This is a genomic window from Acetobacter orleanensis (assembly GCF_001581005.1).
GTDB lineage: Bacteria > Pseudomonadota > Alphaproteobacteria > Acetobacterales > Acetobacteraceae > Acetobacter > Acetobacter orleanensis.
This window is the reverse complement of the sequence record NZ_LHZV01000067.1, coordinates 1-56,356: the sequence shown is the minus strand read 5'-3', so window position 1 is coordinate 56,356 and position 56,356 is coordinate 1. Positions and strand designations below refer to the sequence as shown.

At 58.0% G+C, this 56,356-nt stretch carries 58 protein-coding genes, 1 tRNA gene and 1 riboswitch (1 of these 60 cut by a window edge); of the genes, 41 read left to right on the top strand and 18 right to left on the bottom strand.

The features are described from left to right. Window positions 1-822: the 3' portion of a GTP 3',8-cyclase MoaA gene (gene moaA, locus AD949_RS12165; RefSeq protein WP_048836024.1), read on the top strand. It extends 195 nt beyond the left edge of the window; 822 of the gene's 1,017 nt are visible here — the last part of the coding sequence; the start codon falls outside the window, past its left edge; its stop codon occupies window positions 820-822. Window positions 823-831: 9 nt separating this feature from the next. On the opposite strand, the gene AD949_RS12160 is transcribed toward moaA, so the two are convergent. Continuing rightward, the gene (locus tag AD949_RS12160) at window positions 832-1,728 is read right to left on the bottom strand and encodes a methyltransferase domain-containing protein (RefSeq protein ID WP_048836025.1); all 897 of its coding nucleotides are present in this window, start codon (window positions 1,726-1,728) and stop codon (window positions 832-834) included. 78 nt (window positions 1,729-1,806) lie between these two features. Between AD949_RS12160 and AD949_RS12155 the strand changes: the two genes are divergently transcribed. The 5 genes from AD949_RS12155 to AD949_RS12135 all read left to right on the top strand — a co-directional run bounded on the left by AD949_RS12155 (window position 1,807) and on the right by AD949_RS12135 (window position 5,266). Further along, a complete protein-coding gene (locus AD949_RS12155; protein WP_048836026.1) occupies window positions 1,807-2,592 on the top strand; it encodes a ComF family protein in 786 nt (261 codons plus the stop codon). A gap of 82 nt (window positions 2,593-2,674) precedes the next feature. Next, window positions 2,675-2,938, top strand: coding sequence for a glutaredoxin 3 (grxC, locus tag AD949_RS12150; protein WP_048836027.1), 264 nt, complete (start codon window positions 2,675-2,677; stop codon window positions 2,936-2,938). 17 nt (window positions 2,939-2,955) lie between these two features. Then, window positions 2,956-3,396 carry a DUF1178 family protein gene (locus AD949_RS12145; protein WP_048836028.1) on the top strand — a complete coding sequence of 147 codons (441 nt, stop codon included), beginning with the start codon at window positions 2,956-2,958 and terminating at the stop codon, window positions 3,394-3,396. A 95-nt stretch (window positions 3,397-3,491) separates the two neighbouring features. Beyond that, window positions 3,492-3,962 carry a DUF2147 domain-containing protein gene (locus AD949_RS12140; protein ID WP_244463379.1) on the top strand — a complete coding sequence of 157 codons (471 nt, stop codon included), beginning with the start codon at window positions 3,492-3,494 and terminating at the stop codon, window positions 3,960-3,962. Window positions 3,963-3,988: 26 nt separating this feature from the next. After that, on the top strand, window positions 3,989-5,266 hold the full coding sequence (locus AD949_RS12135; protein ID WP_048836029.1) for a lactonase family protein: 1,278 nt from the start codon (window positions 3,989-3,991) through the stop codon (window positions 5,264-5,266). Here AD949_RS12135 and ubiG read toward each other — a convergent pair. Then, window positions 5,253-5,993, bottom strand: coding sequence for a bifunctional 2-polyprenyl-6-hydroxyphenol methylase/3-demethylubiquinol 3-O-methyltransferase UbiG (gene ubiG, locus AD949_RS12130; protein WP_048836030.1), 741 nt, complete (start codon window positions 5,991-5,993; stop codon window positions 5,253-5,255). The two genes, AD949_RS12135 and ubiG, sit on opposite strands and share 14 nt — an antisense overlap. Window positions 5,994-6,112: 119 nt before the next feature. On the opposite strand from ubiG, the gene AD949_RS12125 reads away from it, so the two are divergent. The 6 genes from AD949_RS12125 to prfA all read left to right on the top strand — a co-directional run bounded on the left by AD949_RS12125 (window position 6,113) and on the right by prfA (window position 13,591). Then, the gene (locus AD949_RS12125; protein ID WP_048836031.1) at window positions 6,113-7,366 is read left to right on the top strand and encodes an aspartate kinase; all 1,254 of its coding nucleotides are present in this window, start codon (window positions 6,113-6,115) and stop codon (window positions 7,364-7,366) included. Then, complete coding sequence (locus AD949_RS12120) at window positions 7,359-8,444, top strand: NAD(P)H-dependent flavin oxidoreductase (protein WP_048836032.1); 1,086 nt, start codon at window positions 7,359-7,361, stop codon at window positions 8,442-8,444. The genes AD949_RS12125 and AD949_RS12120 overlap by 8 nt, the downstream gene beginning before the upstream one ends. Further along, window positions 8,407-9,846, top strand: coding sequence for a helix-turn-helix domain-containing protein (locus tag AD949_RS12115; protein ID WP_048836033.1), 1,440 nt, complete (start codon window positions 8,407-8,409; stop codon window positions 9,844-9,846). The genes AD949_RS12120 and AD949_RS12115 overlap by 38 nt, the downstream gene beginning before the upstream one ends. Window positions 9,847-9,977: 131 nt before the next feature. After that, window positions 9,978-11,138 (top strand): flavodoxin-dependent (E)-4-hydroxy-3-methylbut-2-enyl-diphosphate synthase, encoded by a 1,161-nt coding sequence (gene ispG / locus AD949_RS12110; protein ID WP_048836034.1) that lies wholly within the window; start codon window positions 9,978-9,980, stop codon window positions 11,136-11,138. A 126-nt stretch (window positions 11,139-11,264) separates the two neighbouring features. Beyond that, window positions 11,265-12,536 (top strand): histidine--tRNA ligase, encoded by a 1,272-nt coding sequence (hisS, locus tag AD949_RS12105; RefSeq protein WP_048836172.1) that lies wholly within the window; start codon window positions 11,265-11,267, stop codon window positions 12,534-12,536. After that, window positions 12,533-13,591, top strand: a complete 1,059-nt coding sequence (gene prfA, locus AD949_RS12100; protein WP_048836035.1) for a peptide chain release factor 1 — start codon at window positions 12,533-12,535, stop codon at window positions 13,589-13,591. Before hisS ends, prfA begins: the two co-directional genes overlap by 4 nt. Before the next feature lie 33 nt (window positions 13,592-13,624). Here prfA and AD949_RS12095 read toward each other — a convergent pair whose 3' ends face one another. Next, window positions 13,625-14,101, bottom strand: a complete 477-nt coding sequence (locus AD949_RS12095; protein ID WP_048836036.1) for a hypothetical protein — start codon at window positions 14,099-14,101, stop codon at window positions 13,625-13,627. Window positions 14,102-14,133: 32 nt separating this feature from the next. Here AD949_RS12095 and prmC point away from each other — a divergent pair, with 32 nt between their 5' ends. Both prmC and AD949_RS13875 read left to right on the top strand, forming a co-directional pair. After that, a complete protein-coding gene (gene prmC / locus AD949_RS12090) occupies window positions 14,134-15,021 on the top strand; it encodes a peptide chain release factor N(5)-glutamine methyltransferase (RefSeq protein WP_048836037.1) in 888 nt (295 codons plus the stop codon). A 254-nt stretch (window positions 15,022-15,275) separates the two neighbouring features. Further along, window positions 15,276-15,713, top strand: coding sequence for a DUF4167 domain-containing protein (locus AD949_RS13875; protein ID WP_082064738.1), 438 nt, complete (start codon window positions 15,276-15,278; stop codon window positions 15,711-15,713). Window positions 15,714-15,951: 238 nt separating this feature from the next. Here AD949_RS13875 and AD949_RS12080 read toward each other — a convergent pair. Then, a tRNA-Met gene (locus tag AD949_RS12080) sits at window positions 15,952-16,026 on the bottom strand. Window positions 16,027-16,114: 88 nt separating this feature from the next. Beyond that, complete coding sequence (locus AD949_RS12075; protein ID WP_048836039.1) at window positions 16,115-16,573, bottom strand: MlaD family protein; 459 nt, start codon at window positions 16,571-16,573, stop codon at window positions 16,115-16,117. 122 nt (window positions 16,574-16,695) lie between these two features. Between AD949_RS12075 and AD949_RS12070 the strand changes: the two genes are divergently transcribed. Beyond that, the gene (locus tag AD949_RS12070; protein ID WP_048836040.1) at window positions 16,696-17,559 is read left to right on the top strand and encodes an undecaprenyl-diphosphate phosphatase; all 864 of its coding nucleotides are present in this window, start codon (window positions 16,696-16,698) and stop codon (window positions 17,557-17,559) included. A gap of 100 nt (window positions 17,560-17,659) precedes the next feature. Next, window positions 17,660-19,204, top strand: coding sequence for an amino acid permease (locus AD949_RS12065; RefSeq protein WP_048836041.1), 1,545 nt, complete (start codon window positions 17,660-17,662; stop codon window positions 19,202-19,204). Between the two features lie 135 nt (window positions 19,205-19,339). Here AD949_RS12065 and AD949_RS12060 read toward each other — a convergent pair whose 3' ends face one another. The 3 genes from AD949_RS12060 to AD949_RS12050 all read right to left on the bottom strand — a co-directional run bounded on the left by AD949_RS12060 (window position 19,340) and on the right by AD949_RS12050 (window position 21,882). Then, window positions 19,340-19,885 (bottom strand): DUF2867 domain-containing protein, encoded by a 546-nt coding sequence (locus AD949_RS12060; protein WP_048836042.1) that lies wholly within the window; start codon window positions 19,883-19,885, stop codon window positions 19,340-19,342. Between the two features lie 294 nt (window positions 19,886-20,179). After that, the gene (locus AD949_RS12055) at window positions 20,180-21,259 is read right to left on the bottom strand and encodes an ATP-grasp domain-containing protein (protein WP_048836173.1); all 1,080 of its coding nucleotides are present in this window, start codon (window positions 21,257-21,259) and stop codon (window positions 20,180-20,182) included. A gap of 47 nt (window positions 21,260-21,306) precedes the next feature. Further along, complete coding sequence (locus AD949_RS12050) at window positions 21,307-21,882, bottom strand: DedA family protein (RefSeq protein WP_048836043.1); 576 nt, start codon at window positions 21,880-21,882, stop codon at window positions 21,307-21,309. Window positions 21,883-22,107: 225 nt separating this feature from the next. Between AD949_RS12050 and AD949_RS12045 the strand changes: the two genes are divergently transcribed. From AD949_RS12045 to AD949_RS12010, 8 genes are all read left to right on the top strand, one after another. Continuing rightward, entirely contained in the window at window positions 22,108-23,109 is a 1,002-nt protein-coding gene (locus AD949_RS12045; protein WP_048836044.1) for a lytic murein transglycosylase, read from the top strand. Next, window positions 23,106-23,984: a septal ring lytic transglycosylase RlpA family protein gene (locus AD949_RS12040; RefSeq protein ID WP_048836045.1), complete on the top strand. Its 879-nt coding sequence runs from the start codon at window positions 23,106-23,108 to the stop codon at window positions 23,982-23,984. Before AD949_RS12045 ends, AD949_RS12040 begins: the two co-directional genes overlap by 4 nt. An 8-nt stretch (window positions 23,985-23,992) precedes the next feature. After that, window positions 23,993-25,204: a D-alanyl-D-alanine carboxypeptidase family protein gene (locus AD949_RS12035; RefSeq protein ID WP_048836046.1), complete on the top strand. Its 1,212-nt coding sequence runs from the start codon at window positions 23,993-23,995 to the stop codon at window positions 25,202-25,204. A 3-nt stretch (window positions 25,205-25,207) separates the two neighbouring features. Continuing rightward, complete coding sequence (gene tmk, locus AD949_RS12030; protein WP_048836047.1) at window positions 25,208-25,846, top strand: dTMP kinase; 639 nt, start codon at window positions 25,208-25,210, stop codon at window positions 25,844-25,846. Window positions 25,847-25,849: 3 nt separating this feature from the next. After that, window positions 25,850-26,797 (top strand): DNA polymerase III subunit delta', encoded by a 948-nt coding sequence (locus AD949_RS12025; RefSeq protein WP_371277349.1) that lies wholly within the window; start codon window positions 25,850-25,852, stop codon window positions 26,795-26,797. Further along, entirely contained in the window at window positions 26,794-28,335 is a 1,542-nt protein-coding gene (gene metG, locus AD949_RS12020) for a methionine--tRNA ligase (protein WP_048836048.1), read from the top strand. The genes AD949_RS12025 and metG overlap by 4 nt, the downstream gene beginning before the upstream one ends. 69 nt (window positions 28,336-28,404) lie before the next feature. Continuing rightward, a complete protein-coding gene (locus AD949_RS12015) occupies window positions 28,405-29,193 on the top strand; it encodes a TatD family hydrolase (RefSeq protein ID WP_048836175.1) in 789 nt (262 codons plus the stop codon). A gap of 17 nt (window positions 29,194-29,210) precedes the next feature. Next, on the top strand, window positions 29,211-30,014 hold the full coding sequence (locus AD949_RS12010) for an MBL fold metallo-hydrolase (protein ID WP_048836049.1): 804 nt from the start codon (window positions 29,211-29,213) through the stop codon (window positions 30,012-30,014). Between the two features lie 154 nt (window positions 30,015-30,168). On the opposite strand, the gene AD949_RS12005 is transcribed toward AD949_RS12010, so the two are convergent. After that, window positions 30,169-31,047: a universal stress protein gene (locus AD949_RS12005; RefSeq protein ID WP_048836050.1), complete on the bottom strand. Its 879-nt coding sequence runs from the start codon at window positions 31,045-31,047 to the stop codon at window positions 30,169-30,171. 64 nt (window positions 31,048-31,111) lie between these two features. After that, on the bottom strand, window positions 31,112-31,747 hold the full coding sequence (gene pdxH / locus AD949_RS12000; RefSeq protein WP_048836051.1) for a pyridoxamine 5'-phosphate oxidase: 636 nt from the start codon (window positions 31,745-31,747) through the stop codon (window positions 31,112-31,114). 170 nt (window positions 31,748-31,917) lie between these two features. On the opposite strand from pdxH, the gene fabI reads away from it, so the two are divergent. Then, on the top strand, window positions 31,918-32,757 hold the full coding sequence (gene fabI, locus AD949_RS11995; RefSeq protein WP_048836052.1) for an enoyl-ACP reductase FabI: 840 nt from the start codon (window positions 31,918-31,920) through the stop codon (window positions 32,755-32,757). Window positions 32,758-32,765: 8 nt separating this feature from the next. After that, on the top strand, window positions 32,766-33,836 hold the full coding sequence (gene aroC / locus AD949_RS11990) for a chorismate synthase (protein ID WP_048836053.1): 1,071 nt from the start codon (window positions 32,766-32,768) through the stop codon (window positions 33,834-33,836). A gap of 3 nt (window positions 33,837-33,839) precedes the next feature. On the opposite strand, the gene AD949_RS11985 is transcribed toward aroC, so the two are convergent. Continuing rightward, window positions 33,840-34,271, bottom strand: coding sequence for an OsmC family protein (locus AD949_RS11985; protein WP_048836054.1), 432 nt, complete (start codon window positions 34,269-34,271; stop codon window positions 33,840-33,842). Between the two features lie 64 nt (window positions 34,272-34,335). After that, window positions 34,336-34,476: a hypothetical protein gene (locus tag AD949_RS14250; RefSeq protein ID WP_169795431.1), complete on the bottom strand. Its 141-nt coding sequence runs from the start codon at window positions 34,474-34,476 to the stop codon at window positions 34,336-34,338. Window positions 34,477-34,532: 56 nt separating this feature from the next. Between AD949_RS14250 and AD949_RS11980 the strand changes: the two genes are divergently transcribed. Further along, complete coding sequence (locus AD949_RS11980; RefSeq protein ID WP_048836176.1) at window positions 34,533-36,032, top strand: malate:quinone oxidoreductase; 1,500 nt, start codon at window positions 34,533-34,535, stop codon at window positions 36,030-36,032. 95 nt (window positions 36,033-36,127) lie between these two features. Here the strand turns inward: AD949_RS11980 and AD949_RS11975 are convergent, their stop codons facing one another. From AD949_RS11975 to AD949_RS11950, 6 genes are all read right to left on the bottom strand, one after another. Further along, entirely contained in the window at window positions 36,128-36,652 is a 525-nt protein-coding gene (locus AD949_RS11975; RefSeq protein ID WP_048836055.1) for a 6-pyruvoyl trahydropterin synthase family protein, read from the bottom strand. Beyond that, window positions 36,645-37,373 carry a 7-cyano-7-deazaguanine synthase QueC gene (gene queC, locus AD949_RS11970; protein ID WP_048836056.1) on the bottom strand — a complete coding sequence of 243 codons (729 nt, stop codon included), beginning with the start codon at window positions 37,371-37,373 and terminating at the stop codon, window positions 36,645-36,647. The genes AD949_RS11975 and queC overlap by 8 nt, the downstream gene beginning before the upstream one ends. Before the next feature lie 3 nt (window positions 37,374-37,376). Then, complete coding sequence (queE, locus tag AD949_RS11965) at window positions 37,377-38,021, bottom strand: 7-carboxy-7-deazaguanine synthase (RefSeq protein WP_048836057.1); 645 nt, start codon at window positions 38,019-38,021, stop codon at window positions 37,377-37,379. A 45-nt stretch (window positions 38,022-38,066) separates the two neighbouring features. Then, on the bottom strand, window positions 38,067-39,068 hold the full coding sequence (gene bioB, locus AD949_RS11960) for a biotin synthase BioB (RefSeq protein ID WP_048836177.1): 1,002 nt from the start codon (window positions 39,066-39,068) through the stop codon (window positions 38,067-38,069). Between the two features lie 134 nt (window positions 39,069-39,202). Then, window positions 39,203-40,243, bottom strand: a complete 1,041-nt coding sequence (locus tag AD949_RS11955; RefSeq protein ID WP_048836058.1) for a threonine aldolase family protein — start codon at window positions 40,241-40,243, stop codon at window positions 39,203-39,205. 55 nt (window positions 40,244-40,298) lie between these two features. Next, window positions 40,299-40,418: riboswitch (SAM-I-IV-variant riboswitch) on the bottom strand. A 98-nt stretch (window positions 40,419-40,516) separates the two neighbouring features. Next, complete coding sequence (locus AD949_RS11950; RefSeq protein WP_048836059.1) at window positions 40,517-41,290, bottom strand: SDR family oxidoreductase; 774 nt, start codon at window positions 41,288-41,290, stop codon at window positions 40,517-40,519. Window positions 41,291-41,437: 147 nt separating this feature from the next. On the opposite strand from AD949_RS11950, the gene AD949_RS11945 reads away from it, so the two are divergent. From AD949_RS11945 to AD949_RS11880, 14 genes are all read left to right on the top strand, one after another. Next, complete coding sequence (locus AD949_RS11945) at window positions 41,438-42,346, top strand: LysR family transcriptional regulator (protein WP_048836178.1); 909 nt, start codon at window positions 41,438-41,440, stop codon at window positions 42,344-42,346. A 113-nt stretch (window positions 42,347-42,459) separates the two neighbouring features. Beyond that, window positions 42,460-42,741 (top strand): putative hemolysin, encoded by a 282-nt coding sequence (locus AD949_RS11940; protein WP_052944566.1) that lies wholly within the window; start codon window positions 42,460-42,462, stop codon window positions 42,739-42,741. A 778-nt stretch (window positions 42,742-43,519) separates the two neighbouring features. Beyond that, on the top strand, window positions 43,520-44,206 hold the full coding sequence (locus AD949_RS11935; protein WP_048836061.1) for a phosphoadenylyl-sulfate reductase: 687 nt from the start codon (window positions 43,520-43,522) through the stop codon (window positions 44,204-44,206). 50 nt (window positions 44,207-44,256) lie between these two features. Further along, window positions 44,257-45,051 carry a sulfate adenylyltransferase subunit CysD gene (gene cysD, locus AD949_RS11930; protein ID WP_048836062.1) on the top strand — a complete coding sequence of 265 codons (795 nt, stop codon included), beginning with the start codon at window positions 44,257-44,259 and terminating at the stop codon, window positions 45,049-45,051. 24 nt (window positions 45,052-45,075) lie between these two features. Continuing rightward, a complete protein-coding gene (gene cysC, locus AD949_RS11925; RefSeq protein WP_048836063.1) occupies window positions 45,076-46,974 on the top strand; it encodes an adenylyl-sulfate kinase in 1,899 nt (632 codons plus the stop codon). 138 nt (window positions 46,975-47,112) lie between these two features. Further along, complete coding sequence (gene cysT, locus AD949_RS11920) at window positions 47,113-47,964, top strand: sulfate ABC transporter permease subunit CysT (protein ID WP_048836064.1); 852 nt, start codon at window positions 47,113-47,115, stop codon at window positions 47,962-47,964. Beyond that, window positions 47,961-48,764: a sulfate ABC transporter permease gene (locus tag AD949_RS11915; protein WP_048836065.1), complete on the top strand. Its 804-nt coding sequence runs from the start codon at window positions 47,961-47,963 to the stop codon at window positions 48,762-48,764. The genes cysT and AD949_RS11915 overlap by 4 nt, the downstream gene beginning before the upstream one ends. Further along, window positions 48,761-49,834 carry a sulfate/molybdate ABC transporter ATP-binding protein gene (locus tag AD949_RS11910; RefSeq protein ID WP_048836066.1) on the top strand — a complete coding sequence of 358 codons (1,074 nt, stop codon included), beginning with the start codon at window positions 48,761-48,763 and terminating at the stop codon, window positions 49,832-49,834. Before AD949_RS11915 ends, AD949_RS11910 begins: the two co-directional genes overlap by 4 nt. A gap of 147 nt (window positions 49,835-49,981) precedes the next feature. Next, window positions 49,982-50,326 carry a DUF2849 domain-containing protein gene (locus AD949_RS11905; protein ID WP_048836067.1) on the top strand — a complete coding sequence of 115 codons (345 nt, stop codon included), beginning with the start codon at window positions 49,982-49,984 and terminating at the stop codon, window positions 50,324-50,326. A gap of 27 nt (window positions 50,327-50,353) precedes the next feature. After that, entirely contained in the window at window positions 50,354-52,051 is a 1,698-nt protein-coding gene (locus AD949_RS11900) for a nitrite/sulfite reductase (protein ID WP_048836068.1), read from the top strand. Continuing rightward, complete coding sequence (locus AD949_RS11895; protein ID WP_048836069.1) at window positions 52,038-52,526, top strand: DUF934 domain-containing protein; 489 nt, start codon at window positions 52,038-52,040, stop codon at window positions 52,524-52,526. The genes AD949_RS11900 and AD949_RS11895 overlap by 14 nt, the downstream gene beginning before the upstream one ends. Before the next feature lie 18 nt (window positions 52,527-52,544). Continuing rightward, window positions 52,545-54,560, top strand: a complete 2,016-nt coding sequence (locus tag AD949_RS11890) for a glycosyltransferase N-terminal domain-containing protein (RefSeq protein WP_048836070.1) — start codon at window positions 52,545-52,547, stop codon at window positions 54,558-54,560. Then, the gene (gene lpxK / locus AD949_RS11885; RefSeq protein WP_371277354.1) at window positions 54,560-55,546 is read left to right on the top strand and encodes a tetraacyldisaccharide 4'-kinase; all 987 of its coding nucleotides are present in this window, start codon (window positions 54,560-54,562) and stop codon (window positions 55,544-55,546) included. Before AD949_RS11890 ends, lpxK begins: the two co-directional genes overlap by 1 nt. After that, window positions 55,543-56,356, top strand: an 814-nt coding sequence (locus AD949_RS11880) for a lysophospholipid acyltransferase family protein (protein WP_061504662.1), incomplete at its 3' end; no start/stop codon positions are given. The genes lpxK and AD949_RS11880, both read left to right, overlap by 4 nt.

The following is a 56,356-nucleotide window of genomic DNA, read 5'->3' as shown; positions in this document are numbered from 1 at the left end:
CGGATTACCGGTGGTGAGCCGCTGGTGCGGCGTGATATTGGCCCGTTTTTTGAAGAACTGGGCCAATGGCTGCACCATCCTGAACAGCAGGGTACGCTGGAAGAACTGACACTCACAACCAATGGTAGCAGGCTGGCTCTTTATGCGCAGACTCTGTTTCAGGCCGGAGTGCGGCGCGTCAATGTCAGTCTGGATACGCTGGATGATGCACGTTTTACCCGCATTACCCGACGCGGAAAGCTGTCGGCCACGCTGGAGGGTATTCGCGCGGCGCGTGAGGTTGGGCTTGCGGTGCGGGTCAATGCCGTCGCCATGGCGGGCGTGAATGAGGATGAGTTTGACGCCATGCTCGCATGGTGTGGTGAAATAAGCGCGGATCTGTGTCTGATTGAAACCATGCCGATGGGAGATACGGGTGAAGACCGGACGGCGCGATATCTGCCTTTGTCAAACGTGAAGGCTGATCTTGCGCGCCGCTGGACGCTGGAGCCGCTGGCGGACCGTACAGGGGGGCCAGCCCGCTATATGCGCGTTGCGGAAACGGGGCAGCGGATCGGGTTTATTACCCCCATGAGCCACAATTTCTGCGCAACCTGTAACCGTGTGCGTCTGTCCTGCACGGGGCAGCTTTATACCTGCCTCGGGCATGAAGACGGCGTGGATTTACGCGCCATTCTGCGGTCTGGCGGGGATGACGCTGCTATTCTGGCGGGCATACAGGCCGCCATTGACCGCAAGCCACTGGCGCATGACTTCATGCTCGGCTCAAAACCCGGAGAGGTAGCTGGTCCCGTCCGCCATATGAGTGTGACAGGCGGTTAAGCCGGGTTGCTATCGGAGGGTGTTGCCAGACGATGTTGCAGAGGATGCAGGCGGTGTGTCTGTCAGGGCAGCCTCCAGACTATGCGTGAATGCGCCGGGTTTTAAGGGTTGCTGCTGCGTGGGGGCTGGAGCCCATGCCGTCAGGATAGCCATATGCAAAGGCATGGCGAATGACTCTGCGCCGTCCGGATTTATTTCAGCCGCTGCGGCGGGAAAAAGAAGGCGCGGTGGTATTGTGCGGCTGCGGAGTGCGAGAGCATTCGTCTCTCCCGCGGCCCGTAAATCCTGCAACAGCGCCATAAGCGAGCGGTACCGCAAATCCAGCTTTTCTGTATCCACAACCGGCAGGGCAAAACCGGCGCGCTGGAGCAGATGCGCGCAGCTTTGTTGTGTTGGCAGGGGTGATACGCGGGGGGAAATTCCGTCGCTCAGCGCGAGTTCCGCATCGTCCAGAGCCTGCCGGAGTGGGCGCAGGGTAGGCAGGATAGGCATGCTGGCCAGAAACAGGCCATCCGGCTTTAGGCACTGGCGGACTTGGGTCAGCGCGCCGGGGAGGTCGTTGATCCAGTGTAGGGACAGGTTTGCGGTAATCAGGTCAAAGCTGTGGGGGGCAAACGGAAGTGCCTCTTCATCTGCGCAGAGCGCCACGCCTGACGCACAGGCGGCCATGGAGGGCGAGAGGTCTGACGAGATGACAGAAATATCCTGTGCCGTCAGACGTTCCGCCATGACCCCGCGCCCCCCTATATCCAGAGCGTGGGTAAATTGGCGGGTGACGTCGCTCAGCCGGTCCAGCAGAATATCCGCAGCAGCGTCGAGAATGGGCATGACCGAACTTTGCAGTCTGGCGGCGCGGTTTCTATGTGCTTTGACAGCCTTGCGGTCAAAAATGACGGGGGCATCCATAATGGTGAAATCTGCGCGTTTCCGTGTGTCTTGCCAAGGGTGCAGGTACTGGAAATCTGCACGATACGAGGCTTTGTGATGCGGTGGGGTCGTGCTCGCAGGATAGGACGCGCGGCGCTGGATGGTCTGTTTCCGCCCACCTGCCTGTTATGTCACGCGGACGTGGCGCAGGCCGGTCTGCTGTGTGCAGACTGCTTCGGGCGTTTGCACACTATGGTGCCGCCCTGTTGTGATGCCTGCGCAACGCCACAAGTGGCAGAGGCCTATATCGGGTCTGCGGGATTATGTCCGGCTTGCGAGCGCCATCATCCAGTGTGGGCGCATGCACGTGCGGCGTTTTTGTATGATCAGGCAGGGCGAGACCTCATCCTGCATCTGAAATATGCGGACAGGCTTGAGAACGCCCGTTTTCTGGCAAACCGCATGGTGCAGGCGGGGCGGGATATTCTAGCACCGGATGTGGTTCTGGTGCCTGTGCCGGTGCATCGTTGGCGTCTGCTTGGGCGGCGTTATAATCAGGCCGCCATTCTGGCTGGAGCCGTGGCCCGGAGAGTGGGTGTGGGCTGCGTGCCAGATGCCTTGGTGCGGAGAAAGGCCACATCCCGTCTTGCCAGTTTTTCGCCGCAGGAGCGGAAAGCTGAAATGGTCAATGCCATCACGCTGCATCCCCGCCGTGCGCGTTTGATTACAGGTCGGTCTGTTGTGCTGGTGGATGATGTTCTGACAACCGGGGCCACGGCATCGGTCTGCACGCAGGTTTTGCTAGAGGCCGGGGCGGCATCGGTCAGTTTGCTGGTTGCGGGGCGTGTGCCCGCGCAAAAAGAAGTTGATCTTGATTTTCCAGTCATGGAAACGAATGTCTAAGCAGAGGTGCTCGGTGTCCGGCCCAGCCTGCACGGCACAGGGTCAGTTTATGCGACCAGTATGAGAATGAGGAAACGGCAGAATGCCCGCAATAGAAATTTATACGCAGCCCGGTTGCCCGTACTGCATTCGCGCAGTGCGTCTTCTGGAGTGCAAAAACGTGGCGTTTAAGGAAATCAATGCGCCGCGCGGCACCCCGGAGCGCGAGCAGGCGACTGAACGCTCCGGCGGGAGCACAACCGTGCCGCAGACCTTTGTGGACGGGAGGCCTCTGGGTGGCTGTGATGATCTGATGCGTCTGGAGCGGCAGGGGCAGTTGGATGCCGCCTTGGGTCTGGCAGGCTGACGGAGAAAGATGGGAGGATGATCTGCTATCGTTTGCGATGCCGCACGGGTCATGAGTTTGAGGGCTGGTACCGTGACAGTGCGACATTTGCGCAGTTGCAGGCGGGAGGCCTTCTCTCCTGCCCGGAATGCGGTAACGCAGACGTGCAGCAGGCCCTCATGGCCCCGGCTATCGCCAGACAATCCCGCACTGCACAGGCAGAAACCGTGGCGGAGAAACCCGCAGGAGCGGTTTTGCCAGACCAGATGCTCGCGGCTCTCCAGAAAATCCGGCAGGCCGTTGAGGCCGGGTGTGACAATATGGGTAGTCGCTTTGCGGAAGAAGCCCTGCGTATCCATCATAAGGAAGCGCCAGAACGCGGGATTTATGGTCAGGCTTCGGAAGAAGATCGGGCCATGCTGGCGGAAGAAGGCGTGACGACTCTGACTATTCCGTGGGTGCGCCGAGCGGATGGGTGAGTGTTGAAGGGCTGGCGGTATCGTGGCATGACCTGCAGCGGGGTTCTGCCCACAACATCGTCATGATGGTGTGTCGGATAAGGGGGAAGAGCAGCGTGACTCTCAAAAACGCAGGGATGATGGCGTCCCTCAGCGCGTTTCTGCTCAGCGCCGCACTGCTGGCGCCGGTTCAGGCGCGTGCGGAAGCGCCGGAGAGCGTCTTTATGGGCTATTGGCTCAGCCAAGGGCATGACGGTGTTTTTAAAATTGGCATGTGTGGTGATACGGTGTGCGGCCAACTCGTTGGGTTGAGCTATCAGGGAAACGATGTTCCCAAAGACCACAAAGGGCGGTCTGAATGCGGCATTCAGATGCTCACCGGCTTTCGGCGCTCATCCGACGATGACAAACGCTGGAATGGCAAAATTCTCGATCCGGATAGCGGGAATGTCTATCAGGCGCAGATATGGTCTCCCGAAAAAAATGTGCTGAAGTTGAGAGGCTATATAGGATTGCCACTTTTTGGTGAAACACAGACATGGACGCGTTATGAAGGAACATTAGGGCCTGTCTGCAAAATGCCCTGAAATAAAAAGAACAAGGCGATTACAGGATGACACACTCCTTTTCCCGACGTATTTTTGGTCTGGGTAGTTTTGCAGGTGCCTTGACTGTCTCGCTGCCAGCAAAGGCAGCCGATGATACAGCAAAAGCCCCCTCTCAGGATGATAAGCCTGCGCACAGAACACTCTGTTACGTTGGCGGCTATACCAAGCACGGGCCGCCCGGTGGGAATGGAGAAGGGATTAGTGTCTTTGAGATGGATCAGAAAACCGGCCTTCTGACGCATCTGACAACCTTTACCGATATCGCCAGCCCGTCCTACATCACGCTCTCACCGGACCACCGTTTTCTCTATGCTGTCAGTGAGATCAATGATTTTGATACCGCGCATAGCGGTTCGGTCACGGCGTTTCTGGTTGATCAGGCAACGGGGGGCCTGAAAAAGCTGAACACCGTCGCGTCAGGCGGGGCTGACCCCGCGCACCTGAGTGTTCATCCTTCTGGCCGGTACGTCATGGTGGCCAATTATACCGGCGGCACCATTGGCATTATCCATGTGCATGCGGATGGCTCTCTTGGGCGCATAACGGACCTCATTCATAATTCTGGCCCCCGGATGCCGGACCGCGCCGCCGATAATCCGTCCGGTAACTTTGCCGTGAGTGACCATTCTTCCGCGCATCCGCATATGATCAAAACAGATCCGAGCGGTCGGTTTGTGCTGGTGATGGATGCTGGGCTGGACCGGGTCTATGTCTGGACCATCAATCTGACGACAGGCAAGCTCTCACCCGCGGCCGTTCCGTTTACAACCATGACGCCCGGTTCCGCCCCCCGGCACTTTGTTTTCGGGGCTGGTGGCAAAAAGCTTTATCTGTTGTGTGAGCAGGATTCCAAAGTCGTGGTGGCGGATTTTGACCCGCAGACAGGCAAGATATCCCCCCAGCAGACAGTCAGTACCGTGACAGCCCATTTCCGTGGCAGTACCCTTGCCGCCGGGATTGTGCTCTCTCCAGATGAGCATTTTCTGTATGTGTCCAACCGGCTGGGGGACTCGCTGGCGGTCTTTCAGGTTGAAACAGATGGAAGTCTGACGCTGGTGGATGAAATCTGGACACATGCCGATTATGGCCGGTCACTGATGTTCGACCCGTCTGGCAGCTACCTCTATGTTGCAAACCAGAGGAGTGACTCCATCACGTCATTCCGCGTGGATAAGACAACTGGCAAGATCAGTTTCACATGGGACTTCACGCCGACTGGAAGTCCCACATGCTTTGAATTCATAACGCTCGCCAGACGCCCGGAAGACGCTATCCCTTCCTGAAGGCGGCGATGTAATTCACGCTTAGATCCCGGCTCTTTTTCCATCCTGAGAGAGACGGGGTCATGCCTGCTATCGCTTCAATACGGAGATTGGCCTCCCGCCCAAACCGGCCCAGTTCCGCCGGGGTGAGAAACTTCCGCCATTCATGCGTGCCAATAGGAAGCAGACGGAGCACATATTCCGCCCCAATCTTGCCCACGGCCAGTGACCGCAGGGTGCGGTTCATGGTGGAGACAATGACCATGCCGCTCGGTTCGACCAGATCGGAAAGCATTTTCATAAATGCTTCAGGATCAGTAACATGCTCAATAATTTCTAAGGCAACAACGGCATCAAATTTTGCCTTCTCCGCAACCAGTTCTTCAGCGCTGCCAACCCGGTAATCCAGTGTTCCAGACCCTGCGAGCAGAGGGTGCGCGTCCAGATGGGCGCGGGCTGCGGAAATGCCATCGGCGGATGCATCAAGGCCCAGCACGTCATGTCCCGCTTTGGCTAAAGCCTCGCTGGCAAGACCAGCCCCACAGCCAATGTCCAGCACCCGCACATGGCGCGTGGTGCGGCCGCGCATGGGGAAGTGGCGGCAAGCCCATTCAATGCGCAGGGCGTTCATGGCATGCAGCGGGCGCATGGGGCCAGTTGGGTCCCACCACTGGCTGGCCAACGCGCTGAAGCGGGCAATTTCTTCAGGGGAAACGGAAGAAGCAGCGTCTCGGCTGGAGGGATGCATGGAACAAATTCCTTTCCTGCTAATCTCCCCCGCTGGACGAGAGGGGGCCGGGAAGGGTATGTGACGCGCCTTGTGAAGCTTCGCAACCATTTGCAGCGCGTCTGGTGGAGAAAAAAGTTATGCCCGGTTCCGTCCCTCGGATCGTCATGAAGTTCGGTGGAACATCCGTGGGGGATATTGAGCGTATTAAGGCCGTTGCCGAACGTGTCAAAAAACAGAAGGACGCTGGCTGTGATGTGCTGGTGGTTGTCTCGGCAATGGCCGGGGAAACCAACAAACTTGTCGGCTTTTGTGATAGTCTCTCTGACCTGCATGACGCGCGGGAATATGATTCCATTGTTGCCACGGGTGAGCAGGTGACAAGCGGCCTCCTTGCCATCGCGCTGCAAAAGCTGGGCGTATCCTCACGCTCCTTTGCGGGCTGGCAGGTGCCTATTCGGACCGACTCGGTCCATGGCAAGGCCAGTCTGGATACGATTGACGGGGAACGCCTGCTGGGCTGCATGGCCGAGGGCACGGTGCCGGTTGTTGCGGGCTTTCAGGGTGTGGGGCCGGATGGCCGTGTGACAACGCTGGGGCGTGGAGGCTCTGATACCTCTGCCGTAGCGCTTGCCGCTGCCATCAAGGCGGACCGCTGTGATATTTATACCGATGTGGACGGGATTTACACGACAGACCCGCGCATTGTGGCCAAAGCGCGCAAACTTGAAAAAATCACCTACGAGGAAATGCTGGAACTCGCCTCCGTAGGGGCCAAAGTGTTGCAGACGCGCAGCGTGGGCCTTGCCATGCGTGAGCAGGTGCGTGTTCAGGTACTATCAAGCTTTGTGGATGGTCCGGCGCTGGTTGAAGGTGAATTGCCCGGCTCTCTTGTGGTGGATGAGGACGAAATCGTGGAAAAGAAACTGGTAACCGGCATTGCGTATTCCCGTGATGAAGCGAAGCTTTCGGTCAGGCGTATTCCTGATCGTCCGGGCATTGCCGCGGCGATTTTCGGCCCGCTGAGCGAAGCCAATGTCAATGTGGACATGATTGTGCAGAGCACGGGCGCTGACGGCACAACGAACATGACATTCACTACCACCAAGACCGATCTGCCCCGTGCCATCAGCACACTGGAATCCGTGCGCGATGCGGTGCAGTATGAAGAACTGGCAACAGACGCCGATGTGGTAAAAATCAGTGTGGTGGGGACTGGTATGCGGTCCCACGCCGGAGTGGCCGCCACCATGTTCCGTACGTTGTCTGAGCGGTCTATCAATATTCAGGTGATTTCTACCAGCGAGATCAAAGTGTCCGTCCTGCTGTCTGCCGAGTATGCAGAACTGGCCGTGCGCGCCCTGCACACAGCATATGGACTGGATAATGTCTGAACTTGTCCCCTCTGACCTGAATGCACCCCCAACGGACGCCGAGAGAGCCCGCGCCAGAAAGCGCTTTGACCATCTGTGCAAGCGCGGCACGGACTTTCTGGGCACGGACTACGCCATTCTTGGCGGTGCGATGTCTTGGGTGAGTGAGCGGACTCTGGTCTCGGCCATATCCAACGCTGGCGGCTTTGGCGTGATTGCCTGCGGGGCCATGCAGCCGGAAAGGCTGGCGGAAGAAATTGCAGCCACCCGTGCGCTGACGGACCGCCCGTTTGGTGTCAACCTTATCACCATGCATCCGCAACTCAATGAGTTGGTGGATGTCTGTTTGCAGGCGGGTGTGGGGCATATCGTTCTGGCAGGGGGTATTCCACCGGGTGCGGCCATCAAGGCGGCTAAGGACGGAGGTGCCAAGGTGGTTGCCTTTGCTCCGGCTCTGGTGCTGGCCAAACGGCTGATCAAGATGGGTGTTGATGCGCTGGTGATCGAAGGTGCTGAGGCCGGTGGTCATGTTGGCCCGGTTTCCCTGACGGTGCTTGCGCAGGAAATCCTGCCGCATATTGATCAGGTTCCTGTGTTTGTCGCGGGTGGTCTGGGGCGTGGCGATGCGCTGCTGTCCTATCTGGAACTGGGGGCCTCCGGTGGTCAGCTTGGAACACGGTTTGCCGCGGCGACGGAAAGCATCGCCCATGAAAAATTCAAGAACGCGTTTGTGCGCTCCAACGCGCGAGATGCCATTACATCCATCCAGTTGGACGAGCGTTTCCCAGTTATCCCCGTGCGGGGGCTGGTGAATGAGGGCAGCCGCCGCTTTATTGCGCATCAGGCAGAAGTGATTAACCGCTTCCAGAGTGGTGAGCTGACGCGCGAGGAAGCCCAGCTTGATATCGAACATTTCTGGGCTGGTGCTTTGCGGCGCGCTGTGATTGATGGGGATATTGAAAACGGGTCTGTCATGGCCGGGCAATCTGTTGGTATGGTGAAGGCCGTTCAGCCGGTGGCTGAAATTATTTCTGACCTTGTTGAGCAGGCTGTTACGGCACTTGTCCGCCAGCAGCGGCGCATGGATTGCAATGGCTGAAACCGGTTCTGTTCCAGAGCAGGAAATTCCTGTTTTCACGCTTCCTTTACCTGATGTGGAAAGCCTCGGGGTGGGGGCGGCGTTGCGTGTGCGGCGGGAGCAGCTTGGTTGGTCTTTGGCGGATGTCGCGGCATGGCTGCGTATCCGGGAGTCTTATCTGGAAGCGCTGGAGAGCGGGCGGGCAGGTGTCTTCCCCGCAGAGGCCTATGCGTTGGGCTTCCTGCGTACGTATGGGGCGGCTCTTGGGTTTGATGCTTCAACACTGGTGCTACGGTATAAGCGGGAAGGTAAAGGTGGCGGGGGGAAGCCGGACCTGACATTCCCCGCACCAGTTCCGGACCGGCGCATTCCCCCCGGTGTGAGTGTGTCTCTCGGGCTCGCTGTCATTCTTGCCAGCTACGTCGGGTGGTATCATTTTATCGGGCACGCGCCACCAACACCTGAGCGTGTCCCGCCTGTGGCGGCCATTATTCCAGACGCACAGACAAAAAACGCTCCCTCTCCGCAGGTGGCCTCCATTCTTCCCGGCCCTGATGCTGTGCCGTCTCCCAAGGCAGCAGATCACGGAGCGGCATCTGCCGCATCGCATGATGCCGCGGTAAAGCCTGCGCAGATACCGGGCGATGCGCAGTCCCCTTCGGATCTGACAGCCCAAAATCCGGATTTCTCAAAGCCTTCTTCTGACTTGCAGAATAGCGGTGCGCCAGCGGCGGGCACTGTTGCTGATGGAGCCAGCGTCACCGAGGGCGGAAGCACTACGCAGGCAAGCACGACTCAGCCTGTGGCGGAGCCGCCCGCCGTTGCCGCGCAGGGAGTGCCGGGTCATCAGCCAGATAACCAGATAATCATGAAGGCCATCGCACCCAGTTGGGTGCAGGTGAAGGACGCCAGCGGTAAGGTCGCGTATGATCACATCATGCAGGTGGATGACCAGTGGTCCGTGCCGACAGAGGGCGGTCCGTATAGCCTGACAGTCGGGAATGCGGGAGGCATTGTGCTGAGCGCCGGTTCTGTCACCACTCAGCCGCTGGGGCGCAAGGGTGCCGTGCGAAGGAAGCTGGTGCTGACGCCTGAGGCCATCACGGATGGTTCTCTGGGGACGGGCACGCAGGCTGGGGCTCCATCGGCGGGCGTGAGCGGTTCAGAGGGTGCTGCGTCAGGTGCAAAAGGACTCACAGCCCCCTCTTCATCGGTAGAAAAATCGTCCGCCGGTGTTGGTGGAGCGGGGGAGGCTACGCCTCTTCCCGGTTTAGCGGGGCAGCCTCAGGGAGAGGCTCCGTCAGCAGATGCGCCTGCTGCTGTAAGGCCAAAGCCGCGCCCCCGGCCAAAACCCCAGAAAAAGGCCGAATCCAGTGCGGATGATCTGAATGCTCGTCAGCTTCAGGGGATAACCGGGCACTGAAAGGCTGTTTTTCGTGCTTTCATGTAGCCAATGCGCGTTGATTTTGGCAGGAAGGCATCAAACGTAATAGGGCAGGCGCGCGGCGGAACGCGGTTTGCCTGACAACTGTCGTCTCGACAAAAGGATCTAACATGAGTGGCTACCGGCCTTACCAGCACATCGAGCGTCGGAAATCACGGAAAATCCATGTCGGCAAGGTAGCCGTCGGTGGGGATGCGCCGATTTCCGTCCAGACCATGACCAACACTCTGACCACTGACGCGCAGGCCACGATCGAACAGATCCGCCGCGCGGAACTGGCCGGCGTGGATATCGTGCGCGTGTCCTGCCCGGATGAGGAAAGCACAAAGGCGCTGGAAGAAATCGTGCGGGAAGTGAATGTGCCCATCGTGGCCGATATTCACTTCCATTATAAACGCGCGATTGAAGCCGCCAAAGCTGGTGCGGCCTGCCTGCGTATCAACCCCGGTAATATTGGCAGCCCTGAGCGCGTGCGTGAGGTTGTTCAGGCCGCCAAGGACTATGGCTGTTCCATCCGTATTGGTGTGAATGCCGGGTCTCTGGAAAAGCACCTGCTGGAAAAATACGGTGAGCCCAACCCCGAAGCGCTGGTGGAAAGTGCTCTGGAACACGCTAAAATTCTGGAAGATCATGACTTCCGTGAATTCAAGATCAGCGTGAAAGCGTCTGACGTGTTCATGGCCGTTGCCGCCTATCAGCAACTGGCTGATGCGTGTGACTATCCGCTGCATATCGGCATTACGGAAGCTGGCAGCAAGCGTGCTGGCACCGTGAAATCCTCCATTGGTCTGGGCAATCTGCTGTGGGCCGGTGTGGGGGATACCATGCGTGTGTCTCTGTCCGCTGCTCCGGAAGAAGAAGTGCTGGTTGGCTGGGATATTCTGAAATCTCTCGGCCTGCGCCACCGTGGCGTGAAGATCATTTCCTGCCCTTCCTGTGCGCGTCAGGGCTTTAATGTGGTCGAGACGGTGCAGACGCTGGAAGATCGTCTGGCACATATCAAAACACCATTGACCCTCTCCATCATCGGCTGCGTGGTGAATGGACCGGGTGAAGCACTGATGACCGATCTGGGTGTGACCGGCGGTGGCTCTGGCCGTCATATGGTCTATTCCGCAGGCAAGCAGGACCATACCGTTCCGGGCGCGGACATGATCGAGCATGTTGTGGAACTGGTGGAAGCCCGCGTGGCCGCCATTCAGGCGGAAGAAGTCAAGGAAAAGGCTGAAGGTATTGTGCCGGAACTGCCGGAAATGTCTTCCGCAAAATAAGGTCTGACGGCGCGCGGGTTGCCTTCGGGCTGCTGCGCGCCATGCAGGGTTTTTCTTTTTATTACTGAGCAGGACAGGGCATCCGGCGGCTTGTGGGCTGTACGGGTGTCGCGTCGGGAGTCATTCGTGAGCAGCATTCAGCCCGTAAGAGGAACGCACGACCTTATTGGGGAGCAGCAGCGCCGCCATGCTCATGTGGTGTCTGTGGCCCGCCATATTGCTGGCCTGTATGGGTTTGATGAATGGGCGACCCCGATTTTTGAAGAAACCCGCGTCTTCTCTCGCTCTCTGGGCGATACGTCGGACGTGGTATCCAAGGAAATGTATTCCTTCAATGACCGGGACGGCGAAAGCCTGACCCTGCGGCCGGAAGGCACGGCGGCCATCTGCCGCGCGCTGGTCACCAACGGTCTGACCCAGTCTCTGCCCCAGAAGGTTTTTTATGCCGGGCCGATGTTCCGGTATGAGCGCCCGCAGAAGGGGCGGTATCGCCAGTTCCATCAGATTGGGGCCGAATTGATGGGTGCGGCGGAACCGCTGGCCGACGCTGAGGCCATTGCTCTGGCGCACCAGCTTCTGACAGCCCTTGGCGTGGCGGATGATGTCACACTGGAACTGAATACGTTGGGTGATACCGCCAGCCGTGACGCTTGGCGTGCGGCTCTGGTCGCGTATTTCTCCGGGCATAAGGACAAGCTTTCCGAAGATAGTCTGACCCGTCTGGAAAAAAATCCGCTGCGTATTCTGGACAGCAAGGACGCGGGGGATCGTGTTTTGGTGGCCGATGCGCCGATGATGGAAGAGTTTCTAACGCCGGACGCACGTGCCTTCTGGGATGGTCTGCGGCGGACGCTGGATGGGTTCGGAATTGCCTATAAGGTCAATCCGAGCATCGTCCGGGGGCTGGACTATTACAACCACACGACCTTCGAGTTCGTGACACGCCGCCTTGGCTCTCAGGGCACCGTGTTGGCGGGTGGCCGGTATGATGGGCTTGTGCAGCAGATGGGTGGTCCGGAAGTGCCGTCCATTGGCTGGGCTGCCGGGATCGAGCGTCTCGCCATGCTGCTTGAAGCAACGCCTGCCGCGCCGCAGTCGGTTGTTATCGTGCCGGTAGGGACGCCGGATGAAAATGCTGTGCTGGCTATTCTGCAAACGCTGCGTCAGCAGGGTGTGCGCGTGGAAATTGGTTATCGGGGCTCTCTGCGCAAGCGGATGGAGCGGGCAGGGAAGCAAAACGCGAGCCATGTTCTGTTCCTTGGGGATGATGAACTGGCGCGCGGCAGCTTCCGTGTGAAAAATATGGCAACGGGTGAAGAGGCAGAGGTCTCGCGTGAGACGCTATTTTCCAACGCCGCCAGCGTGTTTGCAAAAGCAGGTGAGTCTGCCGCGCAATGACTTTGGATGAACGGCTGGACATCATTGTTAGCCGGGCGCTGGAGTTGGAAGCCCTGCTGGCAAGTGGTGTGAGTGGGGAGGCCTTTACAAAGGCCTCTCGGGAATACGGGGAGATAGAACCCGTTGTGTCCCGTATTAACGCGTTGCGGACGGCGGAGCAGGACGCACGTCAGGCAGAAGCTCTGCTGGCTGATCCTGAAATGAAGGAACTGGCCGAGGCCGAACTGGCGGACTTGCGTGAGGCGCTCCCTCACCTGCGGCAGGACGTACGCCTCGCCATGCTTCCGCGTGATGCGGCGGATGAGCGCAGCGCCATTCTGGAAGTCCGGCCTGCGGCAGGCGGGGATGAGGCGGCTCTGTTCGCGTCAGAACTGTTTGATCTGTATCGCCGTTATGCGGACCTGCGCGGCTGGCGTTTTTCTGTCATGGATTATGATGAAAGCGAACTGGGCGGCCTGCGCTGCGGCATTGCGGAAATTGCTGGCAAAGGCGTATTTGCCCGCCTGAAATATGAATCCGGGGTGCATCGCGTCCAGCGTGTGCCTGCTACGGAAAGTCAGGGCCGGATCCATACGTCAACCGTCACGGTGGCCGTGCTGCCGGAAGCGGAAGAGGTGGATGTCACTATTGATGAAACCGATTTGCGCATTGACGTCTATCGCGCCTCCGGCGCGGGTGGACAGCATGTGAACAAAACGGAAAGTGCCGTGCGCATTACCCACATGCCCAGCGGCATTGTGGTGGCCATGCAGGAAGAAAAAAGCCAGCACAAGAACAAGGCCAAGGCCATGAAGATCCTGCGGGCGCGGCTGTATGAGCAGCAGCGGGCGCAGGCGCATGAATCCCGCGCGGCGGACAGGCGCTCTCAGGTTGGCACGGGGGACAGGTCCGAGCGCATCCGCACCTATAATTTTCCGCAGGGGCGCGTGACGGACCATCGTGTTAACCTGACGCTCTACAAAATTGATCGCATCATGCTGGGTGAGATTGACGAGTTTGTAGATGCGCTGACACAGGAAGAGCAGGCGGCCTTGCTTGCAGCAGAAGGTCTGTAACGCCTGTGCAGGCTATTTAGCTGAGCAGGGTTTTTAACTGACCGGCGTGGCGCAGACGTTGGATTGGCCGGGGTGGTGCTCGGCCGCATCCGGGTCATCCGGGTCTTGCAGAAAAAATTCTGTAAAGTTGTCTGACCCTAAAGCGTAAAAATGGTGGCGGTCAGGGTTGTGCAGGGTGCCGTCACTATTGACCTCATGCGTTTCCACGCGGCCTTCGGGCGTGCGGATCGTAATTTCACCGCACAACGTATAGGTGTGTTTAAGGCGTCCTGTTGGCGTGGTGACCCGGACTGTCTTTTCCTGTTTCTGGTCATCCAGCCGAATGGTGGCGGCAAGTGTGCCATCAATATAAAGGCGGGAGACTTCTGAGATTTCCGAGCTAGCCTTGCCGTCTGTTACGGTAAATTCGTCAGCCAGCGCGGGTACTGCTGCTAGGGGCGCTGTGACAAGCGCCAGACAAACCGCTAAGGCCGTGCGGGAGATGGGGGCAAGGCTGAAAAAATGCGTCATGGAACCCGAACCGCTGACAGGAAAATTCTCTTGTGACTAGAGCAGAAAACGACCAGACCTGCCAGCCGCTAGACTCTCTGCTGGCATTGGGCACACGGCATTTGGCGGAAGCGGGCATTGAAGGCCCACGGCGGGAAGCGCGCCTTTTGCTCACTTATGCGCTGGGGCTGACACCCGAGCAGATGCTCTCCCGCTCTCCGCGTGATCTTGTGCCCGAACAGCCTTTTCTGACGTATCTGGCCCGGCGGGCCGCGCGGGAACCGATGGCCTTTATTACGGGCAGTCAGGGCTTCTGGACGTTGGATCTGGCGGTTTCTCCCGCAACGCTGGTGCCCCGTGGAGATAGTGAGACGTTGCTATCCTGCCTGCTGGACTATTGCCCGGATACACAAAGCCGCAAAGCCATGCTCGATCTGGGCACAGGCACCGGTTGTTTGCTACTAGCGGCTCTCGCGGAATATCCGCAGGCATGGGGGATAGGCGTTGATATCAATCCTGCTGCGGCGGTGTTGGCGCAGGAGAACGCTGTGCGTTGTGGTCTGGCGGACCGGGCTATGTTCATGGCCGGAGTGTGGGATAACGCCCTCCATGGCCAGCGGTTTGATGTGGTGCTGAGTAATCCGCCTTATATTCCCACAGCGGATCTTGCGGCTTTGATGCCGGAAGTAAGGGTGCATGAGCCTGTGGCGGCACTGGATGGCGGGGCGGATGGTATGGAGGCGTATCGTGTGCTCTGTGCCCGTATGCCCCATCTGCTGGCTCCCGGTGGCGTGGCGATTTTTGAAATCGGTGTCGGGCAGGGGGATGATCTGCGCGCCGTGGCGGTTAAAGCCGGGCTCGATGTGGTGGAAATTCGCTCAGATTTTGGGGATGTGCCCAGAGCCGCGGTTTTGCGGGTCTGTCGTGAAACGGGCGCATAAAAAAACTGGTTGGCTTTAGGGCGTCTGGTTGATAACATAGTCATAGCTTATCCTTTTGGTAGCGATGGTCTTATTTTTAGCCGCTACCCGGACAAGCCATGGGGCTTTTCACTCAGCAGCGGTTTCCTCTGCGCTGGATTAAGCCCGTTCCGAAAGACAATTCGGCCTTCAGTCAGGAAACGCGTCTTAACACACTAGTCTTGGACTGTTTCTTCATGCGGAAAGCCATGAACAGGAAAGTGCTGCGATAGCTCATGAATGTAAAACGGATGCGAACCAGAAATCATCGCTCCAGCGGTGGGAGTGGTGGTCCTTCCCGGCATCTGAACGGTCAGATCCCGATGAACCGGAATCACGTTTTTGACAGCCACGGCCCCGATGTCCGTGTGCGCGGGACGGCTCAGCAGCTTTTTGAAAAATATCTCCAGCATGGTCGGGACGCGACGGGTGCGGGTGATCGTGTTGCGGCGGAAGCCTATTTTCAACATGCCGAACATTATTTCCGCATCATGAACGCCATGGCGCAGGCTGCTCAGCAGAGCCAGCAGGAGCGTGCGGAACGTCAGGCGGTCCGTCATTCCAGCCGTGGACACATGAACTCCGCTGATGACACGAACGAAGGCCATCACGATCAGGACGAGATGCCGCAGCCGCAGCATGATTCCGAGCCTCAGCCAGAATTTTCTGAATAACTGAGAAAAACAGTCCGTGTTTTGCCCCGATGCTTTTGCAAGCGGAAGGGCAGGGCGCGATGTCTTCCATGCTATTTGGGTTGCATGGAGTGGCAACACCTGTGTCTGCCTGTTTAGCAGAGGCGCTGCGTCGGCCGTTGGCTGCACTCTATAAAGGGGGAAAGACCGAACCCTTTAAAATCAGTTTACCTTAGCTGTGAAACAGTCAAAGGCTAATAACCTGATTTTTAAGGAAAGATGGTAGCGGCGGACGGATTTGAACCGCCGACCAAGGGATTATGATTCCCCTGCTCTACCGCTGAGCTACGCCGCCATCGTTCGGTGGAGGTGATCTACTATCGGGAGGTAGACCCCGTCAAGACATGTTGCCTGAATTTATTACAAAAATTGTGCCACCCGTCTTATTGGTCGAGATTCCCACCACCAAAAATGTAATTGCTTACCTGCTGTTCCAGACTGGAGGGTTCCACTGTATGCGTCATCATGGTGCCGGGTTTGACAGGCGTATGGGATGTGCCCGGCTCGATCTGCAAGGCGTTGTCGGATGAGAGGGTACTGCTGCCAATGGTCAGAACGCTGTCTTCCGGCAGCTTGAGTTCAGCATTCAGCCGGAAACGGACAATGGCCATCTGGGAGACTGGGTCCAGCGTGATGGAAGAAACGCGCCCGACCAACACGCCGCCAAGGTCTACATCCGCGCCATGCTTCAACCCGTTGGCGGAAACGAAGCGCGCGGAAAGGTCATACTGGTCCTGTCCCGGCACAATCTGGGTGGCGCGGGCATAAAGCGCGAAGGCCAGAGTGCCAGCCAATACTGCACCGCTAAAGATGCTGGCGCCTGCGCGGCCACGTCCCGTCATAATGTCCGTTTCTCCTGCTGTGGCGCGTTGCGCCTGACTCCATCAATGCTTGCAGCACGTACGCACATGGTGCAAGGACAACCTTCTTTTCTTTAAGACGGCCAGATCAGGGTTTGTAGCGGATGTCTTTCTTTCAGGCGATGATCATTGCGCTTCTTCAGGGCGCGACGGAGCTTTTTCCAGTCAGTAGTCTGGGGCATGCCGTCATTCTGCCAGCGCTGCTGCACTGGTCTTTTGACCAGCATGCGCCAGCTTTTCTGCCATTTCTGGTCATGCTGCATCTTGGCACGTCCGTCGCGTTGCTGATTTTTTTCTGGAAAGACTGGATGGCGCTGGCCAAAGGCGCACTAGGGGGAGAGGGCAGAAGCCTGCAAATGCAGAGTCTGCATATCCTCAGCCTTCTGGTTGTCGCGACCATTCCCGCCGTTATTATCGGTCTGCTGTTTGAGCATATGCTGCGTAGCCTGTTTGGCTCGGCCTCCACTGCGGCTATTTTCCTGTTTCTAAATGGTTTGATGCTGCTGCTGGCCGAAAAATTACGGGGCGTTTCCCGGCACACAGATTCACATCATGCAGATGTGCGTAATGTGGCGGACATGACGTACAAGGATGCGGTCGTTATCGGTCTCTTCCAATGTATTGCGTTCTTTCCGGGCTTTTCGCGTTCGGGCGCCACGATCTGCGCGGGTTTGCTGCGTGGCCTGCGGCACGATACGGCCGCACGCTTTTCCTTTCTGATGGCTGAACCTGTTATTCTCGCCGCCACTGTCCGTGAGGCCTTCAAGCTGCGGTCCGAACCGTTTGATCCGGCTCAGATGCATCTGGCCATGATTGCCGCCGTTGTGTCCGGCATTACGGCACTGGCCAGCACCGCGTTCCTCATGCGCTATTTCCGCGATCATGACAGATGGGCGCTTTCTCCCTTCGCCTATTATTGTATAGCTGCGGGTGCCATCTCGACTGTAATTTTTCATTTCTCTTCGTAAACAAAACGCTTACGCTGTGCAGGCGCGGGCTTAATACTATGCTGGCAGACCGGGCTGGATTATCAGGCCCGGTTTTTGGTTGGAGGTTACACAGGCTCTCATGGGGTTTTCATCCTGCCCGGATACAGGGCGGTCTCGTCGCAAATCACTTGAGAGAATTGAGCAGGAAAATGGTGCTCAAAGGCTGAAGAGAACGCTGGGGCCTGTGCAACTGACCATGCTGGGGGTTGGGTCCACCATCGGGGCGGGCATTTACGTCATGACCGGCACGGCGGCCGCCAATTATGCCGGACCGTCTATTCTGCTGTCCTTTATTGTGGCCGGGCTGGCCTGCCTGTTTACGGCGTTATCCTATGGTGAACTGGCTTCAGCCATGCCGGTTTCAGGCTCGGCCTATACCTACGCCTATGTGTCTATGGGTGAAGCCTATGCGTGGGCTGTTGGCTGGCTTCTGTTGCTGGAATACGGCATTTCCTGCGCGGGGGTTGCTGCGGGTTTTTCAGGCTATGCCGTCAGTCTCCTTCAGGATTTCGGGATTCAGATCCCACATGGGCTGACAACAACAACCCTGCGGGTGATTTTTGATAGCGCCGGGCGGCATATTTCCAGTGGTAGTCAACTGGATCTGGTCGGCGCGTTTTCCATCCTTGTTGTCACGGTTCTTCTGATTTTCGGGGTCAAGGAATCCCTGCGGATCAATACGGCGATTGTCTTCCTGAAAGTAGGCGTTCTGGCTGTGTTTGTGGCGCTGGGCCTGTGGCAGATTCATCCGGCTTACTGGACGCCTTTTATCCCTCCGCATGAGGGTGGGTTTCGATACGGTATTCCGGGTATTTTCCGGGCGGCGTCCATTATTTTCTTTGCCTATGTGGGATTTGAGGCGGTTTCAACAGCCTCTTCAGAAGCACGAAACCCCCGGCGTGATATTCCGGTCGGGATTGTACTGTCTCTTCTGATCTGCACGGCGGTTTATATGATTGTGGCCGCTGTGCTGATTGGTGTCGTGCCGTGGCGGCTGCTGGATGTGGGAGACCCTCTGGCCGTGGCTGTTAATGCCATGCATCAGCCATGGCTGGCCTTTTTTGTTAAGATTGGCGCTGTCATCGGTCTGTGTTCTGTGCTGTTCGGGCTGCTCTATGCCCAAAGCCGTATTTTTTTTGCGATGGCGGAAGATGGCCTATTGATGCCTCTGTTCTGCACATTGCACCCGCGTTTTTGCACACCATGGATTGGCACCATTCTGCTGGGTGTGGTGGTGGCCATTGCGACGGCCACGCTGCCGATTGATATCATCAGTGATCTGGTCAGCCTCGGCACGGCCACCGCGTTTGGGATTGTCTGCTTTACGGTCATCTGGATCCGCAACACCGCGCCGGAATCTCCACGCGCTTTCAGCGTGCCGGGAGGTGGTTTTACCGTAAAAGGGATGTGGATTGGCTATGTGCCGCTGATGGGCATCCTGTTCTGCCTGATCATGGCGGCCCCCCTGTTTATTGATATGATTTTTGCACTCTTTTCCGGTGATCCGGTGCCCGCGACCCTGCTGGCTGTTTACTGTTTTTGCGGCTGGGTCAGCTATCGGTTTTATGGCCGTAAACATTCCCGCCTTGGGCTGGAACAGGCAGAGCGCGAAGGGGTGGTCTGAGCGGCCTCTCTGGTTTGTCCTCTCTAGCCTGACAGTGAGAGTGATAGGGCTGTTCCGACGGTCCGGGATTGGCGCTTCAGGTGAAGCGTCGTGTAAAGCGCCATATCAAAGTGTCCCCGGGGCTTTTGTTCGGGGTTAGGGACCGCGCAGAGTTTCGGACTGGTCCCGAATGGCCGCAAGCATGCGACGGCGGATCAGCCCGCTGACCGGCCGGATTAGATACCAATAAGGCATGAAACGCTGTCTAGCTCGGTCTGTGACGCAGAACACACGTGTTTCTGTTACCAGCCGGTGGGAACGCCCCGGCCCCGGCTGGATGGTAAAGCCGAGGGCGAGCTTGCAGACATCGTCCTGCCGGGGGGCAAGAAATGCGTCAGTCGAAGGGACGGTGCACAATCCGTACCCTGCCTGCCAGAACGCGCCGATGAGGCCGTAAATCAGGACTGAATTGCCTTGTTGTTCCAGTAGCGTGAAATCGGAGAGGTCCAGAGTTCTTTGCCGCCTGTGGCCAAGTAACCGGGCGGGCAGTTCCCGCAACCGGATGGCTGCGCGGACAAGTGGATCGTTTTCACTCCGCCATGCAGTGACAGCCTGCATGATGCGGCCGTCCGGGGCGGAAATGTCAATGCTGTGCCGTTCTCTGAAGTCGAAGCGCGGCAGGATATCGTCCAGCGGGTTCATCGGTGCTTTCTCTCCCTCTCTCCGATGCGCGGGCCAGTCTATATAGGGCCAGTCTCTCGATCGTATAAAAGGATCGTTCCGTAGCGCATCGCGCAGTGTGCGGTTGCTTCCTTGCTGGTGAGGGAGATCGCCACGCGGTCCATATTGCCGCACCCTGCTTCAGTTTGCGGGTAAGCGTCGTAGTGACCTGATCGGTCACGCTCTATGAGTATTGAGGGGCGTGTCCCGCTGATGGATCGGCGGAGCAAGTTCTGTCATGGGTGCGGTGCTGTGCGCGTTTATGACCGTCAACCGTTAATCGTTCATCGGGTAAGAGGCCAGCAGGCGCTTCTGTCGCCGCCACAGGCGCACACCGTGCCAGAGACCGCTGGATTTCCAGCCTTCCTTTTTCTTCTTGGCGCCGATGCGGAAGGTTTCCCCGTAATGGTGGAATTGCGCCGCATAGGCCTCGCGGAGTGTGGTGCTGGAATCCCAGATATGCGTGGCTTCCGAGCCGACGCCGTTAATTTCGATAATTTCGAATTTCTCGCCCTGACGGAGGGCTTCAACAGACTCGAATTTCACATCCACCCGACCAAAATGGAAATCGGGAATGTCCTGCATGATCTCGTCCAGCCGGTTGACCAGAGTGGGGGTGATGTCCGCGGCACCATTGCGGAAAATGGCCCCTTTGCAATGATTGCCCGCAAAAACGAGGTCCAGCGTTTTCCCACGGGGCAGCACCTCATTCAGGCGGGATTGCAGGCGCGGGGTATAGATATGGAGCAGCAGGCTGGTACGCGGGTCCTGTTTGAGCAGGTCCAGAACCGATGAGCGCCCGTCACCCACTAGCATGGGAATATCCTTGTAGGTGAGGGATGAAATCTCACCACGAGGACTGTCCGGGTGCCGGATATAGAACAGGCCCGCTTCATGCCGGTAAGAAATAAGGCGCTGGAGCACCAGTTTGATCCCGCGAGGGAACGCGGCCAGAGCGGCGGTCAGGTCCGCTTTCGTGCGGGCGAGTTTGACGCCCGTGCCGTTGCAGCCGATATCGGGTTTGACCACGACGGGTACGCTCAGGCCTTTTTCTGCCAGCGCATCCAGCGCACGGTGTGTGTCGTCCGTTCCGGTGAGTATCGTCGTGTAAGGCGCGATCCAGCGGGAGGCCACGCTGCCAGCCATATCCAGAATGCTGCTTTTGCTCTCACAGCACAGGCCGCCTGTTTCAATCCGGGGGTTGGCGGCGGTCGGCGTGCTGAAATCCCCGTAGCGGATGCCCTGTAGAATCCAGTAAATGACGACTGGTGTGTAAAATGCCCAGCCCGGCCAGAATTCAAAACTGGAAAGCGGCGAGCCAGATTTGCGCCGGGTTGGTTCTGCTGCTGTCGGCATTGCTGATGTGGGCACCGCGTCGAGGGAGGAGGATGTGGACAGATGGGTCATTTTCCCTGCCTCTGAATGCGGGTGGCAATGCGACCCATAATGATGATGACCAGCACAAAGCCGAAAATGCCGACCCAGCGCCACGCTCCAAGATGAGCCAGCAGAAACCCACCAACGTGCAGCGATAGCGCAAACAGGGCGGATGTCCAGATCATGGTGGCGAGAATGGTGGCCAGTGTGAACGTATGCAAACCAGCATTGAAAAACCCGCAGGCTGTATAGAGCGGCAGGCGGGTGCCGGGCACAAAGCGGCTGATAAACACCACCCTGAAGAGCTTTTCTGTCAGCCAGCGGCGTTGCATGTCCCGCTCTGGCGTGTTGATCCATCTGCGGGCCGGTGGCCAGCGCGCAGCCAGATAGCCCAAGCCATAAAGCCCAACATCTCCGGCAACAATTCCGACATAAAGCGCAATTAAAGCTGTGCCCGGAGCGAGTGTGTGCAGCTTGACCTGAATGGCCGTAAGAACTGTTGCCGCGTCTTCAAGAATAAACGTGGCAAGGATAACGATAAGAACCTGAATAAGCGGGTGTGCTGTTGTCAGTTCAAGAAAGTGATCCAGAGATCCGGGCATAAAGCAGAAAGGTCCACAGGTCGGAGTGCAGGGTGGCGTAGCAGGAAGTGGGGGAGAAAGGGAGGCTCCACACACATGAATGTCAAGCACGACGCCAGATATAGACGCGGCATAGGGCAGGAAACCCCCGGAGCAACCGTATCCGGGAGACAGGCAGGATGTGGGAGGATAAAGTGTTAGTCTGTCCCACAGGGTTCATGTGACGAATAGCAAGGCTGATACAAAATGCTGAGAAGACAGTTTCTGGTATGCGGGGCTGTGTCTGCCGCTGTGGCGACGCCCGCTTTTGCGAAAAGCAAGGCAGCAAGGTCCTCCTCTGCGGCTGAGCAGGGCAGTTACGCCGCGTTTCTCGCCGGTGTGCGGCGCGAAGCGATCAGCCATGGCCTTTCCGCTGCTCTAGTGGACGAGGCACTGGCGCTGACAGCGGAGCCCAACCAGAAAGTGCTGAAAGCAGACCGTCATCAGCCGGAATTTACCCTGACATGGGCGCAATACAAAGCGCGGGTCATTACCGATAAAAAGATTTCAGACGGGCAGGCGGCTGTCAGCAAACGCGAGGCGCTGCTGGGGAAGATCAGCCAGCTTTACGGTGTGGACCGGGGCGTTATTGCCGGGATCTGGGGACTCGAATCCGCCTATGGCACCAAGATGGGCACGTTCCATGTGGTCGATGCGCTGGCGACTCTGGCCTATGACGGGCGGCGCGCCGCTTTTTTCCGTGCGGAACTGTTCAAGGCGCTGACGATTCTGGGGCAGGGCGACATTACGCCCGCCGGAATGCTGGGCAGCTATGCCGGGGCCATGGGGCAGCCGCAGTTTATGCCCAGTGCGTATGAGCAGTATGCGGCCAGTTTCCCCGCCGGAGGCCGCCGCGATATCTGGAATAATGAAGGGGATGTCTTCGCCTCCATTGCCAACTATCTGGCCAAGTGCCACTGGATTGCTGGCCAGCCGTGGGGGGAGGCCGTTGATGTGCCTGAGACCATTGAGCAGGGGCAGATCGGGCGGTCCATCATGCGTCCGGTGTCCTACTGGGCAACGCAGGGCGTGCGCCCGCAGGGCGGGGGTGATTTTACCAATATGGGGCTGAGTGGCGCTGTTATCCGGCCAGATGGCGTTGGGGGGGAGGCCTATATGGTGTACCACAACTTCAATGTTATCCGGCGGTATAACCCGTCTGATTTCTATGCTCTGGGTGTTGGTCTTCTGGGTAGTGCCGTGGTGTGAAAAAAGCCGTTCTTCTCTGTTGTGTGGGCGTTGCGGCCTGTTCCCGGCCGCAACCCGTCGTCAAGCCTGATGTGCATTATGTGGTGGGGCCAGCGTGGCGGGCCGGAACCGCGTGGATGTATCCGCGAGAAAACTTTGCATATCAGGCTATGGGGCTGGCGGTGCGGCAGGCAGACTCCGGCCCGTCTCTTACGACGGATGGAGAAGTGCGTAATCCGCTTTCCATGACGGGAAGTCACCCGACCTTGCAGCTTCCTGCGGTCTTGAGCGTCATCAATCTGGATAACGGGCGTGAAGTAACCATTCGCGTGAATGATCGCGGCCCGGCAGAAGCCGGACGGGTTCTGGGGCTTTCCCGTAAAGCGGCTGATCTGCTGGGGATGGGGGTAGGGCCAGCGCGCGTGCGGATTGTGGAGGATGAAGCCGCAAGCCGCCATCTGGGCGAAGTGCTGCCCGGTGGTCCAATGCTGGAAATTAGTGCGGCACCGCGGGGTGTCGTGACCCAAACGGACCTCGGCAGCGGGCCAGCATCTCCACAAACAAGGGCCATAACGACAGCGGCGGAGGCTCGCGCTGCGTCTGCGGGGCAGGTCGCAAGTGCAGAGCCCCTCCAGTTGCCGGACTTGCCCGTGCAATGGCGGCAGGGGCAGCCTGTTGCCACCCAACTCTGGGTTGAATTTGCAGATTTCACGGGACGTGGCGCGGCTGCAAGGCTGGCTGCGCAGAATGGAGGTGTGGTCTGGCCTTCTTTTACGCCACAGGGCAAGATGTGGGCTGTCCGACAAGGACCTTTTACGACTATAAGCGACGCGGATGCGGCCCTGAAGCGCGCACTCGCTGATGGCTTGACCGGATCTCATATCGTCGTCGAATAGGAAAGAACGTGCAAACTCGACGGTTACTTCTCGCAGGGGGCGCTGCCCTCCTCTCAGGCAGCTACTCTCTGACTGCTTTTGCCCGCAAGCCAAAAGGAGCGCACCCACATGCGGCCGCTGCCGCGCCGCCTCAAGCGGATGCGGTCGCTCAAACGCCTGCGACAACGCCTGTCGGCCCGGTGGATACACTGGCGCGCTGGGCTTGTATTATTGACTATAAGAGTGGCGCGACCCTGCTGGAAAAAGCAGCGGATGAACGCATGCCCCCGTCTTCCCTGACGAAGATGATGACGGCTTATGTCACGTTCAGCATGCTCAAGGCTGGTCGCCTGCGGCTGGATCAGGCTCTGCCGGTCAGTGAGCGCGCATGGCGGATGCAGGGCTCGCGCATGTTTGTGCCGCTTGGCCAGAGCATTCCTGTGCAGGACCTGATTCAGGGCATGGTCATCCAGTCCGGCAATGATGCCTGTATTGTGCTGGCGGAAGGCATTGCCGGGTCTGAAGAGCAGTTTGTCGCTCTGATGAACGAGATGGCGGGCAAGCTTGGTCTCACCAACTCGCACTTCATGAACGCGACCGGCTGGCCTGCGGAAGACCATTACATGACCGCCCGCGATGTGGCCTATCTGGCGCTGCGGCTGATTCATGATTTCCCGGAATATTATCATTATTTCTCGGAAAAAGAGTTTTTCTTCAACAAAATCCGTCAGGCGAACCGCAATGCGCTGGTGGTCAAAGGGCTGGCTGACGGCCTGAAAACCGGCCACACTGAGGCTGGTGGGTTTGGCCTCTGCGCATCGTCCGAGCGGGAAGGGCGTCGCGTCATTATGGCGATTAACGGCCTGCCGACGGATGGGTCCCGCGCGCGTGAGGGTGAACGCCTGATGGGCTGGGCCTTTGCCAACTTCGAGTCCGCTACCATCGTCTCCAAAGGGGACGTGCTGGAACAGGCTCCTGTCTGGATGGGTGTCAGCCAGACCGTGCCGCTGGTCGCCGCGCAGGACTTCACGATGATGCTGCCGCATGGCTGGCGGAATGGCACCCATCTGTCTCTGGATTATCAGGGACCGCTGGCTGCTCCCATTCAGCAAGGGCAGCCGGTCGGGCAACTGACGGTTATGTTGCCCGGTGGGCGGCAGGCTCTGGTGCCGGTTGTGGCGGGGCAGAGTGTGCCTGCTCTTGGTGTGCTGGGGCGTGCAGCGCGCCGTCTGCATCTCTGAGTTATGGCAAAAGGTCTGTTTGTCACACTGGAAGGCAGCGAAGGGGTGGGGAAATCCACCCAACTGCGGCTTCTTCAGTCCGCTCTTGCCTCTTTGGGGTATGATGTTCTGACAACGCGGGAGCCGGGAGGCTCTCCCGGAGCGGAAGATTTGCGACAGCTTTTGCTGTTTGGCAAAAATCCGCTTTCCCTACGGGCGGAAATCCTGACGCATTTTGCCGCCCGTGCGGACCATCTGGATCAGATGATTATACCCGCACTGGACAAAGGGCAGATTGTGATCTGTGACAGATTCACGGATTCAACCATGGCCTATCAGGGGTATGGGCGGGCGGAAGGAGATCCGGATGTTCTGGATATGATTTCTCGCCTGCAGAGCCAACTGGGGCGTGGTCCGGATATGACTTTTCTGCTGGAAGTGCCGCGTGATATTGCACGGTTGCGTCTGGCTGCGCGCGGTGCCCCGGTTGACCGGTATGAGCAGTCTGACGAAGCGTTCCACGCCCGTGTGAGCGCCGGGTTCCGCGAAATTGCCCGCTACAACACCGGGCGTATCCGTAGGTTAAACACGGATACACAGGCAGAAGAATCTCTTAATAGCCTGATTGTGAAAGATATTCTTTCTCATTTTGCGCGAGTTTAAGCTGTGGTGGGTGACCCGCGTTTGGCTTCCCTGCACCTGCATGGGCACGAGGCTCCCCTTAAGGCATTTCGAAAAATCTTTGAAGGTGGTCGTCTCCCGCATGCTTGGCTGATTACTGGGCCACCGGGTATTGGCAAGGCGACTTTTGCGTTTCGGCTCGCCCGAATTATTCTGGGCGGAGAAGAGCCAGAAAGCCCGGCAGGCCGCCGCATTTCAGCCGCGACACACGCTGACCTTCTGGTTGTCAGCCGCAGCTTTGACGAAAAAAAACAGCGCTTTCGTGGCGAGATTGTCGCGGATGAAGTGCGGCCTATCAACGCTTTCTTGCGTCGTACGGCGGCGGAAGGCGGGTGGCGCGTTGTTCTTGTTGATGGTGCGGAATGGCTCAACCGGAGTGCAGCCAACGCGCTGCTGAAAATCCTTGAAGAACCACCGCCACAGGCTGTCCTGTTACTGACATGCTCAGCGCCGGGGCGTCTGCTGCCTACCATACGGAGCCGGTGTCGTCGGTTGGAACTGGAACCGCTGGCCCCTATGGATATGATGGCCGTTCTGCGGGAGAGCCAGCCCGAAGCCTCCACGGAAGAACTCAGCCGCGTGCAGGCGGCAGCGCACGGCGCACCGGGCCGGGCTGTTGCGTTTCTGGCTGATCAGAATGGTCAGATTGCGGGTCTGGTGGAAGAAACACTGAACGGGGTTTCCGCAAGCCGAGGGTATGAGATTGCGGAGGTTGTTCTCCGCAAAGAGGACGGTTTTAATTTATTTTTCAGCCTGTTATCGGATTGTCTTCAGGAACGCGCGCGCTTGGCCGCGCGGCAGGGAAACCCTATATGCACGGCTCTGGCTGATGCGTGGGAAGCGATCATGCGTCTTCAAAGCGAGACGGAACGCTTTAATCTCGATAAACAGGAAACACTTCTCGAAGCCATGACTATTGCGAGTATTGCATGACCCGGCCTTTCTACGTCACCACCCCGATCTATTATGTGAACGGCGCGCCGCATATTGGCCATGCCTATACCTCCGTGGCTGCGGATGTGCTGGCCCGGTTCCATCGTCTGGCTGGGGATGATGTGTTTTTCCTGACCGGCACTGATGAACATGGCCAGAAAGTAGAGCAGGCAGCACAGGCAGCGGGCGTGGAACCAAAAGCCTTTGCCGACCGGGTGTCTGATGACTTCCGCAGCATGGCGGATGCCATGGCGATTTCCTACGATGATTTTATCCGCACCACGGAGCCGCGCCATATCAAAGGCGCACAGGCGCTCTGGCAGAAAGTGGCGGAGAATGACGCCATTTATCTGGGCGCGTATGAAGGCTGGTACGCGCTGCGTGATGAATGTTTCTATGGTGAGGACGAACTGATTGACGGCCCGGACGGCCAGAAAGTCGCCCCGACTGGCGCGCCTGTTGAATGGGTGAAGGAGCCATCCTACTTCTTCCGTCTTTCCGCCTTTCAGGACCGTCTGCTGGCCCATTATGAGGCCAACCCGGACTTCCTCGGCCCACATGGGATGAAGCGCGAGATTGTCAGTTTTGTGAAGCAGGGGCTGCGGGATCTGTCCATCAGCCGTACCAGCTTCAACTGGGGTATCCCGGTGCCGGGGGATGCGGCGCATGTGATGTATGTGTGGTTCGATGCGCTGGCAAACTACCTTAGCGCACTGGATTACCCGGATACGTCAGCCCCTCGCGCACGCTTCTGGCCTGCCAGCCAGCATCTGGTGGGCAAAGATATTGCCCGCTTCCATGCCATTTACTGGCCCGCTTTCCTGATGGCTGCCGGGATTGAACTGCCGAAGAAGATTTTTGCAAACGGCTGGTGGACGGTTGAAGGCCAGAAGATGAGCAAATCTCTGGGCAATGTCGTGGACCCGCGTGATCTGGTGCAGGAATTCGGGCTGGATACCGTGCGCTTCTTCCTGCTGCGGGAAGTACCGTTTGGCGGAGATAGTGATCTGTCCCGCAAGTCTCTGATCATGCGGAATAATATTGAACTTGCGAATGATCTGGGCAACCTCGCGCAGCGCACGCTGTCTCTGGTGGCGCGGAACTGCGGCGGCATTCTGCCGGAGCGGCGCACCTTAACGGAAGAGGACACACACCTTCTCAACCATGTGGCGGTGCTGCCGGAGTTGATGGCAAGTCAGATGGACCGATGCGCCCTGACGGACGCTCTGGAAGATGTGTGGAAGATTATCCGCGCCTGTAACGCCTATATCGACCATCAGGCTCCTTGGGCGCTCAAAAAGACCGACCCGGAACGGATGAGCGACGTGCTGCGTGTGCTGGTGGATGCGCTACGGGGTATTGCCACCATGCTTCAGCCCTACATGCCGCAGAGCATGGACCGGATGCTGACCCAGCTTGGTGTTGCGGAAGAGGAACGGACTTTTGCCGCGCTGGAAACGCCTCTGCCGGGTGGCCGCCAGTTGCCCGCGCCGCAGGGCATTTTCCCGCGCTATGTGGAAGCAGCCGACCCTGCGTGACTGAGCGCCTGTTTCAGAACGCCCCACAGCCTTCATCTCTAAATGTTAAAAACAGCCTCTGAGAGCGTTATGACCGGACTGATCGATTCTCACTGTCATCTGGACCATTATACGGATGAGGAAATGCCCGCCTTGCTGGCAGCGGCCAGAGATGCCGGGGTCAGCGGGATGGTGACGATAGGCACCCGTTTGGCCCGTGCGGATGAGCAGAAACGTCTGACAGGGTTTGGCACACCAGATGTAAAGGTGTGGTGCACGGTTGGCACCCACCCGGACCACGTGGAAGAAGGCCCCGTGCCGTCTGTGGATGAGATTGTTGCGATTGCCGATGCGCCGGAAGTGGTTGGCATTGGCGAGAGCGGGCTTGATTATTTCCATGGAGCGGAAGAGATCAGGCCGCTTCAGCATGAGAGCTTCCGCAGGCATATTGGGGCAGCGCGTGCGCTGAATGTGCCCATCATCATCCATGCCCGTCAGGCGGATGACGATGTGGCGCAGATTTTGCGGGAAGAGACAGAAAAGGGGGCATTCCCCATTCTGTTGCATTGTTTTGCATCTGGTGTGGATCTGGCCCGATGTGTGGTGGAACTGGGTGGCTCTGTCAGCTTCTCGGGTATTGCGACCTTCCCGAAATGCGGGGAGTTCCGTGAGGTTGCGCGAGACCTGCCAGCGGACCGTATTTTGGTGGAAACCGATTCGCCCTATCTCGCCCCCGTGCCACGCCGGGGGAAGCGGAATGAACCGGCTTATGTGGCTTATACCGCAGCCTGCCTTGCGCAGGAGCGCGGGCAGGATCTGGCCGCGTTTACGCAGATGACGACCGATAATTTTTTCCGTCTCTTCCGCAAGGCGGTCTGAACAGGGAAGCAGACGGCATGAAGGTAACAATTCTGGGGTGTGGCGGGTCCGCTGGGGTGCCAATGCTGGGTGGCGACGATGGCCACGGCATCTGGGGCCAGTGCGATCCTGCCGAGCCCCGGAATAGACGCAGCCGCGCATCTCTCTTTATTCAGATGGAAGATGGCGAGGGAATTCTGGTGGATACCGGGCCTGATATCCGCGCCCAGTTGCTGGCTAACGGGATCAGCGCCTTCAAATCCATTTTCTATACTCACGCTCATGCGGACCATATTGCCGGGCTGGATGAGGTGCGGGGCATTAACCGCGTTATCGGACAGCCAATCACGGCCTTTGGGACCGCCTTCGTGCTGGAAGAAATCCAGACACGCTTTGATTATGTCTTTCGGCCATGGACACCGCCTCATTTTTTCCGGGCGGTGGTTGAGGCGCAGCCGGTGCCTCTGCATGGGGATGTGGTGATGGGTGGATATAAAGTCTCGCTGTTCGCGCAGAACCACGGTCGTATTGAATCCGGCGGCCTGAGATGCGGAGATTTCGCTTACAGCACGGATGTTGTGGAATTGCCCGAGGCGTCTTTTGAGGTGCTGGCCGGGGTTGATACGTGGATTGTCGATTGCTTCCAGAAGCAGCCGCACAGCGCCCATGCTTGGCTGGACCGGGTTCTGGAATGGAAAGAACGCGTTCAGCCCCGCCGGGTGATTCTAACCCACCTTGGCCCAGACATGGACTGGGCTTGGATGTGCGATAATCTGCCAGATGGTGTTGAGGCCGCATGGGATGGGTTGAGTTTTACGCTGCCAGACCCAGAAAAAGGCTGAAATCGCTTTCTAGCCGGTAATCTGGCATCAGCACCTATCCTCCGGCCTTTCACGGGCAGTTTTCTGTAAAAACCTGACGAGTTTTTCTTAATATCCTCCCCGGATCATACGGGTTATCACGGGGAGGTTGGATGTGGCTGCTGGGAAGCCGATTTTAACGGCTCATCAGCACAGTCAGGTCGGCATGTTCCAGCGTGTAGCGAGTCACCCCCCCCAGAATGAGCTGACGCAGGCGGGAGTGGGAATAAGCGCCCATTGCCAGCATATCCGCGCCAAAATCATGACAGGCGGCAAGCAGGCCTTTGCCAACATCACGGTCAACAGGCGGAAACTCCACGGCTTCGGCTTTGATGCCGTGGAAGGACAGATAGTCGATCACATCCCGCGCCTTGGGGCCGCGACGCTGATAATCCTCGCAATGCAGCACACGGACAGCTTCCGCCGTATGAGCCCATGCCAGAGCGCCCCGCAGGGCGGATGATGATTCTGCCGTGCCGTTCCAGCCAATGCACACGCGTTTGATCATGCCCGTAGGCGTTGTGCGGGGAGCAATGACAACCGGGCGTCCACTGTCAAAAAGCACCGCGTGGAGTGTTTCTGAAGAAGAGACCTCTGCCCCGGAATCGGGGTGGGGTACCAGCGTAAAGTCAGACAGGCGGGCGTGAGCGGGGACAATCTCGCTTTCCGCGCCGCTCAGAATGTTAAAGCTGATGCTCGCCTTATCCCACGGGAAGGAAGAGTGCGGGGAGATGACTTCAATATCCGGATGTGCCGCCACAAAGCGTTCAAACAGAGCGCGGACCTCCTGCGCGTGGCGGGAGCTTTCATGCTCAGCGGTACGCATCAGGTCTTCCACCATGGCACCGGACAGACCTTCGCCAGCCAGCGGTGCGATGTCCCGGCCATCCGGGCGGACATGCAGCACAGCCAGATGCGCGCCAAACCGACGGGCGAAATTATAGCCACGGGTTAGCGCGGCTTCTCCATTGGAGGTGCTCACCATGGGGAGCAGGATTTTACGGACGTCTTTCATTGTTTTTATTCTCCGCCTCTACAGGAATCGGGCTGGCCGAAAGGATAATCTTGTTCCACAAGAGTTATGGATATAAACGCGTGACATTCCAGTTGTTTCCCTCACGCGTCCAAGTCGCACGGTCATGCAGGCGGTAGGGTCTTTCCTGCCAGAATTCAAAACACTTGGGAGAGACGCGGTAGCCGGACCAGTTGGCGGGGCGGGGGATAAGGTCCTGCCCTTCATACCGTGCGTCCACATCCTTCAAGCGCTGCTCAAAAATGGCGCGGTCCGCCAGCGGGCGGGATTGGTCGGACGCAATGGCACCCATGCGGGAGATACGGCTCCGACTCGCAAAATAGGCATCCGCCTCTTCTGGCGTGACGGGGGTGACACCCCCTTCAATCCGGATCTGCCGCCGCAGGCTTTTCCAGTGGAACAGCAAGGCAACGTGGGGATTTTCCGCCAGTTCGTGCCCTTTGCGGCTATCTTGATTGGTGTAGAAAACAAAGCCGCGCCGATCCATGCCTTTCAGCAGAACGATACGAGCGGACGGGTGGCCATCAGGCGTGCTGGTCGCCAAGACCATGGCGTTCGGGTCAGAGGGCTCGGATTTTTCAGCATCCTGCATCCATGCGGAAAACAGGGTGAACGGATCGGCGGTGAAGTCGATCAGCACTGATGAGGACTCTAGAGCGGAAGAAGACGTGGATTCAGTCATGCTCTGTTTCTTTCAGCATCGAAAAAAAAGACGTTCTTCACGCTTTGTATCGAAACGGAAGAACGGTTTGAAGCGTTAGCAACCGCTTTGGTCTTGTTTAGCACGCTGTGGTATGCGACCAACCGCTACACGTTTCAGAGTAGTCTCAATAGACAGGTCGAGGTCACAGCATGTCTTCACACAACACCACATTGCCCGCCCGGGGCACATTGATGCAGGGCAAAAAAGGTCTGGTAATGGGTGTTGCCAATGATCGCTCCATTGCTTGGGGTATTGCTCAGGCCGTGGCGGCGCAGGGCGGCGAGATGGCTTTCACCTATCAGGGGGAAGCCCTTGGCAAGCGCGTTAAGCCGCTGGCTGAAAGCATTGGCGCCTCTCTGGTCCTGCCATGTGATGTGACGGATGATGCCGCTCTGGACGAGCTATTCGCCACGCTGGAGCGCGAATGGGGCAAACTGGATTTTGTGGTGCATGCCATTGGCTGGGCCGACAAGCAGTTCCTGCGCGGGCGGTATGTGGATACCCCGCGTGAGGCGTTTCTGACGGCTCTGGATATTTCCTGCTATTCCTTTACCGCTGTCGCCCAGCGGGCGTCCGCGCTGATGAAGGACGGCGGATCTCTGCTGACCCTGACTTATCTGGGTGCTGAGCGCGTTATGCCGCATTACAACGTTATGGGTGTTGCCAAGGCGGCGCTGGAAGCCTCCGTGCGTTATATGGCGGCTGATCTGGGCCGGGATGGCATTCGCGTTAACGGCATTTCCGCCGGGCCCATCAAGACGCTGGCGGCCAGCGGGATTGGGGATTTCCGCTACATTCTGAAGTGGAACCAGTATAACGCGCCGCTGGAACGCAACGTGGCTCTGGAAGAAGTGGGTGGCGCTGGGCTTTATATGCTCTCTGACCTCTCTTCCGGTGTCACGGGTGAAATCCACCACGTTGACTGCGGCTACAATATTGTGGGGATGAAAAACCCCACGGCTCCGGATATTTCTGTATCAGGCGACTGAGGTTTACTGTGTCCCACAACAGCTTTGGTCATCTTTTTCGCGTCACGACATGGGGTGAAAGCCATGGACCGGCCATTGGCTGTGTGGTGGATGGCTGCCCGCCACGTCTGCCGTTAACCGAGGCGGACATTCAGCCGTTTCTGGACCTGCGGCGGCCGGGCCAGTCAGCCTTTACCACGCAACGGAAAGAGCCGGATGCGGTGCGCATCCTCTCTGGCGTGTTTGATGGGCAGACAACCGGCACGCCGATTTCCCTCCTGATTGAAAACACGGATCAGCGGTCCCGTGACTATGGCGATATTGCCCAGACCTATCGCCCCGGCCATGCGGACCTCACCTATGACCTGAAATACGGCATCCGGGATTATCGTGGCGGCGGGCGCTCATCCGCGCGTGAAACGGCGTGCCGTGTTGCTGCGGGGGCCATTGCGCGGCAGGTGCTAGGGCAGGGGGTGCGTATTCGTGGCGCACTGGTCCAGCTCGGCCCGCATAAAATTGACCGCTCCCGCTGGGACTGGGCCGAAGTCACGCGCAACCCGTTTTTTTGCCCAGATGCGGCGTGTGTGCCGGAATGGGAAGAGTATCTGGCGGGTATCCGCAAGGCGGGTCTGTCCATTGGCGCGGTGATTGAAGTTGTAGCGGAGGGCGTGCCTGCCGGTCTGGGTGCGCCGATTTACGGTAAGCTGGATTCCGATCTCGCTGCCGCCTTGATGAGCATCAACGCCGTCAAAGGTGTGGAAATTGGCGATGGCTTTGCGTCCGCGGCCCTGACCGGCCTTGAAAATGCAGACCCGCTTTCCATGCAAAATGGTGAGATTGCGTTCGGCGCGAACCACGCTGGCGGTATCTTGGGCGGCATTTCCAGCGGTCAGCCAATTGTAGCGCGGTTTGCGGTCAAACCGACCAGCTCGATGCTGGCCCCGGTGCCGTCTGTCACGCGGGATGGTGAGAATAAAGAGGTGATTACCAAAGGCCGCCACGATCCCTGTGTCGGGATTCGGGCTGTGCCGGTTGGGGAAGCCATGATGGCCTGCGTGCTGGCAGACCATCTGTTGCGGCATCGTGGGCAGGTCGGCTGAGGTTTAGCCGATCAGTTTTGCGTCCAGCGTAATGCGGGCCTTGAAAAGCTTGGAAACCGGGCAGCCGGTTTTGGCTTTGTTGGCCAGTTCCTGAAACTGCTCCGCCGTGGCGCCGGGCACGTTGGCTTCCAGCGTGAGGGCTACGGCATCAATTTCAAAACCATCGGCAACCTTGGTCAGGCTGACTTCCGCCTTGGTGTCGATAGAGTTTGCCGTAAGGCCTGCGTTCCCCAGAATTAGAGAAAGCGCCATGGAAAAACAGGCTGCGTGCGCAGCGCCCAGAAGTTCTTCCGGGTTGGTGCCGGGTTTGTCTTCAAAGCGGGTGTTAAAGCCGTAAGGCTGGTTCTTCAGCGCATTGCTTTCAGTGGAAACGGTGCCATGCCCTTCTTTAATCGGGCCTTCCCAGTGGGCAGTGCCGTATTTTTTAATCGCCATGGACTGCAATCCTTTATTCTCTGTCGGGATGAGAGTGTATGAAACGCTCCTCCTGCCGTTAAGTTCATGCAATGCTGCTCCGCTCTCGCAGAGATGAGAACTGCGTCAGGCGGAAGTTGTGGCATAGGATAAAGTCCATAACCACACGGGTTACCTTAACACCTGCTCTTGCGCCGGAGCAGGCACCACGGCGAGCGGAGCGCATTTTGCCTTCCTCCTGCTGCCGTTGGGAAGAAATGGGCTGAGAATGCGGAGACCATGATGAGTTCCACCACGACCGATTCTTCTTCATCCGTTGATGTTGTCCTGATTGGTGGAGGCGTGATGAGCGCCACCCTCGGGGTTTTCCTCCGCCAGTTACAGCCGGACTGGCGTATCAGCATTTTCGAGCGTCTGGACAACGTGGCGGAAGAAAGCTCGGATGCGTGGAATAATGCGGGCACTGGCCATTCCGCGCTGTGTGAACTGAATTACACGCCCCAGAAAGCCGATGGTAGCGTGGATATCAGCAAAGCCGTGGCTGTGAATGAGGCCTTCCAGATCTCACGCCAGTTCTGGTCTCATCTGGTTGAAAACAAGATTATTGCCTCACCGCGTGATTTTATTACGCCTGTCCCGCATATGAGTTTTGTGTGGGGGGAGGCCAATGTTGCCTTCCTGCGTAAGCGCCATGAGGCGTTGAGTGCACACCCGCTTTTCGCCGGGATGGAGTATTCCGAAGACCCTGCGCAGCTGGCGCAATGGATGCCGCTGGTCATGCAAGCCCGGCCGCCGGGGCAGCTTTTGGCTGTTACACGGAGCCTGAATGGGACAGACGTTAATTTTGGTGCGCTGACGCGCCTGCTGTTCAGCTATCTGACGGAGTCTGGCGGATGTTCCCTGCACACCAAGCATGATGTGTTGAACATCAAGCGCGGTCCGGATGGCCGGTGGCAGATTCTGGTGCAGGATCTGCGCCAGAACACGCAGCGCACGGTTAATGCCCGCTTTGTCTTTATTGGTGCTGGTGGTGGGGCGCTGTCTCTGCTCCAGAAAACCGGTATTCCGGAATCAAAAGGTGTGGGCGGCTTTCCAGTCAGCGGCCAGTTCTTGCGCTGTACCAATCCGGAAATTGTGGCGCAGCATCGCGCAAAAGTTTACGGCAAGGCTTCTGTGGGCGCGCCGCCCATGTCCGTGCCGCATCTGGATACCCGGATGATTGACGGCAAGCCAGCCTTACTGTTCGGGCCGTATGCGGGCTTCTCAACCCGTTTCCTTAAATTTGGCTCCCTTATGGATCTGCCTCGTTCCATCCGGCTGAATAACATCAAGGCGATGCTTGCCGTTGCGAAAGATAACTGGCCGCTGACCAAGTATCTGATCCAGCAGGTCATGCAGTCCAATAGTGAGCGGATGAACGCGTTGCGCGACTTTGTGCCGACCGCCCGCTCCAAGGACTGGGAACTGGTTGTCGCCGGGCAGCGCGTGCAGATTATCAAGGAAGATGCTGCAAAGGGCGGTGTGCTGCAATTTGGGACAGAAGTAATTTCCAGCAAGGATGGCTCTATCGCCGCACTGCTGGGGGCTTCTCCGGGGGCATCGACTGCCGCACCCATCATGCTGACGGTGCTGAAAAAATGCTTTGCCGAGAAACTGCCGGAATGGGACGCGAAGCTAAAAGCCATGATCCCGTCTTATGGCCAGACGCTGGCTAACAATCCGGAATTGTGTGCTGAACTGCGGGATAAAACCACAAAAACCCTGCAACTGGGAGACGTCTGACGCCAGACGCCTTCGGGCCTTGCCCGCCATCTAGCCAGATGGACGGGCAGGGCCGGTGCGGCTGAAACTTTATGTGCTGGGAGCGGGTGTGGTGGTCAGTCGGAAATCGACATATCCGCCCGGTGCCACCAGCAGGATTCAGGGGCGCGTCCGGAGGGAATCATGTCCGCCGGGTCACCGCTGAATGTCACTGTGTTGGTCGGTGTTTCCTGTAGAGAGACTTCTGTGCAGCGCAGCATATCCCCATCCGCTTTTAGAAACGCGCTGAGCTTTGCCATCATCAGGCAGACCATCAGTTCGGTCGTCGGGTCACCGGGGGTGATGACAATACGCTGGGCGCGGGCGGGTTCATTCGCCTGAAACCATGCCAGCAGAGGGTCGTCTTCCGCCAGTTGCAGGGCGTGGTCCAGCTTTTCATCCACAAAGCGGTGCCATGTGCTTTTTGCCCGCTGGAAAGAGACGGGCATATTGCCCTTGCCATCCAGCCGCGCTGCGTGAGTGGGGCTGAGGCGTACGGTCACAAACTCATTATGCCCATGGGGCAGGGCGCAGGCTTCGCTCGCTCCGTGAATCAGGCGGTGGCCCATGGAAAAGCGACGGGTAAAAACCAGATCAGGCACGGGCTTTCTCCGCCACATACTCTTCCCACCCAGCGCGGCGCAGGGCGCAGGCCGGGCACTCCCCACAGCCATGACCCCACGGGTGCATGGTCCCGCGGTCTCCCAGATAACAGGTGTGACTTTCCTGATTGATGAGCGAGACCAGAGCGGGGCCGCCGAGTTCTTCAGCCAGCTTCCATGTTTCGGCTTTATCAATCCACATCAGCGGCGTGTGCAGGACATAGCGCGAGTCCATGCCGAGATTAAGGGCGACCTGCACGGCTTTGATGGTGTCATCCCGGCAGTCGGGATAGCCCGAATAATCCGTCTCACAAACGCCGGTGACGATATGGCGGATACCCCGCCGGGCGGCGAGGGCTGCGGCAAATGTCAGGAAAATAATGTTGCGGCCCGGCACAAACGTGTTGGGTAGGCCGTCTTTTTCCATGGTGATTTCGGCGTTGCGGGTCAGAGCCGTTTCAGAAATATCGCCCAGCGCGCCAAGGGCGAGAGTGTGGTCCATGCCTAGCCGCTCTTTCCAGAGCGGATTTTGTTTACGCAAGCCCTCGCGCAGTGTTTCCCGGCAGTCCAGTTCCACAGCGTGGCGTTGCCCGTAGTCAAAGCCCAGTGTTTCCACACGCCCAAAGCGGGCCAATGCCCACGCCAGACAGGTGGCGGAATCCTGACCTCCAGAGAAGAGGACCAGAGCGGCTTCATCAAGGGCGCGTAGAGGCTTGGACATAGCTTAAGGGATACCGGTCAGCTTGTGGGTCTGTAAAGAAAGGCCCCATTTGGGGTGGGTGAGGCAGTACCGTATGGCGGCCTGTGTATTCTCATGCTGGTTCGGGCCATCCATGGGTTGCAGCCAGAAATGCTTGAAATTGAGCTGCTCCAGCGTAGCCGGGTCTAGCCCCGGTTGCGGATAAACCAGTTTGAGTTCCATGCCGCTGGTCTGTTCAAGTGGCGCGCCCGCTTTGGGGCTGATGCAGAGCCAGTCGACCCCATCCGGCGCGGGCAGGGTGCCATTGCTTTCCACCGCGATGGTAAAGTTGCGGGCATGCATGGCCTCAATCAGCGGGGCGTCCAACTGGAGCAGAGGCTCGCCGCCGGTAAAGACGACCAGACCCGGCACCGTCATGGCCTTGCCGGTTTCCGGCCAGAAGCGGGCGATGGTGTCAGCCAGCTTTTCAGCCGTTTCAAACTTCCCACCGCCTTCTCCGTCCGTGCCGATAAAATCGGTATCACAGAACTGGCAGATGGCCTCGGCCCGGTCAGCTTCCCGACCAGACCATAGGTTGCACCCTGCAAAACGACAGAAGACGGCTGGCCGCCCAGCCTGTCCACCCTCACCCTGTAGGGTGAGAAACATTTCCTTGACCATATACGACATGCGATAGCACCTGACGCAGATCAGGAGCGGAATGCAAGAAACATTTTAGACGGAAATGCCGGTTGTATGCATACCCAGCTTGTCGAGCAGCTTGCGGTCACGCGAAGCCTGTGGGTTTGGCGTGGTCAGCAGGCGTTCGCCATAGAAAATGGAATTGGCACCCGCGAGAAAACACAAAACCTGTGTTTCATCACTCATATCCTCACGGCCTGCGGCCAGACGCACGCGGCTTTTGGGCATGGTGATGCGGGCAGCGGCAATCATGCGAACAAAATCCAGCGGATCCACTTCTTCAGACTCGCCTAATGGGGTGCCCTTTACGCGAACCAGCAGGTTGATCGGCACGCTTTCCGGGTGTGTTGGCAGGGTGGCGAGGGCGGCAATCAGCCCGGCGCGATCTGTTTCATTTTCCCCCATGCCGACAATACCGCCGCAGCAGACATTGATGCCCGCATCCCGCACATTGGACAGCGTATCCAGCCGGTCCTGATAGGTGCGGGTGGTGATGATGTCACCGTAATATTCCGGCGAGGTATCCAGATTATGGTTGTAATAGTCCAGCCCGGCGTCACGCAGTTTGCCAGCTTGTCCGGCATCGAGCATGCCCAGCGTCACGCAGGTTTCTAAGCCCAGCCCCTTTACGCCCTCAATCATGGCGCAGACGGTTTCCAGATCATGGTCCTTGGGGGAACGCCATGCGGCCCCCATGCAGAAGCGGCTCGCGCCAGCGTCTTTCGCCTTGCGGGCTTCCGTCAGCACGGCGTCCACAGCCATCAGCCGCTCGGCCTTGACACTTTTTTCGTGCAGGGCGCTTTGCGGGCAATAGGCGCAGTCTTCCGGGCAGCCGCCGGTCTTGATGGAAAGCAGGGTGGAAATCTGCATATCCGTCGGGTCAAATTGCGCCCGGTGCGTGGCCTGCGCACGGAACATCAGTTCTGGAAACGGAAGGTCCAGCAGAGCCTGAATTTCCGGCACCGTCCAGTCATGACGGATTTCCGGCAGGGAGACTGAGGAAGAACGCGTTACAGGAGAAGAACCGTCAGGCATGCGCAAAGAACCAGATTTTATGTGGAAAGTGGACTGAACATATCCGCTTTGCATCAGCAAGGCCAGCCTTGCGAAAAAGGAGGGCTGGCCCGACCTCGTCGTCTAGCCCGGACCAAGCAGGAGTCCTTTTGCGGCTATAGGGCAGCGTGCAGGGTTTTAATGTCACTCGCCAGCGTATCGACCTGTGCCAGATCCGCATCCCACGCGAACATGAAGCGCGCCCCACCGCCGATAAATGTGTAGAAGCGCCAGCCTTTTTCGCGCAGGCCATCCAGCAGAGCTGGAGGGGCTTTCAGGAAAACGGCGTTGGCTTCCACAGGAAACATCAATTCCAGCCCTTCAAGAGCCGTAATCTGTTGCGCCAGATGCGCTGCGGCGGCATTGGCCGCTTGTCCGTTCCGTAGCCATGCACCGCTTTCCAGCACACCAATCCAAGGGGCCGCCAGAAACCGCATTTTAGAGGCTAGTTGTCCGGCCTGCTTGCAGCGGTAGTCGAAGCCTTCCGCCAGAGTGCGGTCAAAAAACAGGATGGCTTCCCCCACCGCCATGCCGTTTTTGGTGCCCCCAAAACACAGCACATCTACGCCGGATTTCCATGTCATGTCAGCAGGGGAGCAGCCAAGCGCGGCGCAGGCATTGGCGAAGCGCGCGCCGTCCATGTGTAAATGGAGGCCAAGCTCTCGGCAGACAGCAGAAATGGCCTGAATTTCCGCCAGTGTATAAATCTGCCCCGTTTCCGTGGGCTGGGTGATGGTCACGGCGCGCGGCTTGGGGAAGTGAATATCAGTGCGGCCGGTGGCCAGTGCGCGAATGGCATCCGGCGTCAACTTGCCGCCTTGTGTCGGGACAGTTAGCAGTTTGGAACCGTTAGAGAAAAATTCCGGTGCGCCGCATTCATCTGTTTCCACATGCGCCTGCGCAGAGCAGATCACACTATTGTAGGACTGGCAGAGCGAGGCGAGGGCAAGCGCATTGGCGGCTGTGCCGTTGAAGGCGAAAAAGACATCGCAGTCTTTTTCAAACAGCGTCCGGAAAGTATCAGCCGCGCGGGTTGTCCAGATATCTTCGCCGTAAGCGGGCACGTAGCCCTGATTGGCTTCCTGCATGGCGGCAAGGGCCTCAGGGCAGATTCCGGCATAGTTATCGCTGGCAAACTGTTGGGTGATCTGTGTCATGTTTGATCTCTTCAAAACGGTGCGAGACCAAAAGACAAAGCGACGACGCGCGTGGCATGGGTCCGTATATTGCCGGTCTTCTGGCCACATCCCTTCACACTGTCAGACAGGGAAGGCACCACCTTGCACGGAGGCAGGTTGGTGTCAGGCGTCGGCCTGACTCTTGATGCTTCTAAATCTTCTCATAAATAATCGACATGAAAACACAACAGTTTATTGGCGAGGTCTCTGGGAGAGAGCCTTGCGCACAGGGCTCCCTCCCGAAAAACCGGCTTATTTTGTAGTGTAACCGCCATTGACCAGAATGGTCTGGCCCGTCATCCACCAGCCTTCCGAGACGAGGAAGCGGACAAACGGCGCAATATCCTCAATATCCGTCAGGCCAGTCTTGCTGAAGGCGGACAGGGCGGCCGCGGATTTATGATAGGCCACGGCATCGGGCGCTTCCTGACCATAGAAAAACGGCGTGTCCATTGGTCCCGGGCCGATAGCGTTGACGGAAATACCGCGCGCGCCAAATTCCTTGGATGCTGCGCGCGTGAAATGTTCAACCGGGGCTTTGGCGCCCGCGTAGGTTGAGTAAAACGGCGTGTAAGCACCCAGCAGAGAGGTGACGAGCGTTACAATTTTGCCGTTGTCATTCAGGTGCAGCCCGGCTTCCTTGATGAAGAAATAGGCGGCCTTGGAGTTGATGGCGAACATCTCATCAAACTCAGCTTCAGATGTTTCCGCAATCGGCTTTTTCAGCACTTTACCAACGGTGTTGATGGCAATATCCGGCTTGCCAAGAGCGGCAATGGTATCTGCAAACAGTTTGCTATTGGCGGCAGCAGTTGTCAGGTCTGCCTGTAGGGCAATGGCCTGCACACCGGCGGCTTTCAGGTCTGCCAGAGTTTTCTCGGCGTCCGCACGGCTGGCGTCACTATTATAGTGAATGGCAATGGCCTTCACGCCATGTGCGGCTAAGTCACGCGCAATCAGTCCGCCAAGGTTTTTGGCGCCGCCCGTAATCAGGGCTGTTTTTCCTTTGAGAGTATGGTCTGCCATATCCGGTTGTCCTTTCCATGAAAGACACCGCAGGGTGCGGACTTTCATAGGGCAGACAGTATCATCTCAATTTTCTCAATAAATAAGTATTTTCAGATAACACTTGTCGTGTAATACGAACAATAGGGCATGTTCTCTGAGGGGGCTTTGGACCGGATAGATCTTTTCCGCATTTTTCTGCGTGTTGTTGAAACCGGCAGTTTTTCGCGGGCGGCAGACACGTTGAATATGCCGCGCTCCTCTGTTTCCACGGCCATTCAGGCGCTGGAAAGCCGAGTAGGGGCGCGCCTGCTCTCCCGGACCACCCGTATTGTCTCAACCACAGCGGATGGACGGGCTTTTTACGATGTCTGCCTGCGGCTGGTGGCGGACGTAGAAGAAGCCGAAAGCCTGTTCAGGCGGGACAAAGCCGCTCCACGAGGCATTTTGCGTGTAGATATGCCGGGGCGCATCGGGCGGCTGATTGTCGCGCCAGCCCTGCCAGAATTCCTGCACCGTTACCCGGAAATTGATATTGAACTGGGCGTGACGGACAGGCCGGTAAATCTGGCGGAAGACGGTATTGATTGCGTGCTGCGCATCGGCCCGTTGCAGGATTCCGGCCTGATTGGCCGCAAGGTTGGGGAATTGGCGTTAATCAATGTCGCTAGTCCTGCCTATGTGGCCCATTACGGCCTGCCAAGCACGCCTGCGGACCTACCGAACCATCTGGCTGTTCGCTACGCCTCCGCGTTTACAGGCCGAATGGAAGACTGGGAGTGGGTGGAAGGCGGGCAGTTGCACACCTGCACGATGGGTGGTCGCGTAACAGTAAATAGTGCTGAAGCCCTTATAGCCTGCTGCCTTGCCGGGCTGGGGCTGATTCAAGTTCCTGCTTATGATGTTCAGCAGCATTTGAAGGCAGGGGAACTGATAGAGGTTCTCCCAAACTGGCGGGCGGAGCCAATGCCCATGACGTTGCTCTACCAGCATCGCCGCTATTTCTCTCACCGTTTGCAGGTTTTTGCGGACTGGCTGTGCGCGCTGCTGGAGCCGTGTCTGCATGACGGCAGATAAGAGAAAAACAGCATAAAACTACCCGAAAAATCTTCCGATACCGGCGTGAAGCGTGACAAATTCGCTTTCATACAGGAGAGTAGCGTCAAATACTTAAAAGGGGATCCGGGATTATGGCCTTTACGTTTTCACGTCTGACACAAGCCGCTTTGGCCGTCTGCGCCCTTGGTATGCTGGCCGGGTGTGAGCATTCCTCGCAGGATCAGAGCCGCAACAGTGTCCGGCCGCTGCGCATTCCCAATCCGGCAGCGCTCTACTGCGTCAAAAAAGGCGGCACGCTGAGCATGCAGCAGGATGCCGCTAAAGGGCAGGTGGGCTATTGCCACTTGCCTGATGGCACTGTGATGGATGAATGGGCACTGTTCCGCCGGGATAATCCGAGCCCGACAAAATAAATACTCTTCAGGACCGTTGGTAGGGCTCTGATGGGGTCGCAGTGAGATGCGAGCCTCTGTGGCTAACGGTCTATGCGTAACGGCAGTGTAGACGCACCGGAAACTGCATGCGGGTGTGGTTTCTGGTGCGGAGTCATACGCGGCCTGATTATGGGCATGTCGAGGGGATTGGATAACGTAGTACCTCTCACATGCATCATCCTCGCAGATATAAATCGCATAAGATATATTATGCCAACCAAACATATCTACGGGGCTGTGTTCGGTGATGGGCCACGCTTGGCGTCATCGTCTCGACCAAGTGGACCATGCATGCAGAAGCGTTTGCGCCTGCTACGGGTTCCAGCGCTTAGCAAGGCTTCCATTGGCCGTTGAGTGTTCCAGAATGGTTTTTTCTCAATGACGTCACGCCAGATATGCGGGGAAAAGCTCTCAGATGCCCGTAGAACGCACTGAAGCATTTTTTGTGATGCTTAGTCTCGCAAACACTGGCTGACGCTCTGTGCCTCTCTACAGCATTTTCTCTGCTCTCGCCGTTTTTTCCTCTTTTTTGCGGCTTGTCACGCCGAAAATCTCTGCCTTTTGCATGGAGAGAGGGGGAAGCCGGAGCGTCGCTTTGCCGTGCTCATTTGTGCGTCAGTTAAAAATATCACACAAGATCGTGAAATGTTCCATATAAAACACCAAAAAACTCGTGTAGAATTCTCTTGATTGCGCAAAAATTTTCGTGCAATAGTTGGCTTAACAGCATATAACGAACATATTGGTGAAATTCTCAATGTCAGCCGTCCCGTCTGTTCTGACAGCCTTGCGTTCACAGTCTCAGGACCCTGTCAGGCTTCTCAGCGCAGCATCAGCCCAGCTTGGAAAGAAGATGGCTGTTCTGTCGTCTTTTGGGGCGGAATCCGCTCTTTTGCTGGCGATTGTGGCTGAAGCTGACCCAGAGATACCGGTTCTTTTCCTGCAAACTGGCAAACATTTCCCGCAGACTCTGGCCTATCGGGCGGAACTGGCGCGCTTTTTGGGGCTGAAAGCTGTCATTGATATTCATCCAGCGGCGCTAGAGGTGCAGGAGCGCGACCCTACGGGTGAACTCTGGGCGTTTGACCCGGATGCCTGCTGCCGTTTGCGTAAGGTCGAGCCACTGGCCCTTGCGACCTTGCCGTATGAGGCTCTTGTGACCGGACGTAAGCGTTCCCAAGCCTCCACGCGCGCGGCGTTGCCTGTGGTGGAAGAAATGCCGGACGGGCAGATCCGCCTCAACCCTCTGGCACTCTGGACCGCCGAGGACATCGCGCAAGAAATGGCGCGTCGCGGCTTGCCTGCTCACCCGCTGGTCGCGGAGGGGTACCTCTCTATCGGGTGTGCCCCCTGCACGCGCCCTGCTGGCCAATCTGCTGACCCACGTTCTGGGCGATGGGCGGGGTTGGCCAAGACAGAGTGCGGCATTCACACGGCTTCCTGACAGATCAGGACTTCTTAATTCTTTTTCTCAGAACAGGTTTGAGCAGACACATGGACCATCTTGATCAGCTTGAAGCACAGAGTGTCTTTATCCTCCGGGAAGCCTATCGCAAGCTTAAGCCCCTCGCCATGCTGTGGTCTCTGGGTAAAGATTCCAACGTCATGGTCTGGCTGGCCAAAAAGGCTTTTCTGGGCCGTGTTCCCTTCCCTGTCATGCATGTCGATACCGGCAAGAAATTCCCGGAAATGTACGCATTTCGGGATGAATATTCCAAAAAGTGGGAACTGGACCTGCTGCTGGGCACCTGTCCGCCGGTTGAGGAAATGGACCCGTCCCTACCGCCTGCCGCCCGCTCAGCCGCCCGCAAGACGGCCGGTCTGGCAGCGATGATTGAGACGCATAAACTACAGGGCGTGATTGCGGGCATCCGGCGTGATGAACAGGGTACCCGTGCGAAGGAGCGCGTCTTCAGCCCACGTGGGGCCAGCCATAAATGGGACATCCGCAACCAGCCACCAGAATTCTGGGATCAGTATGCCACCCCGCATGAAGAGGGCATGCATATCCGCGTGCATCCGCTGCTGTCTTGGCGGGAGATTGATATCTGGCGCTACATTGAGCGCGAGGGCATTCCACTCGTGGACCTGTATTTTGCAAAAAACGGCAAGCGTTACCGCTCTCTTGGGGATCAGGACATTACCAGCCCGGTAGAGAGCAACGCCAGCACACTGGCCGAAGTGATTGCCGAACTGGAAACCACCCGAACGTCAGAACGCTCCGGCCGGGCCATGGATCATGAATCCGAAGATGCCTTCGAGCGGCTGCGCGTCGCCGGCTATCTCTGAGCCTTAGCGGACAGGAACAGACACATGACAGCCTCCCTCCCCTCGTCCCTGACTTCTTTTGTGCATCAGGAACCTGCGACGCCGATTGTTATTGTCGGCCATGTTGACCACGGCAAATCGACCCTGATCGGCCGCCTGCTGCATGACACGGATAATCTGCCTGATGGCAAGGTTGCCCAGATCATTGCCTCCTCCAAAAAGCGTGGACTGAAGACGGAGTGGAGCTTTCTGCTCGACTCACTCCAGATTGAGCGGGATCAGGGTGTAACGGTTGATTCCACACGTATCCCCTTCCTGCTGGATAAGCGGGAATTTGTGATTGTGGATGCCCCCGGCCACCGACAGTTTTTGCGGAACATGATTACAGGGGCCGCCGATGCGGAAGCCGCCGTGCTGGTGGTGGATGCCGCGGAAGGTGCGCGGGAACAGACCCGCCGGCACGCCATGCTCCTGCATCTGATCGGGATCCGGCATGTCATTGTTCTACTGAACAAGGTTGATCTGCTGGCGTTTGATCAGGCGAAGATTGAGGCGGCTGAAAAGTCTGTCGCCGAACTTCTGAAAAAGCTTGATCTGGAGGTCGCTCTTTCCATTCCCGCCTCCGCGCGGGATGGCGATAATATTGCCAGCCGGTCTGATCAGATGCCTTGGTATAAAGGCCCGACCCTGACGGAAGCACTGGCGCAGGTCCCCTTGCCTGCCTCCCGCGCTGATCTGCCGTTACGTCTGCCCGTGCAGGATGTTTATCGCTTTGAGGATAAACGCTACGTGGCAGGCCGCATTGAGCGTGGCCGCCTGCGTGTTGGTGATACGGTGATTATCGGCACACAGAAGACTCCTGCGAAAATCGCCTCGATTGCAAGCTGGCATACGGCTCCGCAGGTGTCCGCCGCTGCTGGGCAGTCTGTTGCGGTCACGCTGGAGCCGGATGTGATCCCAGACCGTGGCGACCTTCTGCACAAGCAGGACACGCCGCCGGTTGCTGCGTCCCGTATTCGCACCCGTCTGTTCTGGTTGCGTCAGGAGCCATTGCGTGTGGGGGAAAGTTTCCATCTGCGTCTGGCAACAGCGGAACATGCCGTCACCGTGGCTGCAATCAACTCCGTGGTTAATCTGGATGACCTGACGGAATATGCGGGTGAAGAAGTTCCGGCGGAAGGCTTTGCGGAAATCACGCTTGCCGCTGCGGAAACGATCCTGTTTGACGCCTTTGCACCCGGCACGGCAGACGGGCGCGGCGTGCTGGTGGACCGGCAACAGCGGATTGTTGGCGGAGCTCCTCTCCTTGGCCCCGCCGCCATTGCCGAGGGTGATAAGCTCATTCACCCGACTGGCAGCACTGTAACAGAGCAGGACCGCGCACGGGCCAGAGGGCATCGGGGTGGTGTGTTCTGGCTGACGGGTCTTTCCGGCTCGGGCAAAAGCACACTGGCCCGGACCACGGAAACAGCCCTCTTTGCCGAGGGTGTGGATGTGACCGTTCTGGACGGTGACACGCTGCGTGCTGGCCTGTGCAAGGACCTTGGCTTCTCTGAGGCGGATCGGACTGAAAATGTCCGGCGCGCGGCGGAAGTTGCCCGTATTCTGCGGGATGCTGGGCAGGTTGTGCTGGTGGCGCTGATTTCCCCCCTCCAGTCTGATCGCGCTCTGGCGCGCCAGATTCTGGGGGAAGAATTTGCGGAAGTCTTTGTGGATGCGGACCTTGCAACCTGCGAGCAACGAGACCCCAAAGGGCTCTATGCAGCCGCACGCTCTGGTAAAATCAGCGCATTTACGGGCATTGATAGCCCGTATGAAGCACCTGTGCGCCCTGCCCTGCACCTGAAAACCAGCGCAGGAAGTGTTGAGTCCGAAACAAAAACACTTGCATCCTTCATCAAAGAAACCGTCAAATTATCTGGCGCGCTAAAAGCCCGTTCTTAAGGCGGGCACTACGCGCGGGGGCGGAACAGTGTGCTGCCGTAGGCAGCCGGTGTTCTGGCCCATGACGTTTCGCGTTGTGCGTGCGCAGGGTGGCAGGAGACAAGTAAGCATGAAGTCCGGTCAGGTTTCGCCTCCAGCATGAAGCAGGCGGTTTTATCCTTTTTACGAGGTGGTGGCTCAGCCCTGCCCGGCTATCGGCTGGCCCTTGCGGCAACACTTGTCTGGACTGGGTTTTTCATCCTCCTGCCTCTCAGCGCGCTGATCATCCGGCCATGGCAGGATGGCGTGGGGGCAATGGTGGCGGCGCTGCATGATGCGCGTATGTTTGCGGCCCTCTGGACCAGCTTTTCCTGTGCCTTTCTAGCGGCTTTGCTGAATATTCCTCTGGGGCTTCTGCTGGCATGGACACTGGTGCGGGGAGATTTGCCGGGTCGCCGCGTGGCGGATGCGGTGATTGATCTGCCTCTGGCGCTGCCGACAGCCGTTTCTGGTATCACACTGGCCACGTTATATGGCCCGCAAGGGTGGCTAGGCGCGCCGCTTGCAAAGCTAGGTCTGGTGCTGGCTTACAGTCGCACGGGTATTGTGCTGGCTTTGATGTTTGTCGGGCTGCCGTTTGTGGTGCGCACCGTTGAGCCTGTGCTGAAAAACCTGCCGCGCGATATGGAGGAAGCCGCTGTTCTACTAGGTGCAAGACCGTGGCAGGTGGTCACGCGCGTGATTATTGCCCCTTTGTTGCCCGCTCTGCTCACCGGGTTTGGATTGGCGCTGGCGCGGGGCGTTGGGGAATATGGCTCTGTTATTTTTATTGCGGGTAACCAGCCGTTTAAGAGTGAAATTGCGCCTTTGCTGATTGTCGTGCGGCTTCAGGAGTTTGACTATGCGGGGGCCACGGCGATTGCGTTGATTCTGTTGCTCATGTCCCTTCTCGCGCTGGTTCTGGTCAGTCTGGTGCGCTGGCGGCTGTCTGTGTGGGGAGAACAGGCATGAGTCGGTATGCCCTCTGGGCTGTGACATGGGCGCTGATTGTACTCGTACTGCTTATGTCACCTGCCGTGGTTGTGGCCGAGGCGTTAAAAACCGGATTACAGCCTGCTCTGGCATCCTTGTCTGACCCTGATGCACAGGCGGCGATTTGGCTGACGCTTGAAGTCACGGCTGTCTCCGTGCTGGTCAATACGCTTTTTGGTATTCTGGCCGCATGGGTGTTGACAAAATATCGCTTCCCCGGTCGGTCTGCCCTGCTGGTTCTGGTTGAACTGCCGCTGAGTATTTCTCCGGTCGTTTCTGGCCTTGTCTGGCTTTTGCTGTTTGGGGCGCAGGGCTGGTGGGGGTCGGTGCTGGAGCAGGCTGGCATCCACATTGCGTTTGCGGTTCCGGGCATCATGCTGGCCACCATTTTTGTCACCCTGCCCTACGTTGTGCGCACCCTTGTCCCATTGATGGAGCAGCAGGGGCGCGATGCGGAAGAGGCCGCCATGCTGGCAGGTGCGGGTTTTTGGAATATTCTGTGGCGTGTCACCCTCCCCGGAGCGCGGGTTGCCTTGTTTTCCGGCATCCTGCTCACCACGGCGCGGGCCATGGGGGAGTTTGGCGCGGTTTCCGTTGTCTCCGGCCATATTCCCGGCATGACAGAGACCATGCCGCTCCATATTGAAAGTCTTTATAATGGATACCAGACGGTTGCGGCCTTCAGTATGGCAGCACTCTTGGCGGGTATGGCGATGATGGCTGTTCTGCTGCGCTCCGTGCCGGAGCGGCTGGCGCGGCGGAAGGAGGCGCAGGCATGAGTGTGCGGGTTGAGCATCTGGTGCGCAATGCGCCGGGGAGTGCGCGGCGTCTGCTGAATGATGTCTCTCTGGACGTGCCGCGTGGGGCCTTTGTGGCGCTGGTCGGCCCCTCTGGCGCGGGCAAGACCACGCTGCTTCGGGCCATTGCTGGTCTGGATAATTTTGAACAGGGCGCTTTGCTGCTAGACGGCCAGCCTATGGGCTCCATGCGAGACCGTGCGCGCAAGATTGGCTTTGTTTTTCAGAATTACGCGCTGTTCCCGCACATGACAGTGGCGAAAAACATTGCCTTCGGGCTGGATGTCCTGCCCCGTTCTGAGCGTCCGTCCCGCTCCGCCATTGCGGCACGGGTGCAGGAGTTGCTGGAGTTGATGCAGCTTCCAGATGCGGGCGCATCTTACCCGGCGCGGCTTTCCGGTGGGCAGCGGCAGCGCGTAGCACTTGCGCGGGCGCTCGCCACGGGCCCCGGACTTTTGCTGCTGGATGAGCCTTTTGGGGCTCTCGATCCCATTGTTAGACGGTCCATCCGCTCATGGCTGAAAGATTTGCACGAACGGCTGGGGCTGACGACCATTCTGGTGACGCACGATCAGGATGAAGCTGTTGAAATAGCAGACCGCATTGTGGTGATGCAGGAAGGGCAGATTGTGCAGGATGCACCACCGGAAGACCTGAACCGAAATCCGCAGACCCCGTTTGTGATGGAGTTTCTGGGAGAATCCTCCTCCTTTAGCGGCACTGTGCGGGATGGCCTGATGGTGCCGGATGAAGCCGGTATTCTGCCTTTTTCTGTGCCGGATACGGTGCCGCCCGGCCCTATTACTGCCATGGCGCGGCCTTATGAGATTCAGGTGTACACAGGTGCGGATCTACTGGCGGCGCAGGCCACAGTCTCTCTTGTGGCGGAAGGTGTGCGGAACGGATATCGGCATTACCGGGCGCAACTGCTGGAGCGTTCCATACCCTTCTGTGTGCCGGATTATACGGAAGGACGCGTGAAATATCAGGATTCTGTGATGCTGAATATCAGCCGCGCCAGATTGTTCCGAGATGGCGTACTGTGCGTTTAAGCGGCATCGGCACGGCGGGATTTCTATATCGTCACGGAATATCGTAATTAATTTTTATATCACGCAAAATAATTCGTGGTATATTGAGACTGAGACGTTGTTGGTGTAATTTTTCACTTCAGACTTCATGCTGGAAAGGACCATGCTGTGGACCGGAGAAATAATCGTCGGGATGCAGAGGGCATAAGTGTTGTCACCGCCAACCGGCTTTTGGATGGTCGCATTGTCTGGCTGGGTGCTGACGGCCAGTGGAAAACCGTGATTCAGGATGCAGAACCTTACGCCAACAGCGCGATTGAGGATGTTTTGCAACGCTGCAACGCCCGTGCGCAGCAGGAGGCGCTGGTCGGCATTTATGGTGTGCAGGTCACGCGCACGGTGTCCGGGCTACAACCCGTTACCAGCCGTGAGCGTATTCGCGCCGCAGGCCCCAGTGTCCATCCAGATTTTACGCCAGACTGGCCCACGCATCAGCCAGCTCTACACGCCTGAACAGACGACCAGAACTGGGTTTCCTCCATGCCTCACGTGATGACACAACCCGCACTGCCCGTTGGACACTATGCTTATGATTCGGTTGACCGCACCTTTCTCAAACAGCGCGTTGCGCAGTTTAAAGATCAGGTGGAACGGCGTCTCTCTGGCGCATTGACGGAAGAAGAGTTCAAGCCGCTTCGCTTGATGAATGGCCTGTATCTTCAGCTTCATGCCTATATGCTGCGGGTCGCTATTCCTTACGGTGTGCTGGATGCGGCGCAGATGCGTACGCTGGCGCATATCGCCCGGACTTATGACCGGGATTACGGGCATTTCACCACCCGCCAGAATATTCAGTTCAACTGGATCCGGCTGGAAGATACGCCGGAAATCCTGACTGTGCTGGCTGAGGCGGATATGCACGCCATTCAGACAAGCGGGAACTGCATTCGCAATGTTACGGCAGACCAGTTTGCTGGTGCGGCAGCGGATGAGGTGTTGGACCCTCGTGTGTATGCGGAAATTCTGCGGCAGTGGTCTACGCTGCACCCGGAATTCACGTTTCTGCCCCGGAAGTTCAAAATTGCCATTTCCGGCAGCAAGCAGGACCGCGTGGCAGCCCGCTTCCATGATATCGGGCTGATTGCACGGGAGGGTGAAAACGGTCGCCCGGTTTTTGAAGTTTTTGTGGGCGGTGGGCTTGGCCGCACACCCGCTATTGGCACCAGATTGCGGGATGATCTGCCGGAAGAAGACCTGATAGCGTATCTGGAAGCTATCCTGCGTGTTTATAATGCGCACGGACGACGTGATAATATTTACAAGGCCCGGATCAAAATTCTGGTGCAGGCACTAGGTGCGGAAGAATTCTTCAATCAGGTGAACGCGGAATTTTCGGCCATGGATCGGGCACGTTATCGCCTGCCGGAAGCGACCGTGGAGGCCATCCGTGCCCGGTTTGGCACGCCGGATTTTGCGCCTGCGGGGGATGCCGCAGAAAAACTGAACGCTCAGCGCAAGGCCGATCAGGTTTTTGACGCATGGGTTGCAACCAATACCCACGCGCACAAGCAGCCCGGCTATTGCTCGGTTACGGTTTCCTGCAAACCGACGGGCGGTATTCCGGGGGACGTGACCTCAGCGCAGATGGACCTGCTGGCGGACTTGGCGGAACGCTACAGTTTTGGGGAGTTGCGTATTACCCATCTGCAAAATGTCGTGCTGGGCCACGTTCGGCAGGATGCGTTGTATGAAGTATGGCAGGCGCTGGCGCAGAACGGACTTGGCACGGCCAATATCGGCTTTATGACCGATATTATAGCCTGCCCCGGTCTGGATTACTGCGCTCTTGCCAATGCACGCTCCATCCCCATTGCTCAGAAGCTGAGTGCCCGTTTCGGGAGTGCGGACCTCCAGCGGAAGATTGGTCCGCTGCGGCTGAATATTTCCGGCTGCATCAATGCCTGCGGGCACCATCATGCGGGGCATATTGGCATTCTGGGTGTTGATAAACGCGGGGAAGAAGCTTTCCAGATTACATTGGGCGGGTCTTCTGGCGGAGAGGATGCCTCCATCGGGCAAATTCTGGGGTCTGCCATGTCGGAAGATGAAACGGTTGATGCAATCGCCCGGATCATTGATACGTATCTTTCCAGACGAACGGCGGGTGAGCGGTTTATTGAAACGTGCCGCCGTTTAGGCACAGCACCATTCAAGGACGCCGCATATGCCCCTGCTTGAAAACGGCCAGATTATTCAGGACACATGGCAGATTGCTGTTGAGGATACCCCTCTTCCAGCGGGTGATGTTCTGGTGCCGCTGGCACGTCTTTCTGAAGGGCTTGGCCGGAATGAAGAGGCCCGGCTTGGCGTTGTGCTGAACTCTGCTGATGAAATTGAAGCCCTGCGGGAGGCCCTGCCCCGTCTGGACCTTGTGGTGCTGAGTTTTCCGGTGTTTCGGGATGGTCGTCCGTTTACACAGGCACGGGCGTTGCGCGAGCATCTGCACTTCAAGGGTGAAATCCGGGCTGGCGGGCATATCCTGCCGGACCAGTATGAATTTCTGCTGCGGTGTGGTGTCACCACCGTATCTTTGCCTGAGGGAGTAGACCTGTCTGTCTGGCAACATGCCCATGAGGCGTTCACGGTGGCTTATCAGCCCTCCATTCTGAATGAGCAACCGGAGGGATTTGCGTTCCGGAGGCGGCTGGCCTAGCGCAGGGAGGCCGGGACTGTGGCGCGCTTTTCCTTCTCTGCCGGGTCTTTGGCAAGAAAGATTCTCGTCAGTACAATCCGGGGCTATCTGGGCTTTGCTTTGCGCACAACGCGCTGGACGTTACGCATCGACCCTGAGGCCCGGAAGGCGTTGTTTGGTGAGGGTGGTGGCACTATTATTGTTGCTTTCTGGCATGAGTCGCTACCGCTTATCCCCGCTTTATGGTGGTGGTCTGAGGGCCAGAATCCCGCTATGCGCGCCCATGTACTGATCAGCCGGAACCGTGATGGCCGGTTGATTGCGGATATTATCAATCAATGGCGAATATGGTCTATCGCTGGCTCATCCGATACGCGCCGTAAAAACAAGGGCGGTGCTGCCGCGCTGCGTGCCATGCGTGCCATATTGCAGCGACATGGTGGCCTTGTTGCCATTACCCCGGATGGTCCGCAGGGGCCGCGCAGGTGCGCGCAGCCGGGAGCTGTGGCTCTTGCCAGCCATGCCGGAAAGCCGATTATCCCGATTGGTGCAACGTGCCGGGGTATCCGTCTGAAGTCATGGGATAAAATGGTTGTCCCCCTGCCTTTCGGGCGTGGTCATTTTGTGTGTGGGGCGCCGCTTTTTCTGTCTCGAAAGCAAGATGCTCTGGCGGAGCGCAGCGCGGACCAGTTGCTGTCAGAAGCCATTACAAAAGTTATTACGGAAGCAGAGCAATCCGGAATGGATCACGCGGGCTGTCAGGCAGAAAAAATCAGCCTTGGCCCTCTGTCTCTTCAACCCTCGTGGATCTGGGGCTGGGTGGCGACGGTGCTTGCCCCTGCCCTGCCGTTCCTGCTGAGGTGGCGGCAGACGCGCGGGAAGGAACTGCCGGACCGTGTGCGGGAGAAGATGGGCTTTGCATCTCAGGTCCGTCCGGCAGGTCAACTGATCTGGTTTCATGCCGCCAGTGTGGGGGAACTGGTTTCCATCCTGCCGCTGGTGCAACTCTGTCTGGATAAAAGTCCGGCTCTGACGGCGCTGGTGACAACCGGGACCGTCACGGCGGCGCGCCTCCTGTCGCAACGTCTGGCGCACCCCCGGCTTGTGCATCAGTTTGTCCCACTGGACGTACCCCGCTGGGGCCAGCGGTTTCTGACGCACTGGCAACCGCAGGCCGTGGTTTTTACGGAAAGTGAGCTTTGGCCCAACCTGATTGGCCTATGCCACAAGCAGAATATTCCGGTGGCTCTTGTGAATGGCAGGATGTCGGAACGCTCTTTCAAAAACTGGAGCAGGTTTCGCCCCGTAGCGCGGCGAATGCTGGAGCGGTTTGCATGGATTGCAGCGCGGTCTGACAAAGATGCAGAGCATTTCCGCCAGCTTGGAGCGCGATCTCTGATTGAGGCGGGAGACCTTAAAACAGCAGCACCGCCGTTGCCGGTCGATCAGGCGGCGTTACACTCCGTTGAGTGCCAGCTTGCCGGGCGGCCTGTCTTTTTGGCGGCCTCCACGCATGATGGTGAGGAAGAGGCGCTCCGTCCGGTTGTCCAGACCTTACAGGCACGCTTTCCATCCCTTTTGACGCTTATTGTGCCCCGCCACCCGGAACGCGGAGCGGCCGTAAGCGCCCTGTTTGGCGGTGCATCACGCAGGGCGTTGGGGCAGGTTCCTGCGCAGACTGACCCGGTATGGGTCTGTGATACGCTGGGTGAACTGGGATTATTCTACCGGCTGGCAGGGAGTGTTTTCTTAGGTAACAGCTTGCCGGAGGTGCGTACGGGTGGTGGTGGGCATAATCCGTTTGAGCCGGCCCGTTTGGACTGTGCGCTGGCTACTGGCCCCCGTGTTCAGAATTTTCAGGAGGCTTTTACTGTTCTGGGTGAGAGCGTTACGACGGTGTCCATACCAGCGGACCTTGCGGACTGGGTGCGGCTGATGTTGGATAATCCTGCCCGTCAGCAGACTTACGCGGCGCAGGTAAAGGCCGTTGCTACCGCCAATATGGATCTGCCACAGATGCTCGCAGATAAAGTTCTGGCTCTTCTCTCCTCATGATCCGCCCTCCCCGCTTCTGGTCGGACCCTGCGGCTAGAGTGTTCCCGCTGCTGCTCTCTCCGGTCGCCACATTAGTCGGAGCCTATGCGGCGAATAGGCAGAAAAGAATGGGCTGGAAAGCCCCTGTTCCGGTTTTATGCTGCGGTAATCTGACAACGGGTGGTACCGGCAAAACGACTGTCGTGCTTGACCTCGTAGCACGCTTGAAAGCCCGGAATATTGCCGTTCATGCCCTCACGCGCGGGTATGGCGGGCGGATTAAAACGGCCACACAGGTGGACCTTGCCTGCCATTCTGCTCGTGATGTGGGGGATGAAGCCCTGCTCCTCGCCCAGCAATGCCCGACATGGGTGGGAGGAGACCGCGCCGCCTCAGCGCGTGCCGCCGTTGCCGCAGGGGCAATGTGCCTCATCATGGATGATGGCTTTCAGAATCCCGGTCTTTACAAAGATGTCTCTCTTCTGGTGGTGGATGGTGTAGTAGGGCTCGGCAACGGCCATGTTCTGCCTGCTGGCCCCCTGCGTGAGCGCCCGGCGAATGCCTTGGCGCGGGCTTCGGCGGTGCTGTTGATCGGTGCGGATCAAACAAATTTCCTGACACATTATGGCGCGAACATGCCTGCTGTTCTGCGGGCTGATCTGCGCACAGGCGATGATGTACAGGCTTTGCGAGGGCAGCGCTGTCTTGCGTTTGCCGGGCTTGGCCGACCTTCCAAATTTTTTGAGGGCTTGCGTCAGGCGGGCGTGAAGCCGGTGCAGTGTCTCGCTTTTCCCGATCATTATTTTTATAAAGACCGGGATATGACCCATCTTGCCACACTGGCCCAGCGGGCCGACGCGCAGCTTGTGACAACCCCCAAAGACACGGTGCGCTTCCCATCCTCATTCAGAAAACAACTTAAGACCGTAGGGGTCGGGCTTGTCTGGCAGGATGCCTCAGCCCCCGAGGCATTACTGGATGAGCTTTTAAGCCAGAGGCCCGCATGAGCGAGATACGCATAACCCGCCTGATGCGTGTGGAAGCGTATGCCGCGCAGGCTTTTCTCAAGCTGTTTTTATGGATGGGCCCTGCGCGGGCCTCCAGCTTTGCTGGGGGGCTCTGTCGGGTCATCGGGCCTTTACTGCGACCATCCAGAATAGCGGATAAAAATTTGCAGATGGCCATGCCGGAGCTGGACGCCGCGCAGCGGGCTGACATTGTAAAAGGCGTTTGGGAAAATCTCGGCCGCACGGTGGGGGAACTGCCGCACCTGTCCTGCTTGCGGGAAAATACCCCCAGCGGGCCGGGTTTTGAGGTTCAGGGCGCGGAATATCTGGAAGAGCAGGCCCGTCATGGCGGTGCGGTGCTGTTTGTATCTGGCCATATTGGCAACTGGGAAATGCTACCTCCCGGCGTGGCGCGGCATGGAACACCTTTTGCATCTTTCTATCGGGCCGCTGGTAATCCCCTGATTGACGGTATGATCCGCGCTCTGCGGGATAAAGCTATGGCGCCTACTCCCATGCCGCTTTTTGCAAAAGGCGCGCGCGGGGCGCGGGAAGCGCTTGCCTACGTCTCCAAAGGGGGGCGACTGGGGATGCTGGTGGACCAGAAAATGAATGACGGTGTTGAAGCCACATTTTTTGGTCAGCCTGCCATGACGGCACCAGCGTTGGCGGCCATGGCGTTGCGTTATCGGTGCGCGGTTATTCCGGGCTATGTCGAGCGGCTTGGTCCGGCGCGTTTACGGATTGTGGTTGAACCCCCAATGGTGCTGCCTGATACAGGCGATAAGCAGCAGGATTTGCGGCTGCTGG

Bases quoted from the DNA above. Each gene is read 5' to 3' on its own strand.
- AD949_RS12160 (WP_048836025.1), bottom strand. From the start codon at position 1,728: ATGGATGCCCCCGTCATTTTTGACCGCAAGGCTGTCAAAGCACATAGA.
- AD949_RS12155 (WP_048836026.1), top strand. From the start codon at position 1,807: ATGCGGTGGGGTCGTGCTCGCAGGATAGGACGCGCGGCGCTGGATGGT.
- grxC (WP_048836027.1), top strand. From the start codon at position 2,675: ATGCCCGCAATAGAAATTTATACGCAGCCCGGTTGCCCGTACTGCATT.
- AD949_RS12145 (WP_048836028.1), top strand. From the start codon at position 2,956: ATGATCTGCTATCGTTTGCGATGCCGCACGGGTCATGAGTTTGAGGGC.
- AD949_RS12135 (WP_048836029.1), top strand. From the start codon at position 3,989: ATGACACACTCCTTTTCCCGACGTATTTTTGGTCTGGGTAGTTTTGCA.
- ubiG (WP_048836030.1), bottom strand. From the start codon at position 5,993: ATGCATCCCTCCAGCCGAGACGCTGCTTCTTCCGTTTCCCCTGAAGAA.
- AD949_RS12125 (WP_048836031.1), top strand. From the start codon at position 6,113: ATGCCCGGTTCCGTCCCTCGGATCGTCATGAAGTTCGGTGGAACATCC.
- AD949_RS12120 (WP_048836032.1), top strand. From the start codon at position 7,359: ATGTCTGAACTTGTCCCCTCTGACCTGAATGCACCCCCAACGGACGCC.
- ispG (WP_048836034.1), top strand. From the start codon at position 9,978: ATGAGTGGCTACCGGCCTTACCAGCACATCGAGCGTCGGAAATCACGG.
- prfA (WP_048836035.1), top strand. From the start codon at position 12,533: ATGACTTTGGATGAACGGCTGGACATCATTGTTAGCCGGGCGCTGGAG.
- AD949_RS12095 (WP_048836036.1), bottom strand. From the start codon at position 14,101: ATGACGCATTTTTTCAGCCTTGCCCCCATCTCCCGCACGGCCTTAGCG.
- AD949_RS13875 (WP_082064738.1), top strand. From the start codon at position 15,276: ATGAATGTAAAACGGATGCGAACCAGAAATCATCGCTCCAGCGGTGGG.
- AD949_RS12075 (WP_048836039.1), bottom strand. From the start codon at position 16,573: ATGACGGGACGTGGCCGCGCAGGCGCCAGCATCTTTAGCGGTGCAGTA.
- AD949_RS12070 (WP_048836040.1), top strand. From the start codon at position 16,696: ATGTCTTTCTTTCAGGCGATGATCATTGCGCTTCTTCAGGGCGCGACG.
- AD949_RS12065 (WP_048836041.1), top strand. From the start codon at position 17,660: ATGGGGTTTTCATCCTGCCCGGATACAGGGCGGTCTCGTCGCAAATCA.
- AD949_RS12060 (WP_048836042.1), bottom strand. From the start codon at position 19,885: ATGAACCCGCTGGACGATATCCTGCCGCGCTTCGACTTCAGAGAACGG.
- AD949_RS12055 (WP_048836173.1), bottom strand. From the start codon at position 21,259: ATGCCGACAGCAGCAGAACCAACCCGGCGCAAATCTGGCTCGCCGCTT.
- AD949_RS12050 (WP_048836043.1), bottom strand. From the start codon at position 21,882: ATGCCCGGATCTCTGGATCACTTTCTTGAACTGACAACAGCACACCCG.
- AD949_RS12045 (WP_048836044.1), top strand. From the start codon at position 22,108: ATGCTGAGAAGACAGTTTCTGGTATGCGGGGCTGTGTCTGCCGCTGTG.
- tmk (WP_048836047.1), top strand. From the start codon at position 25,208: ATGGCAAAAGGTCTGTTTGTCACACTGGAAGGCAGCGAAGGGGTGGGG.
- metG (WP_048836048.1), top strand. From the start codon at position 26,794: ATGACCCGGCCTTTCTACGTCACCACCCCGATCTATTATGTGAACGGC.
- AD949_RS12015 (WP_048836175.1), top strand. From the start codon at position 28,405: ATGACCGGACTGATCGATTCTCACTGTCATCTGGACCATTATACGGAT.
- AD949_RS12010 (WP_048836049.1), top strand. From the start codon at position 29,211: ATGAAGGTAACAATTCTGGGGTGTGGCGGGTCCGCTGGGGTGCCAATG.
- AD949_RS12005 (WP_048836050.1), bottom strand. From the start codon at position 31,047: ATGAAAGACGTCCGTAAAATCCTGCTCCCCATGGTGAGCACCTCCAAT.
- pdxH (WP_048836051.1), bottom strand. From the start codon at position 31,747: ATGACTGAATCCACGTCTTCTTCCGCTCTAGAGTCCTCATCAGTGCTG.
- fabI (WP_048836052.1), top strand. From the start codon at position 31,918: ATGTCTTCACACAACACCACATTGCCCGCCCGGGGCACATTGATGCAG.
- AD949_RS11985 (WP_048836054.1), bottom strand. From the start codon at position 34,271: ATGGCGATTAAAAAATACGGCACTGCCCACTGGGAAGGCCCGATTAAA.
- AD949_RS14250 (WP_169795431.1), bottom strand. From the start codon at position 34,476: ATGCGCTCCGCTCGCCGTGGTGCCTGCTCCGGCGCAAGAGCAGGTGTT.
- AD949_RS11980 (WP_048836176.1), top strand. From the start codon at position 34,533: ATGAGTTCCACCACGACCGATTCTTCTTCATCCGTTGATGTTGTCCTG.
- queC (WP_048836056.1), bottom strand. From the start codon at position 37,373: ATGTCCAAGCCTCTACGCGCCCTTGATGAAGCCGCTCTGGTCCTCTTC.
- queE (WP_048836057.1), bottom strand. From the start codon at position 38,021: ATGTCGTATATGGTCAAGGAAATGTTTCTCACCCTACAGGGTGAGGGT.
- bioB (WP_048836177.1), bottom strand. From the start codon at position 39,068: ATGCCTGACGGTTCTTCTCCTGTAACGCGTTCTTCCTCAGTCTCCCTG.
- AD949_RS11955 (WP_048836058.1), bottom strand. From the start codon at position 40,243: ATGACACAGATCACCCAACAGTTTGCCAGCGATAACTATGCCGGAATC.
- AD949_RS11950 (WP_048836059.1), bottom strand. From the start codon at position 41,290: ATGGCAGACCATACTCTCAAAGGAAAAACAGCCCTGATTACGGGCGGC.
- AD949_RS11940 (WP_052944566.1), top strand. From the start codon at position 42,460: ATGGCCTTTACGTTTTCACGTCTGACACAAGCCGCTTTGGCCGTCTGC.
- AD949_RS11935 (WP_048836061.1), top strand. From the start codon at position 43,520: ATGTCAGCCGTCCCGTCTGTTCTGACAGCCTTGCGTTCACAGTCTCAG.
- cysD (WP_048836062.1), top strand. From the start codon at position 44,257: ATGGACCATCTTGATCAGCTTGAAGCACAGAGTGTCTTTATCCTCCGG.
- cysC (WP_048836063.1), top strand. From the start codon at position 45,076: ATGACAGCCTCCCTCCCCTCGTCCCTGACTTCTTTTGTGCATCAGGAA.
- cysT (WP_048836064.1), top strand. From the start codon at position 47,113: ATGAAGCAGGCGGTTTTATCCTTTTTACGAGGTGGTGGCTCAGCCCTG.
- AD949_RS11915 (WP_048836065.1), top strand. From the start codon at position 47,961: ATGAGTCGGTATGCCCTCTGGGCTGTGACATGGGCGCTGATTGTACTC.
- AD949_RS11910 (WP_048836066.1), top strand. From the start codon at position 48,761: ATGAGTGTGCGGGTTGAGCATCTGGTGCGCAATGCGCCGGGGAGTGCG.
- AD949_RS11900 (WP_048836068.1), top strand. From the start codon at position 50,354: ATGCCTCACGTGATGACACAACCCGCACTGCCCGTTGGACACTATGCT.
- AD949_RS11895 (WP_048836069.1), top strand. From the start codon at position 52,038: ATGCCCCTGCTTGAAAACGGCCAGATTATTCAGGACACATGGCAGATT.